The sequence below is a fragment of the Blautia wexlerae genome (assembly GCF_013300825.1).
In the GTDB taxonomy this organism is placed as follows: Bacteria; Bacillota; Clostridia; order Lachnospirales; family Lachnospiraceae; genus Blautia_A; species Blautia_A wexlerae_B.
Genome location: NZ_JAAIMY010000023.1, coordinates 1 through 57,671 on the forward strand (window position 1 = coordinate 1; position 57,671 = coordinate 57,671).

A 57,671-nucleotide genomic window follows, 5' to 3' on the forward strand; every position below is an offset into this window, starting at 1 on the left:
ATTGCGCGTCTAACTCATCACTGAAGTAACGAGAATGCGACGCGCAGTTATTCAATAAATACAGCCAGAGGAAAGCCCTCTTCCTCGACTGGCCCATATTCTCGAACGCAGCTTTGATAAGTTTCCAAAGCCGATTTGATCCTATCCGGAGTCACTTCACCAGCGGATGTTTTATATAAATCTTGTTTGTACTTGATAGCTGCCAAGCCATCTAATTCTGTAACCGTGCCATCTTCGTTTGGACGGTTAATACCCTCAAATGAAATAGGCAGGTATGCCATGGCTACGGAAAGCAAAAGTGCGATTGCAAGTAAAATCAGGGTGCGCCGTGACTTCAAAATACGTTTTAGTTCAAGTCTAAAGAGCCGCATATTATCTGTCCTCCTTTTCCAAGTCTGTCTGCGGGAACAACCACAGATACAGATCTTCCAATCGTGGCTCCGTTGTGACAGACCCATCAATTTCCGAATGTTCGGACAGATAACGAATAGAAACCTGATTGTGATCTTCGCCTCGCTGATTGATAATGCGCAGCCGCATTTCACATTCCGGCAGCTTTGAGGTCGGAATTATGCAATTCCAAACCTTGCCCTCAATCCGCTTGACAAGTTCTGCGGTAGTTCCAACATCAACAATTTCTCCGGCTTTCATAATTGCGTTGCGCGTAGAAATATATTCTATATCAGATACGATATGGGTGGAAATCAACACGATTCGATCATGCGAAAACTCGGAAATGAAATTCCGCAGACGCACGCGCTCTCCGGGATCAAGTCCTGCTGTCGGTTCGTCCATGACAAGTATCTCCGGGTCGTTCAACATAGCCTGTGCAATACCAACACGACGCTTCATGCCGCCTGACAGATTGGAGATTTTTTTCTTTTTCACATCGGAGAGCGAAAGAATGTCCAACAAATGATTGATCTTTTGGGTGGTTGCCCTTGTAGGAATATCTTTCAGCGCAGCCATATACTCCAAATAATCTTTGACCGTAAAATCCCGGTGATACCCAAAGTCCTGCGGCAGAAAGCCAAACTTGCTTCGGTAAGCTTCACCTAACTCTCGAATGTCTTTTCCGTCATAGTAAACCGCTCCGTTGGTTGGTGTCATAATATCAGCAATCATGCGCATGAGTGTGGTTTTCCCTGCACCATTCGCTCCCAAAAGTCCCCAAATGCCGGGAGTCAATGTCAGATTGACATCATTTACTGCTGTTTTGTCTTTGAACTGCTTGCTTAAATGCTCTATTTTCAGTTCCATGCTTACACTCCTTTCTTTTGCTTCGGCTGAACAATAAAAAGCCCTTGTTCGATAATCATTGTACCGAACAAGGGCTTTTCAATCTCAAAAATCACACGCTTAAATTCCTAAGCAATTCCTAAGATCACATTCTTATTTTCCTAAACGGAAAGGGGTAATGTGATCACAAAGTCTATGGTTTCGTTTTGACTGGATGCAGTAATCTTTCCACCATGTAAATGTATAATTTCTTCCGCAATAGAAAGACCAAGTCCCGCACCACCTGTATTAGAAAGCCGAGCATCATCCAAGCGATTGAATTTTTCAAATATACTGTTAAGCTGTTCCTGTGGAATTGTTTTTCCATGATTTTCAAAAGTGATCTGAATATCATGCTCTAACCGTTTGGCGGATATAGTGATTTCTGTCTGCGGGTAACTATATGACGCAGCATTTCGTAAAAGATTACTGAAAACTCTCGCCAGCTTTTCGGGATCAGCGTTCACAGATAAGTTGTCCTCCGCAGTAAATACCGCCGTGTTGCCATTTGCAGAGAGTGTCGGGTATATTTCATCTATTACCTGCGCAATCAAACAATGTAAATCTACATTTTCTTTTTTGATAATGACCTTATGTGCATTGTACTTGGTAATTTCAAAAAGTTCATTGATGAGCTTTTCAAGGCGTTCTGCCTTATTCAACGCAACTTTTACATACTTTTCCTTTTGCTGTTCAGGCATGTCAGGGGCTTCATGGAGCAGGCTCAAATAGCCGATTACCGTTGTGAGAGGGGTGCGTATATCATGTGCCAGATACATAATAATTTCATTTTTCTTTTCTTCTGCCTGCTTTGCAGCCCGTTTGCTCAACAGAACAGACATTTTGATTTGATTGAGTTGTGCCTCCAATTCTTTCAGTGGGTCAGACAATGATACAGTATAATTGTTCTGCTCATAGACCGTTTGGGTCGCATCAATTACTTCATCCAGATAGCCCCACGGCTTTTTCCAATAGTAATTGAAAATACATACAAAGCCGATCATCAGATACAAAATAAAAAGCAGATCGAGCCGCCAGTAGAGCCATGCAAAAATACCGTTGTCAAATTTTGAAAAGATGTAGTCCAAGATAAGGGTCAAACCATATCCAACAACGGTATAAACCAGCAATGATAGGTATAAGCGCACTTTAAGGCGCTTTTCTGTTGTCATTTCTTTCTTCGACATGAGAATACACCTCCTACCGATTAGCAAACAGAAGAAAGCCAAGCAGGCTAATCACGACAACACTTACTATGCCTGCCAGAATGGAAAACAATCTGTTTGCTTTTATTCTATTTCCGATTAACCGGGCTGCCATCGAATATACAGCAAGCCCCAAAAGACCGCCTGCCGCATTTGTGAGTACATCGGTAATATCAGAACGTCCGATTGCTAAAACATATTGCGTGGTTTCCAACAAAAAACTGGTTCCTGCAATCATCATTATCTTCACATATAGTTTTACTTTTGGCATCAGCATTTGAAGATAGATACCCATAGGCACAAAAATCAAAACATTTTCGAGCACCTCTGTTAAATGAAATGCTGCTCCAATTTCCTTATCATAGTGAAAAGGAATACAGTTTATACTTCTTATCTTGTCCAGATCACTGATTGAAAATTGTAGTTTGAAAAGTATGATCCAAACCAAGAGTGCCAGATAAATTAAGAATAAAATGGTTACGAAGCAATTTGATTTTCTTTTCATAGCGTACTCCTTTCGCTTAAATTTTGTAGCCAACACCCCAAATCGTTTTAATATACTGTGGAGTATCGGAAGTATCTTTCAGTTTCTCACGCAGATGCCGGATATGCACAGTAATTGTGCTGCTGTTTTTAGAGTAGTATTCATCTTTCCAAACTGCATGAAACAGTTCCTCAATACTTACAACACTACCAGCACTTTCCAAAAGAACCTGGAGGATAGAAAATTCTGTCGGTGTCAGAGAAACCGGCTCACCGTCTAACAAACATTCATGGGTCTGTACATTCAAGCACAATTTGTTATAGGAAAGTTCCGATGGAACTTTCTCTGTGATGATACCGGGCGAATATTTCTTGTAACGTCTTAACTGCGCTTTCACTCTGGCAACTACTTCAAGTGGGCGAAAAGGTTTTGTCACATAATCGTCCGCTCCCAATGTCAGTCCTGTTATTTTATCCGTTTCCTCAATTTTAGCCGTTAGCATTATGATTGGATAAGTGTATTTCTTTCGGATAAGCTGGCAAAGTGAAAAGCCGTTCATATCCGGGAGCATAATATCCAGAATGGCAAGATCAATATCGCCGCTTTCAATACACGACATGGCATCCGTTGCGCAGTAAAATTTATAAACGATGTAATTTTCATTTTTCAAGTAGACCTCTAACAGATCCGCTATATCTTGCTCGTCATCTATAATTAGTATCTTTTCAGACATATTTTCAACTCTCCTTTTTGCTTGTACTCGATTAAGTATAACAAATACAGCATCTAAATTCACAATGGATTGCATGCGAAATTATTAAGATTTTCCTAACTTTCAATTTTAGGCAACTCAAAATCGCTAAAGCAGATTACATATCAGTTTTTTATGTATACATTGTACATATATAAAGAAATCCGTTTTAAAAAAACATTTCATCATATAATTCTGCGTCAAAACCTGTACATCTGCGGATTTTTCCTCTCAATGTCATAAACCGGAACTGAATGTCCGAATGATGTCTGCATAGCTATGATTCCTATTTCATGTAAATCCTTTTTTACTGTATACACTTGAAAACCGTTTTCCTGCAAGCGGCTTGGATTATATCCAGTTCTTACTGTTATGATATATTTCAAAGGCTCTCTATCCGTTAAATTATGAAAAAGCGTTTTTCGATTCCTTTTGGTTTCGAAAAACGCTTTCTTTTATTCTGTATAGATGTTCCCATTCTCATCCGTCCAGGTACCGTCACCATTGTCTGTGTATCCGACCCCATCTGCGTCACGATAATAATAATCTCCGTTTGTTGTTTCTTTTACATTAACAGTACCGTTACTGCCCTGGAGTTCATGCTGTTCCAGTTGGTTTCCGGAATAATAATCTTCGTCATTCCAGGTACGATATGAATTTCCATTGGCATCTGCCCAGTTTCCATCTCCCTGATAACTGTATCGGCTCCCATAATCATCAGAATAGGTCCCATCTCCGTTATCGTAAAGAACTCTGGATTCTTCATCTCCTCCATCCGGTGCTACAATTGATGCTACACCGGAGGCAGTACTGAATCCACTGGTATATGGTACGCCTGCTGGCAGACTCTCATAAGATGAAACAGACCCGTTGTTGTCAGAGGTAATTCCATCATCGGTCGTTTCACTTACCTGTCCGCTGTTTTCCATGGCAGGTTCATCATTTGTTTCCGCATCCGCTTTTTCCTCTTCGTCTACAGAATCCTCTGTATCTGTATTCTCTGTCACTCCTCCTTCGTCCTGTGTTTCAGCAGTTTTCTGCATAGTTACCATTTCAGAAAACGGTGCATAATCCGGTACATTATTTTTCTCTGGATCTGCATTTTTTTCAATACCAGACTTCTCCGTCTCTACTGAAACTGTATCTGTCCCGGCAGAAACATTAAATACCAGATTACCGCCTGCAAGTAGCAGCGTCACAAGAATTCCCGGAAGAATTCCTTTGCGGAGTCTCCGAATGTTCACCATATACAGAATCCGATCTTTAAACACCATTTCGCTGTCATTAAGACTTGCTGTCACATATGGAATCTGATTTTCCATGGCCACTGTTCTGAGAAGCAGCTGTCGATATAATTTATGTTCCCTTTTATTAACTCTGCGAACAACTGCTGTATCACACAGATTCTCAATATCCTTATCCGCTTCTTTCAGCATGATAAGAAGAAAGGGATTGAACCAGTATATCGATGCACAAATTCGAAGGAGCATCTTATACCAGAGATCCCGATGGCAATAATGTGTAAGTTCATGGTAAAAGATAAGTTTTCTTTCTTCTGCTGAATATCCGGTTGCTGGTAGATACAATTTTGTATGTAAAAGTCCTGCAAGAAGCGGTGTGGTAAGACCTGCGTTTTGCCTGAGCTCCGGTATTCTGCGTACGTGCTTCTTTTGACACGCTGCACGGTACATCTGAATACTCACCGGATCACTTACCTGCAGACTCATCCGTTCCAGCTTCCTTATAGAAAAATAATATGCCAGCAATTCTCCTGTCAGTTTAAGTACCGCTACACTCAGCCAGACAGCAGCAAAAATCACAGCCACAATTCCCAGCCATTTATCTGATTCGTACCTGACAGTTCTCTTTTGTTCCGGGATTTCTGTCAGATTTTTCATGTCATTGCTCGCAGATGATACGGTTTCTGTTATCTTCTGACTTTCCTCTGGTCTGACTGCGTAATCCGTTATCTTCGGGTTTTGCGTATTCTGTTGACTGCTTCTAAGTACTTTGAAATCCACCAGTGCCAGATTCTCCGGAAGGCGCACCGGAACACAAAGGCTTATCGTAATCAACAGCCAGATAAAGTACTTCCATCTCGCTGATACACGTCCTTTAAACAGAGTCGCAAGCACTTTTACCAGTAAAATTACTACTGCTGCAATAATATTCAGTTTCAGAATGTGCAGAACAAGAACATCCATAATTCGCTACTCCTCCCTGTCCTCCAGGTTCTTAAGAAATTCACTGAGATCCTGGACTTCTTCCGAGCTGATCTTCTTTCCATGATAAAGTGAAGTTACAAACTTTTTTAGTGAATTCCCATAAAGCTTCTCAAGAACACTCTGGCTTTCATGTGCCTGATAATCTGACTGCGAAACCAAGGGTGTATACAGATTCATTTTCAACGCTTTACTCTTGTCTTCTGCAAAGGCATTTGCTGTCATAGCTATAATCACAACAGCAGATGCATCACTTCTGTTCATTGTACGTATTTCTCTGGTAGCTTCCAGGCCATCCATAACTGGCATCATAATATCCATCAGAATTACATTGACCTCACCAACACCTGATTTTGCAAATGCTTCAACAGCCTCCTTGCCGTTTGAAGCCCTTATAATTACTGCTCCTGCATTTGTCAGAAGGAATTCCGCAATTTCCATATTCAATTCATTGTCTTCGGCCAAAAGGATTCTCATACCTTCAATTGATACATCGTCTTCCTGGCTTTCTGCCTGCTTCATATCAGCAAAAATAAGGAATGGAAGCTGTACCATGAATACTCTTCATTTTTACTTTTGCCAGTTTTATTTCCGGTACTCCTTCAGAAATGGGCATAAAAAGCGCCATAGGTTTTCGATACCTATGGCGTGTAAATAATTTTCTACTCTGCAGATATCTTGTTTATGATTGTCTACCATCCGAATGCGTCCCGGATCAAAGCTCCGGTTTCTCCGTCTATATAAAACAATTCCTGTTCTTCTGGTGAATCCTTCCATTGGTAAGGACAGCAAAAACTCCATACAGGCCTGTAAACAAGTCCATCTGCGGTTTCATCAATATAATATTTCAGGCGGATTTTCGTAACTGGAATCGTGATTGGTTCTGTTTTCTCCGTCGTGTCCTCTTCCGTAAAAAATCCGATTTTTCCTTCTTTTACATATTGTTCCACCGATTTCATAATTTCTTCCATTGGAAGCATAGTAACTGTTTCTTTCTCTTTCACCTGAAGCGGGATCGGTATTTTGAAATAGCAGTCTTCAGGCTTGAGACCAAATCCTGTGCTTCCCTGATAATGATACTGAGAAAGTCCACCTGCCGGTATTCCATTCAACAGAACTTCTATGTCGTAATAATCATATCCTTCCGTCATGTCGCTAATTGGTTTTCTTACAGAAGTTCCAGATAAATCAGCTTTGGAAAACAGTTGATTTATAATATTTAATTTCTCATCTTCCGTATTCTCGCCTAAAAATCCCATATCTTTTTCACTTAATCCATCACACTCTATCATCCCATCCGAAATAAATAACTGCAGTCCTTTTTCTTTATTTTCCCAGACCGTTTCATCTGTTACAGATTTTTCCCATCCATCTTTCCCACCAAACCAGGAGCAGATGTCTTTCTCTGATATATTGCATTTTTTCAGAACTCCCTTTGAAACGTCATCAGTATTTCCGGTAATATCAGCTTCTATTGTAAGGGTTCCTGATTTCCCTGGCAGAGAAGCTGTTACATGGTTTTCCTTTACCTGCAACATTGTTTTCTCCGGATCATATTTTTCATTTACACTCGTAGTATTTGACGAACTTTCCAAATCTGTTGTGTTCTGCGTACCCTCACCCGAAGATGGTTCTACTCCGGTGTCAGCAGCCTGCAATTTCCCTTCTTTTCTATATTTTTCAATGATGTCCCTTACTTCATCCTTTAATGGAAGGGTTAACGTAAGAGTCTGAGGCGTATATCCTCTGTAAACGTCCTCCGCAGGAAGTGCATAAGAAACCCTTCCTTCTGAATCTGTAAAAGAACCAGTTTTAAAAATCTTTTCGTAAGCTTCAGCGTCTTTCCAGGTATAATAAATCTTACCGTCATAAACAGGATATGCCTGAATAGTCATGGAAAGTTCTATTTCAGAATCTTCTTTTAATATTTTCTCAATCAAAGCGTCATCATACAAAGTAATATGCCCATAATAAAGATCTTCTCCTTCTATTTTATTCAAAGAAGCCAGTGCATCTTTTCCATTCACCGTTGCATGATCACGGCAAGTGATCATATAATTCTTTGCCTCATTGGAAGGTTCTCCCACAAAACTTAAACCGCCGCCATCAAAATACGCTTCTTTAACAGTCAGCATGGACTGATTCCAATCGACCGTCTCGGAAGTTATTGGATAAGAAGTAATATTTTCCACATTTTCTGCAGTTGACTCAGGTTCTGTGACAACCATTTGAGCTGCCTCCTGTTCAGCGACCCCCTGTTGTTCAAGTTCTTTATACAGTCGTCCGATATTTGTTGCAAGTACGCCAGTACTAACTCCTAATATAGCAGCTACCGGAAGAAGAATCCGAATTATTTTTTTCTTATTTCCTGAATTTTTCGTTCTTTCTCCATTTGTTTTTTTACTTAAAGCCCCCGTTGTTTTCTCGTCTGGGGAATTTAAAATTCCGCTCAGAACATCTTCCATGGCTTTATCAATATTTTCCGGTATTGCAGTTTCTTCTTTTAAAATCCTTCTGATTTCTTTCATATAGTCTCACCTCCTGATCACCTTTTTTAATTTTGCTCTTGCCCGGGAAAGTTTGGTTGATACGGTATTGCTGTTCATTTCAAGAAGGGCACTGATTTCCTTAACTGAAAATTCATCAAAATAATAGAGTTCCACGATTTTCCTACTTTCTTCATCCAGGCATAAAAGCAATTGTTTCCATTCACAGAGATTCAGTTCTTCACAATGTACACCTTCTGCAAAATCATCCAGTTCTGCTGCATGGTTCTTTTGGCGGAGAATGTCCTTGCACTCATTTATAAGGATCCGCATCAGCCAGGTTTTAAAATACTTCGGTTCTCTCAGTCTCTGTATATTTTCATAGCAGGATAGGATTGTATTTTGCAGGGCATCAGCAATATCCTGCTCATCCCGAAGATAAATCCAGGCCGTCTTATACAGGCTCTGCTTATTCATCCGGATTAATCTGACAAATGCTTCTTTATCTCCATTTTTAGCTTCTGTTATTAAAGCATCCATAAAGTACCTCCTTTTCTTCTTATAATTATTAGACTTGAAAAACAGCCATTTGCTTTCAAGAAAAAATTTTTATAAAAAACGCCATAGGTTTTCGATACCTATGGCGTGTGGATATAGGGAAAAGCTGCCTTTTTTATCGGCAGTGGAATATTTTCTGTGTTTGTGCCAGATCATCCAAGTCATATGAGTGAATTCCTAATGCTTCTAAATCCATTATCCATTCCTGAACTTCATATCCCAAAATATCTGCGAATATTTTTTTCAATATTTCTTTGTCTTATCAATTATCTTGTATATGGTTCGGTGTCTTTTCCGTCATATACAAATACTTTTATATCCGTATTTTCATCAACATCAGCATGGATGCCTACCGTGTATTCTTCATCTGTAACATTCATAAAAGAATAGCAGCCACCCGCAGGAATCCTGCCAGATACGAGTTCCTGTTTTCCTTCGCAGAGCAAATACACAATAATGTCAAAATCGTTTCTGTTCTGAACCGTCAACACGCCTGTTTTGGATAAAATTTTTGCATCGGAATATGTAATTACATAAGAATCAGGCGTTGACTCTTCCGCACAGGTTACAGAACAATCCCACTGTATCGCGGCATTTGCTTTTCGACAGGCTTCTGAAGACTTATATATTGAAAACATAATCATTGTACTTATAGCAACAATACTAATAATGCCCAACACTATTGTCACTTTTTTCTTCACAACCATCACCTCCACACACAATTCAATTTGTTGCCCATATGATATCATACCTTTTCTTCAATTACATTACCTAATTTTAATACACGGCATAATTCCCTCCGGCAGATTGGAAACACATTAATTAAAGCCGTCTGGCAGAACACAAAGGGCAATAAAGAACAGGAGCCAACTGCATTACAACTTAGCTCCTGTCCTGTACATCTTGAATATAGAATTAGTAAAAACAAATTATCGGGACATCATACTGAATAAGACTGCAAAGCTGTCCGGCATTTTCCGGGGGAAGATTGATGCATCCATGAGAACCACCTGTAAGATATCTGTCACCACCAAAATATGGCTGCCAGTCTGCATCATGAAAGCCAATTCCTCCATTGAATGGCATCCAGTACGTTACCGGCTGTTCATAAGAATAGGTTCCATTTGCTGTCATTTCACCTCGCAGCACAGACGGACTGCTCTTTGAATCCAGTGTGAATATTCCAGGGGGTGTTTTTCTGTCCGGATATCCGGGTGTAAATTCTTCGATGTGATTACTGGATTATCAGGGCATGATTTCTGAAGAGTATCTGCAAACTGTCCTGTCAGCGTCATCCCTGCTCACAGATACCAGCCTCTGTTTATCCCTGGTGAAAACACCTGATAATGGTGGATCACATCCGGAAAGATTACTGCAAAGTCCCCCTTATCCATATGATACAGTTCCTGCCCCATCCCAAGCTCCAGGGTTCCTTCTGTAATATATATAAATTCTATGGAATTATGAAGGTGTGGGGAAGCATGTCTGGACGTTTTACTTCTAAAATGAAGGTTTTCTTTCTTCTCCTCATATACAGGAAACATTTACCTGATCTCCTTTTTGCAAGATTTGTCTGTTTTTTCTTTCTATTTGGCAGGAAATACCGGTCAACCTGCTTTATAATACAGCCATAAGATAAAGAAAGGGAGGAAAAGACAATGAAAAGATTTAAAGCTTATATCGAATATGTAATGAACTTTTATGCCAACTATTACAGATTTTACCGGTAAGTGCAAAATATGGCTTCCGGATATAACCCGGAATCTGTATTTGCAGTTCATGTAGACCTTGTAATCAATAATTTCAGTATACGCTAGAATCCGTTTCCTGTACATGAACAGGATGCGTTAATATATAAACAAAATTTCATAGTTGGCAGACTTAGCCAAAAAGAACCGATATCATATCATGCAAAGACTGTATCGGTTCTTTTTGTATTTTCTCATTATCTAATTATGGGAGGATTTTTCTATATCACCGAAAAAAACTTTTATTCCCGCACTTCAAGCCACTGGTCAATGTTCCCAAAATGTACCGCCTGCAGGTTATCTACATCAACCAGTTGCGGGAAGCTGTTTCTGATGATCATGACACCATTTTCCTTATCCTGTTTTTCTCCACCGCCAGCGATGCCTCCCATGGTCAGATTGAGTGTTAAAACCGTTCCATCTTTATAACGCACCTGGTCAATATTAGCTCTGCCATAAAGATCCATGCCATAATCTGTACCTGTGTACTCAAACTTGTTTTTCTCATCTTCATACACCTTCATAGCTTCATCATAATCAAGATATAATGACCATAAAAGGGGCGTTACTTCCATTTTTTTCACTGTGATTTCATAACCTCCAAAATCACATTTCCGGTTCACTTCCAGAGTTGTCGGAGGCTTTACTGCACCCAGAGTCCATTTAAAATCCCATGTTCCATCTGTAATAACAGTCTTATCATAATCCCCTTCCTCCGTAAGATTCTTCAATGTGATTTCTACAGTTTTATTACTCAGATTATAATCACTGTCATAAGAAATCCCTGCTGTGAAATATTTAGAATGTGCCGAATCCTGATCATAGTTCAGCAGATTATCCTGGCTCACACCTGTACTCAGGCTTCCAAATCTGTCACCATCTTCTGCATATACTTCTTTTCCATCAATTTTAAAATGTGTCATCTCCTCAAAAGAAGTATGATCAGTCATAGAAATACTGTCCTCTGTTTTCACTTCAAAAAAAGCATACAGGAATCCCTGATCCTGAATAGAATCTGTCAGGGTAACCGTCACACCATTTTGTGTTACAGACTGGTCTATATTCTGAATATAGTTTGATTCCTGCATCGTTTCCTGCTGTTCCTCAGAGGGTTCCAATCTTTTTAACAGATGGTCATTCCATTTAAAGAACTCTTTTGCCGCCACTGTTACTCCCATGCCTGTACAGATCACTGCTGCTGCAATCAGTAATCGGCCACTGAATCTTTTTCTTTTATATTTTTTATCAACTGCATCTGCCTGCTCAATATGTCTCAGTGTCTCTTCAAATTTATCATGAAAATCCTGTGGTACTTCCGGTGCTATATTATTCCATTTGTTCTCTAACATGACATTTTCCCCTTTCCTGTTATTCTCTTTGATAGTTTGCTGTTTTTCCCAGGCATCGGTCTTTTCTCTTCTTCATCGGATAACTGTGCTTTCAAAAACTCTCTTGCACGGGAAAGTCTGCTTTTAATCGTTCCTTCCGGAATATCCAGAGCCTCACTGATCTCTTTCTGTGAGAATCCTTCTAAATAATACAATGTTACCAAAATCCTCAGATCCTCCGGAAGTTCCATAATCGCCATATACAGATGACTGTATCTGTCCTCCTCAGTCAGCCTCATATTGTCCATATATTCTTCATATGGAATAACATTTTTTCTTTTCCGAAGAATCCCATTGCATTCATTGATCAATATCTTTGTGATCCATGTTCGAAAATACTTTTCTTTCTTTAAGGTGGGAAGTTTCTCATATGCCTTAAGAATTGTTTCCTGCACAGCATCCCCACAATCAGAGTCATTCTTCAGAATGGACTTTGATATATGATACAGCATGGCTTCTGCATCCCGAACCTCCTTAATAAATACATCTTTTGTCATAACTTTGTCTTCTCCTTTTGTCCAGCCGGATTACTACACGTGTTTACTTTTTACTTTTACACTAATTAGATGCATAGGGAAGAGGATTGGTTCTCATAAAATTATCTCAGGATTTTGTAACTTAAAAAATACAATTTGCACATATACAATGATACAATAAAAATATAAAAATTATAGCAATTCCTACACGAAAGGGGTCATGTTTTATGAGAAAAAGAAACAATTTTATTTCTGTGCTTACCATGTTTCTGGCAATTGGTTTTGTAATTATTTTTTCCAGACCCGTAAAAGCAGCGGCAGATGTGGTCCTATTAAAAGCAAATCGGACATACACAGCATATGATGTTACCGGTGATGGAACGAAAGATAAAATCAGAATCAGAGCAGCCAATCAAACCGACGATGAAACATATACATCACTTACTGTATCGGTTAATGGAAAAACAGCTTACAGATTAAAAAATACACGTTTTTATAATGTTATAGCAAATATTTATACATTGAAAAATGGACAGCCGTTTTTATATCTCTATGCACCGGCTGATAATGGTGACGGACCTGTATGTGCATTATTAAAATACACAAACGGAAAGTTCAGAAAGGCCCTTGATTTCACTGAAATTATGGCAGGATACGGAAACCATCGCATAGGCGAAGTTACCAACTTAAAAGGAAATAAGATTGTAATTACAGAGAGCATCGTTTCTTATTCTCTTGGTATCAATGCAATTAATTTCACCTACAAATATGTCAATGGAAAATTTGTTCCGACAAGCAGATATGGCTCCTATAAAGAAATATATTCCGCAGACGGAAGCAGCCGATATTTCACAGTAAACAGTGATCTTCCGACATATACCAGACCAGATGCTACTGCGGTGAACACGACACTGAAAACCGGATCATTAACAAAAATCATTAAATGCGCACTCATAAACGAAAAGATGTATATTCAGTTAGAATGCGATGGAGAAATCTACTGGATTAAAGCGCTGGAAAATCCACCAATTTCTGATAACGAAAGACAATTTATGGAAGTTAGATATGCAGGATGATATCATACTCTCACTATTTTACAAAAAAATCATAGGTTTAATTCCCAAAAGCCACCAAGAGATTTTTCTTCTCTCCTGGCAGCTTCTCTTCATTATATCATTAAATTATTGTACAACACTCATGCTTTCATCGATCCAGTTCTGAACCATCGCAACACTTACTTTGAGATAGTGGGCTATTTTTTCAGCTTTCATTCCATCCGCAGCCATGGACAAAGCAGTTTCTTTTGCCTGTGGCACCACGATTTCATAAAAATAGAATCCCAGATAGCCGATATTTTTCAACTTGATGATGACAATACTCCTGTATGAGAGATAAAGCCCAAAAGAAAAGCAGTTTGAACCGAGAGTAACTAACTCGATAATCAAGCTGCTTTTTTCATATCACGTTATTCAATTCATCAAGACTTCTGCAATTATCTCTGCTGCTATCTGGGAACCTTTTTCATTTGGATGGCACCCATCATCCGCATAAAGATTTACTTTATCTGAAAGTTCATAAAATTTCTTTCCAACATCTGCAATCAAAGTATGGTTTCTATCTGCTGCCAGGTGATAAGCTTCATACAGTTTCTGATACATCTCATCATAATCCATTCCAAAAGTTTCCAACTTCTTTCCTCCACGTTGATATGCCCAGGTCGCATAAAAAACTGGCTTTGCTCCATTCTCCCTGATCTTCTCACAGAGTTTTTCTGCATTTTCAAGGAAACTGGCTTTTGATGTAATTGGACCATTGCTCATTTCCTGTAAAATGACAAAATCCCATTTTTCATTTTGCAAAGCTTCCTGTGTACGCTTTCCCATCTTTGTTTTCGGATTTAACTGCTCTGCCAATCGTGCCCCTCCACGGGTATGTTGCACAATCTCTGCACCGGTCAACTCATCCAACATGTCCGGCATATGATTTGCCGTTGTAAAACTGTTTCCTAACATCAATATTCTCATCTTCTATATTCCTTTATTATGCGCATTTACTTCTATCGCATAAACCAATTCCGTATGTTCATCAAACAAAACCCACTCCACCAGATCAAAATCATCTGGATGTTCCTTCAAAAATCCAGCAACTGTATTTACTGCAATTCTTGCTGCAAGTCCAACCGGAAATGAATACACTCCTGTAGAAATTGACGGAAATGCGATTTTTCTGATTTTGTGTTCCAGTGCCAGCTGCATAGAAGATAAATAACAGCTTGCAAGTAATTCTTTTTCATTTTGATTCCCACCATTCCATATTGGTCCTACTGTATGGATAACATACTCACAAGGGAGCTTATATGCTTTTGTAATTTTTGCCTTCCCTGTCTCACATCCATGTAATGTTCTGCATTCTTCCAAAAGTTCTGGTCCTGCTGCTCTGTGAATTGCTCCATCCACACCTCCGCCACCAAGAAGTGAATTATTCGCAGCATTTACGATTGCCTGAACATCTGTAATTTTTGTAATGTCTCCTCTGATTGTTTTCAACAATTCCATAATTTCTTTACTCACACTTTCTGTATTCTTCCAAAATGTCATTTGCTCCATAGATATTCTGGGAGTGTTCCATATTGCTGTTGCACATATTCAAAGATTTCTTCTTTACTCACACTCTATTCAGTTCCTGTTTTCTCTTATGTCCTGTTCTCAATCATACCACATTTCCAACCTTCCTACTACTGCCCAAATCTTTTTGCAATTTGAACCTCTATTCCTGCAAGTATTATAAATTGCTTTATAGTTAGCTACCGAAATCGCCACATTTTTCTTAAAAATCATGCGAAGTTTTCGTTAAGAAGTTCGTACGCAGGTTTTACGAAAACCATGACGAACATTTTACGAAAATCCGTTTAAAAAGTTACATGAATTTATAATGCAATATATGAAGTGGTGTATATAAGAAAAACCCTTGAAAATACTGGATTTTCAAGGGTTTTAAGACTCTTTTTAAAGTTCTGCAAAAACCAGATTACTGTGCCATCTGTTTTGCAACTTCTTCTGCAAAGTTCTCTTCTTTCTTTTCGATACCATCACCTGTCTCGTAACGTACGAAACCTTTAACAGTGATCTTAGCACCGTTTTCTTTAGCAACCTGCTCTACGTATTTAGCTACAGACTGTTTTCCGTCTTCAGCTTTAACGTATGTCTGGTCAAGAAGGCAGATTTCTTTAAGCTCTTTTTTGATACGTCCTGTGATCATTCCTTCGATAACCTTAGCCGGTTTCTGGGATTCTTTCGGATCGTTCTGGATCTGAGCCATAAGGATTTCTTTCTCATGCTCAATGTATTCTGCGCTTACTTCGCTATCGCTTGTGTACTGTGGTTTCAGAGCTGCAATCTGCATTGCTACGTTCTTAGCCATTTCTTTAACAGCATCGTTAACTACGTCTGTTTCAACGTCTACAAGAACACCGATCTTACCGCCCATATGTGTGTAGGAAGCAACGAAACCGTTCTCTTCTGTAACCTGAGCAAATCTTCTGATGTTCATGTTCTCGCCGATAACTGCGATCTGAGCTGCAAGAGCTTCTTTAACAGTCTTAGTTGTATCAAGTGCCCATGCTTCTGCAAGGAAAGCATCGATATCTGCTGCTGTTGTGTTCATAGCCTGAGCTGCTACATCTGCAACGTAGTTCTGGAATTTTTCATTCTTAGCTACGAAGTCTGTCTCAGCGTTAACTTCTACAACAACTGCTTTCTTTCCGTCTTCGGAAACTAAAGTTTTGCAAAGACCTTCTGCTGCTACACGGCTTGCTTTCTTCTGTGCTGTAGCAAGACCTTTTTCGCGAAGGAATTCTACTGCTTTATCCATATCACCTTCTGTAGCTGTAAGAGCTTTCTTACAATCCATCATTCCGGCGCCGGTCATTTCTCTTAATTCTTTTACCTGTGCTGCTGTGATAGCCATTTCATTTTCCTCCTGAATAATATTCGTAAATCGCCCGGAGGGGCTTTTCCTTTTTCAATGACAGGAAAGCCTGTCGGCTTTCCTGTACTGGTTCAAAAAATTATTCTTCTGTAGCTGCGAACTCTTCAGATTCAGCTTCGATTTCACCGTCTACATCTGCAGTACCCTGTTTTGCTTCGATAACAGCGTCTGCCATTTTGGAAACGATTAATTTTACTGCACGGATTGCATCATCGTTACCCGGAATTACATAATCCAGTTCTTCCGGATCACAGTTTGTATCGCAGATACCGATAAGCGGGATTCCTAATGTATGAGCTTCCTGTACGCAGATTCTTTCTTTCTTAGGATCTACGATGAAGATTGCATCCGGAAGTCTCTTCATTTCTTTGATACCACCAATGTTTTTCTGTAATTTGGCAAGTTCTTTTTTCAGCTCAATAACTTCTTTCTTAGGAAGAACGTCAAATGTTCCATCAGCTTCCATAGCTTCGATTTCTTTCAGTCTTGCAATACGGCTCTGGATAGTTTTGAAGTTTGTAAGCATACCACCTAACCATCTCTCGTTTACATAGAACTGTCCGCAACGCTCTGCTTCTGTTTTGATAGCATCCTGAGCCTGTTTCTTTGTTCCTACGAATAAGATGCTTCCACCGTCTGCTACGATATCAGCGATTGCATTGTAAGCATCGTCAACCATACCTACAGACTGCTGTAAGTCGATGATGTAGATACCGTTTCTCTCTGTGTAGATGTATGGAGCCATTTTAGGGTTCCATCTTCTTGTCTGATGTCCGAAATGTACGCCTGCTTCTAAAAGCTGTTTCATTGAAATAACGCTCATGTTTGTTCTCCTTTTTGGTTAATTTCTTCCGCCCGGTTCTTTTTCCTGGGGACCCAGCCTCACACCGCAGGGCACCATCCGCGGGAATCTCCGAACGTGTATATTTTTGCACGCGCAATAGATGCGCATGACTCGCAACTTCTGTAGTATAGCATACAAAAACCCTCCATGTAAAGAGGGTTTTTTGCAAATTTTTTATTATTTTTACAGTTTCTTCCAGGTTCTGATCTGCTTCTGACAAACTCAGTTTCCTGCACTTTACCGACACATGTTATAATGTCCATTATATCAGCGGACAATCAACCATGTATTCTTACAATTTTACTTATTTTATGACAACACTTTCTTTTAATCTCTTTTCTTCTTCTGCAGTCAACTGTCGGCATTCGCCTTTTTTGAGATCATCCGGCAATGTCAATACTCCCATGGAAATTCGTTTCAGATAGACGACTTTCTTTCCTACTGCTTCTGTCATTCGCTTGACCTGATGGAATTTCCCCTCTTTGATCGTAAGCTGAATTTCTGATGACCATCCTGACGGGTACTGTTCCAGTTCTGTCTCTTCAACTTTTCTTGTACTGAGGATCTTCAGTTTTGCCGGCATTGTGGGATTTTTTTCTCCGATTTCCAGACCATCTGCGAAGCGCTGCACATCCTCTTTGGTCATACATCCGTCTGTAACCGCATAATAGGTCTTGTCCACATGTTTCTTTGGAGAAAGCAATTCATGCGCCAGTGCTCCGTCGTCTGTGATCAGAAGCAGTCCTTCCGTATCTTTGTCCAGTCTTCCCACCGGAAACAGGCCTTTTCTGTCTGATGCTACAAGTTCCATCACTGTTTTGTCCCGCTTATCTTCTGTGGCACTAACATACCCTGCCGGTTTGTGCAGAAGATAATAGACAAATTCCGGTGCCTGGGAAATTCTGTTTCCGTCCAGAACTACTTCATCCTCTTCACTGACCTTGATCTCCGATTTCTTTGCAGGCACACCGTTGACCTGGACTTTTCCTTTTTGAATAAATTTTTTTACCTCACTTCTGGTTCCTGCTCCTGCATCTGCCAGGAACTTGTCCAGACGAACTGCTTTCTTCATTCTTCTTCCTCGCCAGTTTCTACTATTTTCTTTATAAATTCCGGCTCTTTCGCTTTCAGTACAGCAAACTCTATTCCGTTTAGCGATTCTCCGGCAGACTCTGTACTGTTCAGAGCCACTTTCACACTCACACCCGCCTCCGTTTCCAGCCATGCCGGACACTCCAATTCACGGATCAGGCTCTGGGCTAATTCTTCTTTCTGTTCAGAATCTGTGACATCCATTTCTTCTGCATTATATGTCACTGAATAATCGTACTGTTTCAGATTTTCTTTTTCCATAACAAAAGCATAACCTTTTTCTTTCAGGAAAACAAGTGTCCGCTTAAATGTCGGGAAAATATATCTTCCTACTTCTGCATAGGATTCCGGTGCAATATGCTCATCCATATCTGCATAGGAAGTAGCGTAAAGCTCCATCTGTCCACACGGGATTCCTATAAGTTCCTGCGGTGAGGCTTCTGCTATATCCTGTTTCAGCAGATCCAGCAGCTTCTGACTGTCAGATTTTTCCAATGTTACAGAGTACTGATCATCTAATTCATTTAAAGGATCTACTGTTATAAAAGACACTTTCTGTCTGTACTTTTCCAGAATATCATATTTATTATCTTTTAATGTTCCCTGCTCATAGCATGCTTCCAGCAGTCTGCCAAGCTGCTCCGCTGTCACTATATATTGTCTGGTAATATCGAAACCGCTCTTCTTTTTAAACTGAACTCCTATTTCTGTTCCGCTGCACTCCTTACTGTTCTGATAAGACGCAATTTCTTTTAACACTTCATAGATTTTATCTGACATTCCTGCATCTGTCCATCTGCCATAATTTCCGCCCATAAAATAAAAGAGTCTGTCCAGTTTATATGAACCAGAACTCACTTCCATCTGCGGTTCATTCACACTCTCAGTTCCTATCCACTCCAGATTCAGACTGATTCCCTCAGTTTTTGCCATTGTCGGAATTCTTGTATCATATCCGATGGCATCTGTGTGTAATATCCAGGCACTGACAGCTACACATATTCCCAAAAGCATAAGCTGCAGCTTATGTGCTGCCATTTTACGGAAATCCATTGCAAAAATAACCTGCAAAATTCCATAAAATACAACTGTCCCCAGCACAAGCCCGAATATCCACCAGCCAGTCCTGTTCTCTTCCGGTCCGATCAGCGCAAACATCGTTCCAATTGCCAGAGCAGCAGGGATTACGACCATAAACAAAAGGATTGGTTCCAGAAATCCGTAAACAAAAGATTTTCCTGTTTTCTCAGCTGGACGCTTTGTATATGCCAGATATGCACATACTGCCAGAACAATCAGAAGCAGTATCCCGCCCACTATAATGATCCAGAAATTCTTTTGTCCTGAATAAGTCCGCAATGCCACGGAAATAGATACAGGTGAAAGAAAAACAGATATCTTTTCTGCCATTCCCTCTTTAAGTCCCATATTCGTTCTGAAATACATCATTTCCAGCACCCATAAAAGAATGCCCAGTACCGGTCCGTAAAGGTAAACACAGCATAATGACAGAATACCTGCCAGAATATTTCCCGCAATTGCCAGTGCCAACACTGCTCCGAAATACAGCAGCAGATACATAAGCAAATGTTCCAGAAACATTTTCCCCGCTGCCGTGATCAGATGACTACCATGTCCTTTGCTGACTGCGATCGCCATTGTGATCAGTTCCATGATCACATATGGAACCAGATACAGCACCAAACCTCTGATTGCTTTTTCCCAAAAGAACCTGCTTCTTGTTACCGGAAGACTGTGATAAAAATCAATCTTATCTCTGGAAAAAAGATACCAGAATTCATTCAGGGCATTTACAACGGCCGCAAGCATTGTAACCAAAAAGCCTGGAACTATCAGATAGGAACAGATCATGGCAAAAGTCATCCTGTGGATTTCATCCGTCTGATTTCCGATCAGCATCAGTTCTGCTACCGGAAATGCAACCATAAACCCCAGTAACAACAGCACCAGAATCCAGGTACTGCCTTTTAAGCTGCTTCTTAATGATCTACCAGAAAATGTTTTTGACTTCATAGCCTGCCACCTCCGTTTCGCTGATAAATATCTCCTCCAGTGTCAATGGAATCACTTCGCAGAATATTGGATTCTGTGTCTGTACTTTCTGAAGTATTTCTTCTCTGGTCCCTCTTGCAGTAAGTATCAGAAGTGATCCCTGATGTTCTTTCTTTAAAACGTCCAATTCTTTCAAAAGTGCTTCTTCTTTTGTCTGATCCGGCAGTACACACTGGATCTTATGGATATGGAATTTCATGTCTTCCAGTTCTCTGGATAAAAGAATTCCTCCTTTGTGCAGGAATCCTACATGGTCACACACGTCCTCCAGTTCTCTCATATTATGAGATGCGATCACCGGGGTAAAATCCCGATTCATGATTTCAGACACAAACAGACTCTTTACTGCCTGACGCATGACCGGATCAAGTCCATCGAACGTTTCATCGCATAACAGATATTTTGTCCCTGCACTGATTCCCATAATGACCAGAAGCTGTTTCTTCATTCCCTTGCTGTAGGAACTGATCCTGCGTTTCTCATCCAGATGAAACTGGTCCATTAATTTACTGTAACGGTCAGTCATAAAGTCCGGATAATATTCTCTGTAGAAATCTTTCAGATCTGCTGCCGTATATCCCTGTGGAAAATATCCACCGTCTGAAATGTAAAATATCTGCTGTTTTATCTTTTCATTCTCATAGACCGGTTCCTGATCCACCAGGATTTCTCCTTCGTCCGGCTTTATCACTCCGGCAGCCATTCGAAGCAGCGTGCTCTTTCCTGCACCGTTGGTCCCTACCAGTCCGAAAATCTGGCGTTCACCGATTTCCATTAATACATGGTCAATGGCATGGATCTCTCCGAAAGCTTTACTGCAGTTTCTGATCTCTATCATGATTCGTCCTCCTTTTCAAAGATTTCCGCAAGCATTTTCTCCAGTTCCTCTCTGTTGAATCCTGTGTTTCTGCCTTTCTGTATCAGTGCTGTGAATTCTTTTCGGTAGCTCTCTCTGTTTATCTTCTGTACCTGAGAGCTGTCTGCTACGAAATTTCCTCTGCCTTTTACAGGATAGATCAGTCCCAGTTTCTCCAGCTCCATATATGCACGCTGGATCGTGTTGGGATTGACGGACAGTTCTGTGGCAAGCTGCCTTACTGACGGCATCTGCGATCCCGGCGGCAGGACACCGTTCAGGATTAGGATCTGAAATTTATCTGTAACCTGTTCATAGATTGGACGCCTGTCCTGATAATCCAAAACAATCACTGGTGATTCCTCCTTTCTGTTACGTGTTTCATGATGTGTTGTTTTATTTTATGTGTGTACTTAGTGTATTAGTTGTATTGATACATTCATAATACAGAATACTGTTGTATCTGTCAAGTACTTAATAGCTAAATACTTATTTGTCAAACAGATATTCTCTGTTTAATTCAGTAAAAGGTTATTTCCGAATCCTAATCAAACTGTTAGGTTTTACTCTTTCCAGTACATCTAAATTTCCGTATACTGATTATTTTCTTTTTGCCTTAACATAATCTTTTTTCTAATAACAAAGACACCTGCATGTGTACTGTCATTCCACAATTGCAGATGTCTTTATCTTGTCTCTATTTTTATATCATTCTTTTCTTTTTTCTTATACTGCACATCTTTTCGAAATGGGTAAGGCAATATACCACACTGATCAACAGAATCAGATAGATTAATATGAGAATCTGTACCCCATATTTCATGGAATACAAATCCAGTGCATATTCTGAGATAAGCAGTGACCAGATGTTTGCTCCCATATGGAGCAGCATACTGCTGTAAATATTTCCACTCATTTCCAGTATCCATGCAAATGCAGTTCCGAGGATACTTGCGTATATTCCCTGCACGATATTTCCGTGATATATACCAAAGACCACTCCGGAAATCACTGCTGCCACCGGCAGCTTCATCCAGTCACGCAGACGCAGATAGATTAACCAGCGAAAGATCATTTCCTCTGCTGCCGGCGCAACGATTCCCATCCAGAAAATCATCATAAAAAGTGATTTTCCTTCTGTAATTCTGGTCATGCTCTCCTGATAGGTGCTGCTGTTGATAAATGACTGAAGTATTGCCATCAGGAAGTTTCCATATTGTGCAAATCCGGCTCCTGCCAGAAGTAAAAGAACTGTTTCCGATATAGAAAGCGGTACTTTTTTCTGCGCCGGGATCAGGCCGCCAGCAATTCTTCTAACTTTATCTCTTCGATAAAAATACAATGCCGGGATCATAGCCAGGATTCCTGTTAAGCCTGTGAGAAAAATCGTGTAATTATAGTATGTCTCTGCCGAATTTTCTGCTGTTCTTGCAAATACTGCCAACGCAGTCCCTGCAACGATCTGCGAAATCACAAAATGGATTCCTGCCGGATATCCTGCCCTCCAGATTTTAGAAACAATATTTTGTTTTCGCAGAGGGCTCAGGCGAAAAAATCTACGATTCCTTCTGCAGAATCAACGATTTTCAGAGGTTTTGCCTGTTTTAGCTCTTCTTCAGTTCCATATCCGAAAGAAACTGCAATACATTCCAGGCCAGCTTTGCGTGCTCCGTATACATCATGTTCTTTATCTCCAACCATAATAACCTGATCTCTGTGTTTGTCCATATTCAGACGTTTCAGAACATCTTCGATCACTTCTGTCTTGTTTGTTCTTCGACCATTCAATTCGCTTCCGCCGATTTCTGTGAAGTACCGGGTAAGTCCAAAATGATCCATGATCTGTCTCACATATACTTCCGGTTTAGAGGATGCTACTGCGAGAATATATCCTTTCTTCTCCAACTGTGCCAGCATGTTCTCAATTCCCGGATATACGGCATTTTCAAAGATTCCTGTCACAGAATAGCGTTCTCTGTAAATTTCCACCGCCTGTTTTGCGGTTGCCTCATCAATCTGTGCATATTGCATAAACATCTCCATAAGCGGCGGTCCTATGAAAACCTTCAGTTTCTCAAGGTCCGGTTCAGGCTTTCCAATTCTCTCCAGTGCATACTGAACAGATTTCGTGATACCCTCTCCGGATTCTGTTAATGTTCCATCTAAATCAAACAAAATTACTTTGTACATAGGTTCCTCCTGTCTCAAAAAAATTGATATAATATGATAAATTATAGCATTGTTTTCCTGAAGCGTCTATGAGGAAAAAATCCGGGGATTCATTTTTATCAGCTTTCCGCCTTGAGAGATAACCAACAATTCTATTTCTTTTACATTTTCATCTTCCGTATCCGGTATGATCCAGTCTCCTTCCCAATGCCAGGGACATTCTGTTTTGTTAAGCCGAAAAGAAAGAATCTGAACAGAGCCCCGGGATATTATCTGAATTCGCGGGGTATGGAAACTATCTGTATTTTGTGTGCAATGAAACTTAACAGCTTCATCTTTTACATGCGTGTATTCAACAGTATCCCCCTGGTTTTCTTTATTCTGAAACACTTTGGAATTACCTGTATTCTTGTTTTCTTTTTCTGTTTTCTTTGCTTTATTTTGTTTCTTCTTATTTTTCTTTTTTGACGGCTTAGGAGTTAGGGGCTGAGTTGATTTGGGTGTTTTTGTCGGCTTCGGATTTTTCGCAGGTTTAGGTGTTGGTACAGGTATTGATGTTGGGGTGGGTTTTTCTGATATCTTAACAGCGGATTCATTATCCGTCCGGGATGTTATCTGCATATTGTTATCTGTCTGAGGTTGAGCGTTCCATGCAGAATTATTATTCCGGACATTATTACTCTGAACATTATTATTCTGGGAATTATTATCCCACTGAGAATTATTGTTCCATTGACTGCTGTTATTCCAGTCAGTGTTATTCTGCTGTACACCATCCCATTGCTGTATATTATCCTGTGTTCCGTTTTCTATATCAGAATCATACTGATATCCATTGTCCTGGGCCTGATCGTTCTGTACAGGAGTTTCTGATGTGTTGTCTCCAGTCTGCCGGTTATTTTCCCACGTATTCTCCCAACTGCTCTGATTCCACTGCTGTTCCTGCCATTGCCAGCTACTGCTTTCTCCATTTCCTACATCAATATCAAAACCTCCCATCTGCATGGCAGAGATAGTCGAAGTCAGACACAGACATAAACATACAAATGTCACAATCCAGAGTCTGTTATGATTTTTCTTCACTCTTAGCCATCTCCTTTTCCCACAATCTCAGATTTCTGCTGACTGTATCGTCTAACATTGTTTCTTTCGACTTATATTCTGTCCATAGTGCCTGACCGGCTTCCTTTTTCCCGGTACGGAACAGGAACATTCCATATTCACCGTATCCGGCTCTGTAAGTTTCATCATAAAGAAGCATTTGCTCATAGTAGAATCCTGCATTTTCATAATTTTCCTGGTACTCACTGTTTACTGCCAGAATCTGTAATATCTTTCTGGACTCCTCTTTTTCAGTGCATTGTTTTTGTAATTTCCGCAGTCCGGTATCTGCCTGTTCACAAATTTTTTCCCTGTCCGCTTTACTGCCGTTTTGAAATTCTTCCTGATAATAAAGGTCTGTAATATCAGTTAGCTCTTCATAAAAATCAAATGTTTTGGAGCCGGATACCAGATCAGAACTAAACAGAAGAAAAACAGTTATTACTGCAAAAGCAATACTGCTCCCTGCCAAAACCAACATGTTTTTAATTTTACTCTGATTTTGTCTCTTCTGGATTCTGCTTAGTTTTTTCTGTACAGTCTTCATATTTTGATAACGCATTTCCGGTTTCTTCATGCAGCATCTGAAAATAAGCCAGAATAATGACATGTTCCGGATGAATAACAGACAATCTGTTTTTCCACATAAGGCAGATAATGTTTTTCCAAATGTATAAATATCTGTTGCTGCATTTATCTTTCCCTCATATTGTTCCGGCGCGGCAAAACCGGCAGTGCCTGTACATACTTTATGGTGATATTTATATCCGTTTACAGCACCGCCCAGATCGATCAGATATAATCTTCCATTCTCACCCAGCATCAGATTGTCAGGCTTCAGATCTCCATAATAAACCGGTGGTTTCCGACCATGAAAATAGGAGAATACATCTGAAATCTCCATTCCATATTTAACGATTTCATTTATGGAAAAATGTTTTCCGCCTCTTAAATACTCACCCAGAGATTTTCCCCTGACATATTCCATAACAAGGTAACATTTTCGGTTATCTTCTATGTAATCTATCATCTTTGGCAAAGACGGATGCGAAAGTTTCAAAAGCATACGAGCTTCACTTCTGTCGGATACCGGTATTTCTTTTACCGCCCACAAAACGCCTAGTTCCAGATCTCTGGCAAGGTAAACTTTCCCTCCGCCGCCTTTTCCAACAGGATCCAGAATACAGTAACGCCCTTTTAATACAGTTCCAGATAAATTCACTGGTTCACCTCCTGTTCAATTGTCAAACAGATAAAATCATCAGATTTGCTACTTGCTCATAACCGAATAACTGCTCCGCAGTTTATCTGAGCCAAGCAGATATTCACAATTCGTTTAAAATAAAAATGGAAAATGTGATGAAAGAATTTCATCACGTATAGATTAGATAAATACATGATAGCACATTTCGTTCTTTTTGAAAAGCCCCATTTACAATATATGTAAACAGGGCTTAGTATACGTTACTGTTCACTCCGTTCTCAGTAACGTAGCCAAAATTCATTCCAGATTGCCTGCGGCAATGAAATTTTGGCTTGTATGTCTCGGGATTTTGGCATATTCATGCCAAAACACCTCGCGGGATAGTGGTGTGTGAACAGTAACTAGCATACCAACAAGTTGATTTATTGATGAATCTTATTTTTACATTCTGTCCGGTGCAGAAAATCCAAGAAGATCGATACATGTCTCCAGAACTTTCTTAGTGAGTTTCAGCAACTGGATGAAGGAAGCTTTCTGTGCTTCGTTCCCTTCGCTGAGGATCTTTGTCTCATGATAGAAGCTGTTGAATGCATTGGATACTTCGTAAATATATGCACAGATCTTATGCGGTGCTTTTTCTTCAAAGGCGTTCTCTACGGTTGCACCAAAACCTGTCAGCTGAAGCATCAGGTTCTTCTGGCTGTCGTTTACAGGATCAAGGATTGTACCTGCTTCAAGGTTGCCGCCTTCTTCTGTAAAACGGTTCAAAATAGATTTGATACGAACAATTGTATAAAGGATATACGGACCTGTATTTCCTTCAAATGATGTAAATCTGTCAATATCAAAAATATAATCCTTAGTAGCCTGGTTGGAAAGGTCACCGTATTTGATGGCTGAAAGCCCTACAATCTCTGCAGTTTCTTTCGCATCTTTATCTTTCACGCTGCGGTTCTCAACAATCTTGGTAAACATCTCTTCGTTGATGTCTTTAATGAGAGTTTCCAGACGCATAACGCCGCCCTCTCTTGTCTTGAACGGTTTGCCGTCTTTTCCGTTCATGGTTCCGAATCCAAGGAAGGAAAGCTTTGTATCATCTTTTACAAGCCCAGTCTTTCTTGCACAGCGGAATACCTGGATGAAGTGAAGTTCCTGACGTTTGTCTACCACATACAGGATCTCATCCGGGTTAAATAATTTCATACGCTCTACGATTGTTGCAAGGTCTGTAGTTGTATAGAGAGAAGCTCCGTCTGATTTCAGAAGCATACATGGAGGAATCTCTTTTGTGTCGTTCTCTTCTTTTACATCTACTACAAGTGCGCCCTGATCTACATAGGCAAATCCTTTTTCTTTCATCTCCTCAACCATTCCTGGAATATATGGCTGTGCATCGGATTCCTTTTTCCAGAGATCAAACGATACGTTTAATTTGTCATAGTTGCGTTTCAGGTCTGTAACGGATACGTTCATGATATGGTTCCAGAGAGCCATGTATCCCGGTTTGCCCTGCTGAAGAAGATGAGTTGCTTCCAGAGCTTCGTTTCTGTACGCTTCATCCTCTTTGGACTTGCCGCTTGCACATGGATAAATTTCTTCCAGCTCACTGATCGTAAATGGTGCTTTCTCCGGATATTCTCCTGTATAAGAATCATCAAAATAAACCAGCTCCGGTTTTCTGTGTTTCAGTTCTGTAATGATCAGTCCCATCTGAAGACCCCAGTCTCCCAGATGAACATCACCGATTACTTTATGACCTACGAAACGGCCAATTCTCTTAATACTCTCGCCAATGATTGCAGAACGAAGATGTCCTACATGAAGAGGTTTTGCAACATTTGGTCCGCCGTAGTCGATGATGATTGTTTTCGGCTCTTTTGCTGCTGATACGGAAAGTTTCTCGTCTGCAGCCATTTCCTTTAAGTAATCTGCAAGGAATTCACCTTTTACTTTCAAATTGATAAATCCTGGTTTTACGACTTCTGCCATGGAGAAAACCTGACTGTCTTTTAAGTATGCTACTACATCATCAGCGATCATAAACGGTGCCTTCTTGTATACTTTGGCTCCTGCCATAGCACCGTTGCACTGAAATTCGCAAAGATCCGGTCTGTTGGATACGGTTACTTTTCCGTAGGATGGGTCGTATCCGGCTTTTTCAAATGCTGCGGAAAGTTCTTCCGCCATCTGTTCCATAAGTTTCTTCATTCTTTCCTAACTCCTCAAATTGTTTTATTCTACTACCACTTTTCTTGAACATGCAACTGCAATAGCACCATGTCCGATGTGGCATGCAACACTTAATGATAACGGATTCTGCACAATCTCAATTCCAGGGAATACTTCGGCAATTTCTCTCTTAAATTCCTCTGCTTCCTCCTGATTTCCTGTATAAGCAGACTGCAGGCACATTTCGCCACGTTTTACATATTCCGCGAAACGGTTCTCCCAGTCATTCTGCATAGCCTTGAGCATGACACGTTTTGCCTGCTTCTTGCCTCTTGTTTTGGAGTATGCATCCAGCTTATCTCCCTGAATCTGAAGTACAGGTTTCAGGTTCAGAACTGTTCCGATTGCTGCTGCAGCAGGAGTGATCCTTCCGCCTTTCTTAAGGTATTTCAAAGTTTCCAGGGTAATATAGATACTGGAATCCAGCTTCTGTTCTTCCAGAACCTGTTTGATCTGTGTCGCATTTCTACCCACATCTCTTAATGTGAGGGCATCCAGTACAGATTGTCTCTGTGTAACAGAAATTCTCTGATTGTCTACTACATGTACTCTTCCGTCATATTCCTGAGCCAGTCCCATTGCTGTATCGCAGGATGCACTCAGTCCGCTTGACATTGGAATGTGCACTACTTCATCATACTTTTCCAGTAATGTATTCCAGAGTCCGCATACATCTGCCGGCCCCGGCTGTGATGTAGAAATAGCCTCATCATTCTTAAGTCTCTCATAAAACTCTTCCTGTGAAAGAGTGATTCCTTCAAGATAAAGCTTCTCGTTAATATAAAAAGGCATTGGAATTACGCTGATTCCAAGTTCTCTTGCCTGGTCCTGTGTTATGCCGCTGTTACTGTCTGTGACAATGGCAATTTTTCCCATATTCATATCTCCTTTACTTCTGATCCACTTCAGATTTTTATGTATCAATTATCTTTTCATAAAATTACATACTATGTTCAGTTTATCATATTTTTTTATGTATCACAATCAGGAACCGATAATTTATTGCAAAAAAATTCCGCATAGATTGACCCATGCGGAATTTTGACTGTACGTTTCTATTCTTTTGTGATATTTATAACAGAATCAGTCCAACTCTCTTACAATCTTAATTGTTTTTCTGTACCGGGTTTATTCACTTCTCAATGCATCAATAGGATTTAAATTTGCTGCCTTTACAGAAGGAAGCAATCCAAACACTACACCAATCACTGTAGAAAACAATACTGCGATTACAATTGATGGTACACTGATTGCAGTAGGCGAACCAGTAACCTTTCCCACCACTTTCGACAGCCCGATTCCTGTTATCACTCCGATAATACCGCCAATACTGGTAAGTACAGAAGCCTCTGTCAGAAACTGTCCCAAAATAGTCTTCTTACGTGCCCCGATAGCCTTTTTCAATCCAATCTCTTTGGTACGCTCTGTGACAGAAACCAACATGATATTCATGACACCAATACCACCTACAAGAAGAGAGATACTTGCAATCCAAATCAACTGATTATTCGTACTCTCACTAAGCTTCTGCATATTCTTAACCTGCTCCATAATATCTTCAGCTTTGTATTTCATAGTTGTATTTCCGCCTGTATTTAAGGCTGCAATTAAATTATTCAGCACATCTGCTGCTGCATTTCCCACCGAACTCATGGTATCTGTGCTGTCCGCTTTCACAATTACATTCTGAGGAACATCAAATTTAAAGGAAATCGGCCAGCAACTGTCCGGGATCATCACACTTCCTACAATCGACTGATAATAAGTATAATATTCATCAATGCTGTTGATCGTCGGCTGATAATTTTCGTCCTGCCGGATTACTCCTACAATCGTATATGGCTCCTGATTAATCTCTACAGTCTGCCCCACCGGATTTTGCGACGGAAACAGATTCTGAGCTGCATTGTCATCGATCAGTGCAACTTTATTGTAATTTTTATAGTCATCTTTTACAAATCCCCGTCCTGACTGAATTACATATCCACAGGTAGCCAGATAGTTCACATCAATGCCGTAAACACTTCCACCTTCCAGACTGTTATTATTATTATAAATAGATGCGCTGGTACTGTTATAATAAAAAGTTGCATTCTCAACATGATCCAGATCTTTCACTTCTTCTTTTACATCATCTGTCAGGATCGGTGCTTTTGAGGAATTTCCATATTCCGCATCATACTGGTTATCTCCATCATACAGATAAATCTTTACCGTATTGGAACCTGCACCTATCAGATCTTCCTTAATCTGTTCACTGGTTCCCTTGATGGTAGAAACAATTGCAATAATAGATGCAATACCAATAATAATACCCAGCATGGTCAGGAAGGATCTCATCATATGTGACCATATTCCCTGAAAAGCCAGGCGTATATTTTCAAGCATAAAATGTCTCCCTTCTTAATTAATATCCATACATCTGATCCAGCGTAACTTCTTTCGTTTTGGCTCCCTCTTTCACATCTTTTCCATAAGGGAATGCGATCAGGTCATCTGCACTGAGTCCGCCTTTAACAATCACACTATAACCGCCGTCCACAGTTGCACCTACAGAAATTTCCTGTTTCTTCAGGACACCTTTATCATCTTTGTATACATAATTTTTACTGCTGTCACTTCTGACAAAAGCTTTCTGAATGACCATACTGTTTTCTGCAGCAGATGCTTCATAATTAACAGTAACCCAGTCCTGATCCTCCAGTTGGAGAGTTTTATCAGTCACCACTGCTGTAAATGCATAATAAGATACATTTGGATTACTGTTTCCATAATAACTGTTTCCGGTTACCGGATATTCCGAAACATCCATAACCTCTGCCTCAAAAGATCCGCTGGTATAACTTGTACAGTTGAGCTTTGTACCTTCTTTAAAATCATCGAGCATCAGTTCACTCACAGAACCTACCACATAAAATCCATCACTGCTTTTTATCTTGATCAGAGCATTACCGTCAGTTGTCTCACCACTTCCGGAATCTCCCACATAAGTAACCGTACCATCCAGTTTTGCACTGATAAGCTTTTTATTCGCTTTCTTTTCCAACTGTGATATCTTGATATCGCTTTCCTGAAGGTCCAGCTTTAGACTGGCAATCTTACTCTTCTGATACTTGATAGCATCTGCCCTGGAAACAGGGGTTTCAGTAGGTTCCACATCATTCCCACCAGGATTGTCATCTCCTCCGTCATCTGGATTCTCATCATATTTATCTGCATCTGCCAGTGTAAATTCCACCTCTGCAAATTCATATACTGGTTTCTCCAGAAAACTTCCGTTTACCAGATAATAACCTGTGCAGGAGGTTTTCAGATCATCATAGTCCGCTATTGTATCATTCTGATGAAATTCCAGACGGTACCAGTAACCACCCTGATTAACAACTTTGGTTCCATCAGGACTGTATCCTGCAAGTTTATTAAAGAATGAACCCATTACTGTTACTTTTTCTTTTGCACTGCTGCACAGGTATACATATGGATCATCCTCTGTGCCACTTCCTGTAAACGGAACAGAATCTGCATCCAGTTCCTGATAGAATGGCTCGTCTCCGTCTGTAATATTCGGATCACCTTTTCGATAATAGGGATCAAAATATGTGGTGCGATGATCCAACACCGGTGTTGGAGTCGGAGATACCTCTGGTGTATCGGCATTTCCCGGCTCAAATGAATTATCATTATTCCCATCCCCAAATTCATTTGCAGACGGATCCGCATATGCCGGAGTATCATTTACTGATGTAGTGTCAGAAGATTCATCTGTATTCTGACTGTCCTGTGTATCAGTACTTCCATTGCTGCCTTCTCCATTATCTGATGCAGCATCTGAAGCTCCCTCATCCGTAAACGCGGAAAGTAAAAGAGGATGAAACGCCGCTGCCAGATAATTGCCGGACATATCAGCAGCAGATGACATGGTATCATCCGGGGTCATATCATCATCTCCAGTGGTATCATTGTCGCTTCCTGTCGCAGAGTTCAGATTATCTGCAGCAGCACCTGCGTCTGTTTCCTCCACAGGACCACCATTTTGGAGACTGTTCAGTCTGTTTACCGCTTTATTTAAATCCTGTTCCAGTTTCTGCCGTTTAAGTTTCGCTATGTTCAGTTCCATTTCCACCAGGGTAGTATCAAAAGAAATCAGAGGATCTCCCTTTTTTACGGCATCACCTTTTGTCACATAAATCTGATCGATAATTAAATCTTTGTCACCATTTACAGTCTGTGTTGCACTTGACGTGATCATTCCGTCAAGAGTAGTTGCCGGAGTATAGAATTCCTGTAAAAGTCCACTTACAGGAGTAACTGCTACTGTTTTCTGACTGTTTTTCTTCAATTGCATCAGACCGGCTGTGATTCCGCTTCCGGCAATCGCCACCACAAGTACGCCAGCGAGGATTTTCTTGATTTTGCCCATGAAGATCACCTCTTTTCCTGAAGGATACCATCTTTGATCGTAACCACCCGCTTCGCATGTGCAGCAATATCTGCATCATGTGTGATCATCAATACCGATACCCCTTCATCATTCAGCCTCTGAAAAAGTTCCATAACCTGTGCGCCAGATTTACTGTCAAGAGCACCTGTCGGCTCATCCGCAAGAAGAAGTTTCGGATTGTTGACAATTGCCCTTGCAATAGCAACTCTCTGCATCTGGCCACCTGAGAGCTGATTGGGTTTAAAATCCACTCTGTCTGCCAGTCCTACCCTGTCAAGTGCTTTCAGGGCACGTTCTTTTCTTTCTTTTTTAGGTACTCTCGCATAATTTAGCGGCATCTCAACATTTGCCAGGGCACTCTGCTTGGGAAGCAGATGAAAACTCTGAAAAACAAACCCAATCTTATTTAACCGGATATCAGACATTTCATTCTCTGAGCATGCCTTAATATCCACTCCATCCAGAAAAAAAGTCCCCTCTGTCTGCTTGTCCAGACATCCGATAATGTTCATCAGAGTAGTTTTTCCCGAACCGGATGGTCCCATAATTGCCACGTATTCTCCTTCTTCCATGGAGAAATTCACATCTTTTAATACCGGAACCTTCATTTTACCCTGCTGATATTCTTTATATATACCCTTTAATTCCAGTATCATTCGATCCCCTCCACGTCTTCACCTGCGCTCATACCAGGTGCCTCATCGATTGGTACAAGTTCCTCATTTGGATCAATCGAGTCATCCGAACTGTCATCTTCAGAATTCTCTTCCATATCTGGATCTGTATAGGCTTCCCCATCTGCGGAATCTGGCTGTTCATCATCCATATTTCCCTGATCAGCATCCATATCTGTAATCCCGTCCGCGCCTCCGCTCATTGTCTGAGCCAGATCTCCGATCTCTGTTTTTTCGCCTTCTTCCAGAGCCGCTGTCGGGAATGCAATCGCATCTTTCTTTGTAAGACCATCAACAATCTCATATTCTCCAAGATCATCATCATGTTCTCCAAGTGTTACATAACGCTTCTCCAGTCTGTTCTTATCGCTGGCTGCCCATACATACGGTTCATTGGTATCTGTGTCCAGAATATAGTAATCACTGAGCCACAGACCGTCTTTTTTCTCATCCTGTCCGATGTCACGTTCTATGTACACATGCTGTCCAAGCATCAGATTCTCAGAGGAATCCAATTCCACATAAAAAGGATAAGAAGTAGACGTTGTCTGATCATCGGAACTGGTACTTGCCATACCCATATACATATCATTACTGCTGTCATCTGAAGTTCCATTATTCACATCTACGGATCCCATCGTTCCTTTCCATGTTTTACTGTTGTCTACTCTGGAACGGATGATCACTGCCTCTCCGGGTACAATAGAATCCCTGTTCTGTTCATTAACTTTACCTTTCACTCTGTAAGCACCTGTACTGAGAATTGTAATAAATGCAGAACTGTCCGAACTTCCGTCACCTGACGACATGCTACTGTCCATTGCACTGCTGTCATCCACAGAATCACCGTCATCACTTGTCATTTTGGAAGTGTCAATTTTCTGTATCACACCATCTATTTCACTTCGAACCTCTGTATTCTGTGTTGCGCTCTGAAGTTTATCAATTTCAGACTGTTTACTCTTCTGACTATATTCATTCTTCTTGAGATTCATTTTGTTAGTCTCGATTTCAATGGTATAGGACAGCTGATCTTCAGCCTTTGCTTTTTTCTTCTCCGCTTCCAGCGTAGCTATCTGTTCTGTCAGGCTGATCTGTTCATTTTTTAATCTATCCAGATCCAGTTGTGCCTGCTTCAGATCATCCTCAATACTGCTGAGATCATATTCAAAAAGAAGCTGTCCGGCCTTTACCTCTTCTCCGGTCTTAACTTCCACTTCTTTTACTTTTCGTCCACTTTCTATTTTTACATTTACAGTTTTCTGCGGTTCCACAACACCGGCAAACCGATTTACCGCTGTTGTTTCAGATCCAGTGATAACACTTACTTTTGACACATACACAATAGAATCACCAGTTCCACTCTGACCGCTTCCATTAAAGTGATACCAGACTCCGGTTCCGATACCGCCTGCTGCGATCAGGATTCCCAAAACGATAATAATACGTTTCTTCATAATTGCCTCCTTGATATTACCATATTGCCGTTCCTTTTATCTGCAGCAACACAGTATCTTCGTAACTGTTCCATATTTTGCAGTTGTCGAATCATCTTTATTATACACTATTGTATTTTTCCATCAAAATTATTCACTTTCCCATCATATCAGATTTCATTCTAAAATGAAAGCTTTATAAATCAACGGTGGCATTTTTCACAATTTTTTCACGTTTTTTTTATGAATTTCATTCATATTTTTCACTTTTTTGACAGTGACAGCAAAATCTGTTAAAATAGACAGTATAACATCCCAAAACTACGAAAGGAAAAAGTATGTATGAATATAAATAAACGTCTGATTCCTCTGCTCTCTATATTATTTATTCTGCTTGCTGTACCCATAAACAGTAGCTGTTCTCATAAAAATGAGTCAGATGTAAAGAACGTAGTCAAAACTGAACTGGATCAGCTCAAAAATCTGGATTCAGAAACCACGCAAAAATATATACCATATACGGAACTGTTTCCTGATGCTACGGAGAACACTGATTTATCTGATGAAATCACTGAAACATTTTCTCTCTTTTTCCGGAAATTTGATTACAAAATTTCGGATGTCAGCATCTCCGCAGAAAATAATTCTGCCACTGTTTCTGTTAAACTGACAACGATCAGTTCCCAGACTCTTGCCAGAGATTTCAAAACAGAACTTCTCCAAACTCAGATTACAGAAGCAGCTCAGGCTCAGACAGGAAGCACTAAAGATTCTTCCAGATCTCTTGAGGCTCATTATCTGATCCTGAATCATCTTCTGAATACCAATGAATATGATACAGCAGAAACAGACTGTTCCATACAGCTTGTCAATACCGGTAATAATAAAAAAGAAAAATGGAAAATCCAGCGTACTAATTCCCTGGAGGATGACCTTGTCGGCGGTCTTATTGCTGATCTGGCTGATCCGGATATTCTTTCACCGGAGGATACCCTGACTGTATATCTTGATACTCTCGAAAAACTGGATCTGAAAGAAATGAGTTCTTATCTGGGTGTTGTAAATATTATGAATACTTCTGATTCTTCTAAGAATTCCATTGCTGCAGCACTCGCAGAACAGATTCATAAAAATTTTAGATATGTTATAAAGTCCAGCAGCGAAAACGGATATAATGCAACCGTCACAACCCAGATTACTACCTTTGACAGCGATTCTATTTTATCCGAATATCAGTCTGAGCTTGATAAATACCTTACCTCTGCAGATGCAGTAATCGGTGGTTCACAGAAACGTTATGAAAAATCTCTTGAGATACTTCTTGACTGTATCAGTAAGAACACCGCCGTTACTGTTAATGACGTTGCTTTTGTCTTTATCAATGATGGAGTTTCCTGGAAGCTTCAGGACGAGGGAAGTACTCTGGGAAATGCAATTTTCGGCAATTTGACTGATTCGCCTCTGGATAATCCGGATAATAACAATTAAAAAACCATTCTTACATCTGCTGATCTGCAGACAGCCAGATGTAAGAATGGTTTTTAATCTTTATTCAGTTACTTCCTCAGGTCTGACTTCCAGTTCCAGTTCTTTTAACTGATCTTCACTTACACGACTTGGTGACTGTGTCATCAGGCAGGATGCATCTTTGACTTTCGGGAATGCAATGACATCACGAATACTGTCAACCTTAGCCATAAGCATTACCAGACGGTCAAGTCCGTATGCCAGTCCTGCGTGAGGCGGAACTCCGTATTTGAATGCATCCAGAAGGAATCCGAACTGTTCATGGGCCGCTTCTTTGGTGAATCCAAGTGCCTCAAACATTCTCTCCTGAATGTCATCCTGGTGGATTCTCACACTACCACCACCGATTTCATTACCATTTAATACGATATCGTATGCTTTTGCACGAACTTTTCCGGGATCTGTATCCAGAAGCGGAAGATCCTCTTCCATAAGCATGGTAAACGGATGATGCATTGCTGTGAAACGGTTCTCTTCTTCACTCCACTCAAGAAGCGGAAATTCTGTTACCCAAACAAAACGGTATTCATTCTTGTCAAGCAGATCCATCTGTTTTGCAAGTTCCAGACGAAGTGCACCAAGTACATCATAAACCAGTTTCTTCTTGTCTGCAGCGAACAGAAGCAAGTCACCGGCTTTACCATCCATAGCAGCTACCAGAGCATCCATCTCTTCATCTGTCATAAATTTGGCAAAAGAAGATTTTCTTGTGCCATCTTCAGCGATTGCAATGTATGCCAGACCTTTTGCGCCGTAACCTTTGGCAAACTCAACCAGTTTGTCGATTTTCTTACGAGGCATGGAGCCCTGTCCTTCTGCATTGATACCACGGACACTGCCGCCGTTTTCCAGAGCAGAAGTAAATACACTGAAGCCACAGTTCTTAACAACATCGCTTACATCGTGCAGTTCCATTCCGAAACGCATATCCGGTTTATCTGAACCGAATCTGTCCATAGCTTCCTGCCATGTGATGCGCTGGATTGGGAGTTTTACATCAATATCAAGAACTTCTTTAAACAGATATGCAAGAAATCTCTCATTTACATCGATAACATCATCAACATCTACAAAAGAAAGTTCCATATCGATCTGTGTAAATTCCGGCTGTCTGTCAGCACGAAGGTCTTCATCGCGGAAGCATCTTGCTATCTGAATATAACGGTCATAACCGGAGCACATCAGAAGCTGTTTATACAGCTGCGGAGACTGTGGCAGACCATAGAAATGTCCCGGATGAACACGTGACGGTACCAGATAATCTCTTGCACCTTCCGGTGTACTCTTTCCAAGCATAGGTGTCTCAATTTCAAGAAAACCTTCTTTTGCAAAGAACTGCCTTGTGAGCATCATAACTTTGCTTTTAAGCATAATATTTTTCTGAAGATCAGGTCTTCTTAAATCCAGATAACGATATTTCAGGCGGATTTCATCTTTTGTCTTACAGTTTTCCTCGATTGGGAAAGGAGGTACTTCTGCCTCGGACAGCACGCGGAGAGATTTTACACGCAGTTCAATCTCACCTGTTGCAAGATTCTTATTGACAGCACCGCCTCTTTCTTCTACCACACCGGTGACTGCGATCACAAATTCACTTCTGAGTTTTCCCGCTTTTGCGAAACCTTCTTCATCAATGCTGCCATTCTCAAAGATCAGCTGCATGATACCTGAGCGGTCTCTTAAATCTACGAAAATAATTCCGCCTTTATCGCGGGCTTTCTGAACCCATCCCATAAGGACGACTTCTTTTCCGATCATTTCCTTTGTCACTTCTGCACATCGGCATGTTCTGTGCAGTCCCTGCATACTTTCAGCCATGTTTTTTTCCTCTTTTCATGCTTTTCTATATTAATTATAAAATTTAACGACCTTTACACTCTGTCTCTAAAGAATTCAACAAACTCTGTATAACCTTCTGCAGTCATCTGATCTTTCTGGAATTTCTTATTCTTTTTCATAATAGAAATATTGATCTGAGTTCCTGCATTACGCTCTTCCTGAGCCTGTTTCAGAATAGTCAACATCTTATCAGCCGGCATATTCTTCTCAATAAGATATGCTTTCTTGCCATTTTTTGTCGGAATTTCGTAATTTCTCTCAAGGAGAAGCATTACAATCCTCTCAAATCCAATAGAGAAACCACATGCAGATGTATTGTTTCCGGTAAATTTACCGATCATCTCATCGTAACGTCCACCGCCGCCTACACTGCCGCCGAACTCATCCATAGAAATCTCGAAGATCGGACCTGTATAGTAAGACATTCCACGTACCAGAGTCGGATCAAAGGACATCCTGAAGTCTGCGGTTTTAACAGAATCCACAGTAGAAATAATAGTCTCAAGATCCTCGGCAACCTTAGGATCCAGAACATCTTTTAATTTCTCTTTGCAGTAACGAACACCCTCAATGTCAGAAGTGATCTCTTTGAAAAGTCCAAGGTAGGTATCAATGCTCTCTTTTGCAAATCCTTCCTTCTCCAGTTCTTCTGCAACACCTTCCAGACCAATCTTGTCCATCTTGTCCAGAATGATAAACACAGTGTCAAAGCTTTCCTGTGGGAATCCGCTGTACTGCGCCATCGCTTTTAAGATTTTTCTGTCATTGATGCGAATCGTAAAGTTGTGGAAATCCAGCTTTCCGAGCAACGTTGTGGTAGCAAGAACCAGTTCGATCTCAGCCAGATAAGTAGGCTCACCCAGAATATCAATATCACACTGCATAAACTGACGGAAACGTCCTCTCTGCGGTCTGTCTGCTCTCCACACATTTCCCATCTGAAGTGCCTTAAAAGGAGCCGGAAGCTCATTTGCATTGTTGGAATAATATCTGGAAAGCGGCACAGTCAGATCGTAGCGAAGTCCGGAGTCAACCAGATCACTTTCTTTCTCTGCTTCCGCAAGTTTCAGTTTCTCCCCACGTTTCAGGATCTTGAAAATAAGTTTCTCATTCTCTCCGCCCTGTTTACTGGAAAGATTTTCAATATGCTCCACACATGGTGTCTCTATAGATGAAAATCCAAATGTTCCGTATGTTTCACGAATCATGTTCATCACATAATTACGGATTTCCATCTCTTTTGGTAAAATGTCCTTCATACCGGTTACCGGTTTCTTCTTTAATGCCATGTTGTCCTCCTCTTTTATAAAAATTCTGCCCGTCTCCATTATGAACCACTCTCTGAAACGCAAGAAAAACCTGCATATCAAAATTCTTTACTTCATCGATCATCAGCCCCATAACTGAAGAAATATCAAATCCTCTTCTGTATGGTCTGTCAGAAATCAATGCTGCATATACATCACAGACTCTGAGTATCCGGGCACCTATGGGTATATCATCACCTGCTTTATTGGACGGATATCCACTGCCATCATAATTCTCATGATGGTACAGGATACTCTCCAATACAAAATCCGAATATCCCTGCCCTTTAAGTTCCTCATATCCCAATGTAGAATGCATCCGGACATACTTCAGTTCCTCAATCACCAGAGGATCCTGCTCCTGTCCGTTAATATAACTTGTCAGCTTCAGCTTTCCTATATCATGGAGCATTCCTGCTATTGCAAGCTCATAGCACTGTTCATGCGGCAGTCCCATCTCCTCTGCAACCGCATAAGCCAGATTACTTACCAGCATTCCATGATGCAGTTCAGAAGCAAGGTCAAATTCCAGAATCCTCTGCTGTGAACCTGCTGCTGTCTTTTGTACTGTGTCCAAAATGTTACCTCCACATCCTACAGCCAGGTAGCTATTGCTGTCCGTTTTCTCTCGATCATTTCATCAATGCGGGAAATATAATTAGAAACGTCTTTTACATTCTCCACACGCTCAATTCTCTGTCCATGGTCAAAGACCAGCTTGGAAGAACCGCCTGCCCCCAGTGCGATGATGGGCTGTTTTTCCTCCATAATCAGTATATTGTAAATTCCCGCTTTGTCAACCTTTGCATAGCCAACATTTTCAAAATTTCCCTTCATATTCTTCTGTCTATACAGATAATAAGGGCCCATTCCCATTTCATATGCGGTTTTCATGGTCAGATCCATAATCTCCTGATTATTCTCAAAAGACATTTCCTGATATTTCTCTTTAAAAATATTCAGCCTTGCTGCACGTTTCACTGCCAGTGAATGTACGGTAATACTGTCCGGTGCCAGTTCACGAACCTGTTCAAGAGTACGCTCTACCATGTGAATATCCTCACCCGGAAGACCTACGATCAGATCCATGTTAATGTTATCATATCCCAGCTCTCTTGCCAGATAAAACGCTTCTTTTGTCTGCTCCACAGTATGTCTGCGGCCGATAATATCCAGGGTTTCCTGATTCATGGTCTGTGGATTCACAGAAATTCTTGTTACCGGATACTCCCTGATCGCCATCAGTTTTTCATGTGTGATACTGTCCGGTCTGCCGGCTTCCACAGTAAACTCTGCCAGTCCTTCATAGCCAAAAGCTTCTCCCACTGTATCCAGAAGCTTACGGATCTGATGTGGAAGCAGTGTGGTCGGAGTACCGCCACCAATATAGATGGTATCCAGTTTTCTTCCCTTCATCATAAGAGCAGTCTCTCTTACCTCCCGGCAGAGAGCTTCCACATATTCATCTGTTCTCTGCTCCCACACTTTCAGCGGATAGGAGCTGAAGGAACAATACAGACAGATACTTGGGCAAAACGGGATTCCAATATAAAGGCTGTATCCATTTTCATAGTCAATATCCTTCAGAATCTCTCTTTCCCTGTTTGCAATAGTGATGGCAAGCGCTGTTTTCTGCGGGCTTACCAGATATCTCTCACGCATCTCCCGGGCTGCTTCCGTATTTTTCATTCCGGATTCGATCATTCCCATTGCCAGTTTGGCAGGACGTATTCCTGTCAGATTTCCCCATGGAAGAGTTCTGCCCGTCAGTTTTACCAACAACTGATACAGAGCATATTTGATAGTATCTTTATTCTCTTTTCTCAGAGCATGAGCATCCTGCATTCCATAGCCTGCATCCTTTTTAGAAAGTATGTCTGCGGAAATCACCCCTTTTTTCTCTGTTTCCTGTTTCGACAGATTCTCTGCCTTTTCGTATTTTATGATATAACTGTCATTATCCCGTTCCACACTGAAGCGGAGGTCATACTCTGCTTCATCATTTTCATAAAGAGTATGTATCTCCGCTTCGGGATAAAACGCTTTGATCAGTTCATAAACATCATGTTCAAAATCTCTGTTCTCAAACAGAATGCCTATTTTACACAAATGGATTATACCTCTTTTCATAACCAATAGTAGTAGATGCATCATGTCCGGGGAAAACCTCGGTCTCTTCAGGAAGTGAATCTACCAATTTATGGAGACTTCTCACAATTTCTGCTGTACTTCCACCCGGAAAATCCGTTCTTCCAACAGAGCCATAGAACACTGTATCACCGCTGAACAATACACCTTCATCTTTCAGATAATAACAGCAGCTTCCTTTGGTATGTCCCGGTGTATGGATCATCTGAACAGAAAATCCCGCCAGTCTGATAACATCCAGATCCTCCAGAAATACATCCGGCACAATAGAACATCCCTGTCCATAATGTACAGTCATATTGATCGAAGGTTCGCGGAGCATCTCCTCTTCCTGACGACAGGCATAAATCGGAATATTATATTTCTCCTTTACTGCCTGTGCAGCCAGAATGTGATCAAAATGTCCATGAGTAAGAAGAATTGCCACCGGTTTTCCACTCATCCGGGAAACCTTCAGTTCAATCTTCTCTGGACAATCTGCGGGATCAACAATGATCAGTTCTCCGGTTTCTTTATTCTTAAGGAAATAGCAATTTGTATATACTGGTCCCAATATACATTTCTGTAATTCTAAGTTCTTCATGTTATTCCTTTCTGTCAATCTGCAGCAGTTCCATAAAATAATGTTCCAGCAGATTTTCCCATGATCAGCCTGTAGTTCTCTCTACGTCAATGACACTCTCTACCTGACGGATCTTCTCGATCAGAGAACGCAGTTCCTCTTTGCTTCCAATCTCAAAACTCATGGAAATAGTTGCCTTCTCCTGCTTGCTTGTACGGCTGTTAATACTTCGCAGGTCAATCTTACGTTCTGTAAATATTTTAGAAAGATCCACAAGAAGCCCTGTACGGTTATTTGCATAAACCTGAATCTCAGCCATATACTTCTCTTTTTCCTTGGTATCAGGCTGCTGCCATTCCGCCTCGATCAATCGTGTCCTGTCCGTCTCAGACATATTCAGCACATTGACGCAATCTGTACGATGGATTGTGATTCCACGTCCTCTTGTAACAAAGCCTACAATCTCGTCACCCGGGATCGGATTACAGCACTTGGAAAAACGGACTGCCACATCATGGATTCCTTTTACCACAATTCCACTCTTGCTCTTGGCAATGTGAAGCTTCTCCTGTGTCTCAGAAGCAGCCTCAAGAACCTGCTCATCTGTCAGATTCTTCTTATTTTCCTTATCATAAGCCTCTACCAGCTTATTGAAAACCTGACCTTCTTTCAATCCGCCATGACCAATTGCAGCAAGTACTGAATCCCAGTCCCTGAAACCATATTTACGCAAAACAGCCTCCAGATACTGGGTTTTTGTATAATTTGCGATCTTAAATCCCTTTGCACGCGCATACTGCGCAAGCATCTCCTTGCCCTTAAGGATATTATCTTCTTTTAATTCCTTCTTGAACCACTGGTTAATCTTGTTCTTTGCCTGAGTACTCTTAACCAGTTTCAGCCAGTCGCGGCTTGGTCCCTGAGAATTCTGTGAAGTAATGATTTCAATACGGTCGCCGTTTTTGATCTCATATTCAATCGGAACCAGCTTACCGTTAACTCTGGCACCTACCATCTTATTTCCGACTGCACTGTGAACACTGTATGCAAAATCCACCGGTGTAGAACCGCTTGGAAGTGTTTTAACATCTCCCTGTGGAGTGAAACAGTAAACACTGTCCGCAAAAAGATCCAGGTCATTCTTCAGAAGACTCATGAATTCTTTGTTATCAGACATGTCTCTCTGCCATTCCAGAATCTGACGCAGCCAATTCAGTTTCTCTTCCTCACTTTTACCTACAGGAGCCTTTCCGTCAGACGACTCCTTATATTTCCAGTGTGCAGCGATACCATATTCTGCAGTTCTGTGCATTTCATAGGTACGGATCTGGATTTCAAAGGGCTGTCCGTTGGGTCCGATCAATGTGGTATGCAATGACTGATACATATTGGGTTTCGGCATGGCAATATAATCTTTAAACCGTCCCGGAATTGGCTTATACATCTCATGGATCACACCAAGGGCAGCATAACAATCCTTCACTGTATCTACAAGAATACGGACAGCAAATAAATCATAAATCTGATCAATAGTCTTATCCTGATTTACCATCTTCTTGTAGATGCTGAAAAAATGTTTTACACGTCCGTCCACCTGCGCCTTAATATTGGCATCATCCATATGTTTCTTAACTTCTTTTACAATCGCACCTACAAACTGTTCTCTCTCGCTTTTACGCAGGGCAACCTTATGCACCAGGTCATAATATACATCCGGCTTAAGGTATTTCAGCGACAGGTCATCCAGCTCTACCTTTATCTTGGAAATACCCAGACGCATGGCAATAGGAGCATAAATATCCATGGTCTCTCTGGCCTTTTCCTGCTGCTTTTCAGGACGCATATACTGTAAGGTACGCATATTATGAAGACGGTCTGCAAGCTTGATCAGAATAACTCTGATATCCTTAGCCATGGCAAGAAACATCTTTCTGAGGTTCTCTGCCTGAACTTCTACTTTATCCGCAGAATAAGATAACTGTCCCAGCTTGGTAACACCATCCACAAGAAGTGCAACCTCTGAACCAAATTCCTTCTCCACTTCCTCATAGGTCATCCAGGTATCTTCAACTGCATCATGAAGAAGACCTGCAACTATCGTTTCTTTATCAAGTTCCAGATCTGCCAGAATGATGGCAACACACAAAGGATGAATGATATATGGCTCTCCGGACTTTCTTTTCTGTCCTTCATGAGCTTCACTTGCAACCTTATACGCCTTCTCTATCATGGAAATATCTGTTGATGGATGATACTTCAGAACACTGTTTATCAGTTCTTTATAAAGCACCTCCGGACTTGTAAAATCATGCATGGTCTTTACTGCCGCATCTGCTCTCTTTACAGATTCCAGCTTCTCTTTTTCAACCTGCATTTCATCTTTTTTTGCTTCTGTACTTTTTGTTATCTCTGTCATATGCTCCCACCTGCCTGTCCTGCACAATCAGCTGTGCTTATTTACCATCATAACAAATTACGGACGCTACATCATACCCGTTCAGTCTTTCGCGTCCCTTTAAACCTGCAAGTTCCATGAGAAATACAACCTTGACAACCTCACCGCCAAGCTGTTCCACCAGCTTGATCGCTGCTTCGATCGTACCGCCTGTTGCGATCAGATCATCAACGATAACCACTTTCTGACCTGGTTTTATGGAATCTTTATGCATTTCAATCTCTGCACTGCCATATTCCAGATCATAGCTTACAGATACTGTTTCGCGGGGAAGTTTGCCTTTTTTACGAATCGGTACAAATGGTTTATGAAGATTATATGCGATCGGTACACCAAAGATAAAGCCTCTGGACTCTGTTCCTGCAATCACGTCCACATCTACATCCTTAAGGCAGTCCTGCATGGAGTCGATTGCCAGCTGCAGGCCATCTGCATCCTGCAGAACACTTGTAATATCTCTGAAAATAATCCCCGGTTCAGGAAAATCCGGTATACTTAATACATAATCTTCAATTTTCTTCATTTTATTTCTCCTCCAGTGTGTGTTATATTGCTGTTCGCTCATAAATATTCTATAGTATATCACCTTTTTATTTCAGAATCAAGTTACTGTTAAGCCCTGACATTTGTATTGTCAAGCTTACATTACTGTTCACACCGTTCTCAGTAACAAGTCTGCTGACGGATACGAAACAAGCGGTAATATTAACAGTAATTTTGAATAATGATCTGAAGGCTCTCTCGTCCCCTGAATCTGTTGATCTCCGGATAATAAGTAACAGAAATACTGTCTTTTTCCCTGATAAAGTTCACAAAATCCTCTGCTTCTCCGAAATAAATGCCTTCCACTGAAATCCCCTGCGGATCGAGAAGTTTTAATTTTACTACATTTTTATTTTTCCCGATAATACCGTGATCAAGCACTCTAAGATTTTTCTGCGCAAAGACCGGTTTTGTATTCCCTTTCCCAAAGGGCTCCAGAAGCGAAATCTGTTCTACCAGTTCTTTTGTAATATAAGACACAGGCATCGGCACATCAATCACGATCTTAGGACGCAATTCTTCGTCCGTCAACGTACAGTTTACATTGAGACGTCTCCGGAATTCTTCTATATTTTTTTCTTCTATAGAAAGACCTGCTGCCATCGGATGACCTCCAAACTGTATCATCAGATCTGCACACTTTACCAGTTCTTCATACATGGAGTAACTTTCTATTGATCTTCCGCTTCCTTTTGCACTTGTCTCACCGCCCGTCAGTACAAAGGCAGGCCTGTGATATTTTTCTCTGATCCTACCCGCTATAATACCAGCAAGACTTTCATGACAATCAGGAAGATAAACTACCAGTACTCTGTCATTTTTCAGCTCTGTAGTCTCTATGATCCGGATTGCCTCTTCTTTTCCTTTCTCAGTGAGAGCTTTTCGGCTCTGATTAAGAGCTGTAAGATCTCCGGCAAGCCTTGCTGCTTCTTCCTTTGTTTTTGCATTGAGAAGTGCAAGAGAACGAGCAGCTGTATCCAGTCTGCCACTGGCATTGATACATGGTCCCAGCACAAATCCGATATGATAAGCTGTGATTTTAGCATCTTCCAGAGAGTTTGCTCGGATCAGTTCCTGCAATCCTTGATTTTTGGTATTTTTCAGACGGTACAGCCCTTCTTTTACCAGAATCCTGTTCTCTCCCTGAAGATCCATAACATCTCCTACTGTTGCAATAGCCGCCAGTTCATAATAATCTTCCAGCTCCTCTGCCGGAACACCAAATCTCTCGTAAAGTGCTGCAATATATTTAAAGGCCACCACTGCCCCACACAGGTTTTTATTCGGGTATGGACAATCATATTGTTTCGGATTCAAAATCGCATCTGCCGGCGGAAGCACCATCTGACGTTCTCCCTTTTCCTCCCTGTAAGGAACCTCATGATGATCTGTAATAATCACTGTCATTCCTTTATCCTTTGCCATCTGGATTTCGGCAGCCGCAGCAATCCCATTATCACAGGTCACGATCGTATCGATCCGGTCTGTTTCTGCTCTTTCTATAAGATGTGCATGAATCCCATATCCGTCTGAAACTCTGTCAGGAATGTAAGTATCCACATCTGCTCCAATCCTTGCGAGACCTTTCATTAAAATGTATGTAGAGGTCACACCATCAATATCATAATCACCAATAATACGGATTTTTGCTTTCTGCGATATTTTTTTCTCCAGGATATCTACAGCTTTTTCCATATCTTTCATCAGCCAGGGAGAAGGAAGCTCTTTTACTGTTCCTGCCAGATACTCTCTTATCTTATCTTCTCCGATCACATCTCTGTTCCTGATCAGTCTCGCAATCACCGGATCAATATGAAACTGTTGACCGATCTGGTTAAAATCTGCTCTTTTTGCTGCTATTACCCATTTTTCCATATATTTTCTCTCCTCATAAAAATATCCCGGAGTTTTACCCCGGGATATTTCTGTCTGCCTGTTTTTCAGACAATTATTGTTTTATTCAGCATCATCATTCTGCTGTTTCTTAGCTGCTTCTTCGGCAGCCAGACGTTCAGCTACTCTTTTTCGGTTTTTCTTCTTTGGCTGAGTCGGATCTTTCTGTGATACATCACGTGCTTTCTTCGGTTTTGAAGAGGACTTTGCGGATGCGGAAGCTACAGCAATTGCCGGCTGTCCTTTTCCTGCAAATTTCTTTTTCATTACATACCACAATGCACCTGTAATACATACAGAAGAATATGCACCGACAAGAACACCAACCATCAGAGGTGCTGCAAATTCACGGATAGAAGAAACACCCATGATATAAAGAACAGCTACCATAACAAAAGTTGTAAAAGAGGTATAAATACTTCTTGTAAGAGTCTGTGTGATACTTGTGTTTACAATTTCTGCCAGTTTTTCTCTGGAACCACTGTGAAGGTTCTCACGTATACGGTCAAAGATGACGATTGTAGCATTGATAGAATAACCTACGATCGTAAGCATACAGGCAATAAATGTATTACCGACAGATACTCTGGCAATGGCATAGAATGCAAGTACAACCAGAACATCATGCAGAAGCGCCAATACCGCACTGCTTGCAAAACGGATGTCTTTAAATCTGAACCAGATATAAAGAAGCATACAGATTGTAGCTACTATAACGGCTACGATCGCATCACGACGCATTTCACTACTTACTGTAGAAGAAATACTTTCTGTGGAAATCGTGCTGTCATCTACACCAAATTTCTCAACCAGTGCACTCTGCAGAGCTTCACGTTCGCTCTGATTCAGAGAACGTGTCTTGATCACAACCTGATTTGTTCCGACTACCTTTGTAGGCTGAACATTTTTATCTCCTGTCACCTCTTCTACAACAGGAGTTACTTCAGAATCAATGGTCTTGATATCCATATCTTCATTAAATGTAACAGTTGTAGAAGTACCGCCTGAGAACTCAAGGCTGTAATTTAACGCTTTGTTTCCTGCATGTGAATTAGCAAACATCGCTGCCGGACCGCAGAGGATTAGGATAATGGAAATAACAAAGAATACTTTCTTCTTTCCAAGGAAATCAACTGCCTTACGTTCTTTTGCAGAACCGTAGAATTTCGGATCACGTACACCAACTGCATAAAGTGCATTTACAATCAGTCTGGATACAACCAGTGCTGTAAACATGGAGATCACGATACCAAGGGCAAGTGTATAAGCAAATCCCTTAACAGTACCTGAACCAAGCCACATCAGCACAAAGGCTGCGATCAGCGTTGTAATATTTCCATCAAAGATTGCAGAGAAAGCTTTGCTGAAACCGGACTTAATAGAATTCCTTACTGAAACTCCTGCGCCGATTTCCTCTCTGATTCGGGCATAAATAATAACATTGGCATCTACCGCCATACCGATACCAAGGATAATACCCGCAATACCCGGAAGAGTAAGAGTAATATCAAAGGCATTCAGTGTGATCAGCATTAATGATGTATAAAGAATCAGTGCAATACCTGCAACTATACCAGGTATGCGGTATGCAATGATCATAAAGATAATAACGATGATCAGACCGATCGCACCTGCAAGAACACTTGTAGAGATTGCTTCTTCACCAAGCTGTGCAGCTACAACACTGGAACGAAGTTCTTCCAGTTCCAGTCCCAGAGAACCGATACGGATATAAGAAGCAAGGTTCTGTGCTTCTTCCAAGTCAGACATTCCGCTGATCTGTGCTTTTCCGCCGGAAATCTCTTCATTTACATTCGGAGCACTGATAATGTTATTGTCATAGACGATAGCGATCTGCTTGCCTACATTATTCTTTGTAGCTTCTGCAAATTTTGTTTTACCACTGTTTTCTCCATCAGAAGTAAGAGTAAGACTTACCACATATTCCTTTGCACTTGTGTTCTGATTCTGGATCGCACCACCCTGGGCATCTGCTACATCAGAACCTTCCAGAACAACACTTCCGGATTCCTTGATTTCATCCATAGTTCTGGAGAGAACATATCCATCCTGTCCTGTAGTAAAGTTCTGGTTTCCGTCAGCATCTTCTTTTGTGATGAAATACAGGGAACCTGGTTTACCCAGATCATTCAGAATAGTATCTGCATCTGTAACACCAGGAATTTCAACTGTAATACGGTCTGATCCTTCCTGGTATACCTGAGCCTCAGTACTGTACTGCTCTACACGCTTCTGAAGCTTGTAGATCGTATCTGACATCTCTTCGCTTGTCGGATTGCTCTCCTTAGCCTGGTAGGTAATGCTGACACCACCGGCAAGATCAAGACCCGTGTTGATATGTTTTGCTGCACCGGTTCCGGTAGGACCGATACCTACGGCTGCAGTAAAGCAAAAGAACACAGTCAGGATCAGTGTCAGAAGCAGCACTACGATTCCTTTACTTTTCTTCATAGTTCTTTTCCCTTCTTGATTTTTTGTCCGCGGTCATGTTCATCCGCCTGCCAGCCATTTTCTGTTATGATAACAGCCGACGGCGGTATCAGTCAGACAGATTCCTGTCCACTAATCACATGCCAGTGCGGCTTTTATCATGATGGCGCACTCCACACGTTTTCTCTGGAGTTCGCATCCGATTTCATAATTGCCTTTGATATCTCCCTGGAAATGGAATGCATTTGCCGCACATCCGCCACTACAGTAGAAACGTGCGAAGCAGTCTTTGCAGTCTTTCTTTGTGTAAACGTTGCATCCGCCGAATTCCTTCTGGATTTCCGGCTTTGTGATACCTTCGTCTACATTTCCCATGAGATACTGTTCTTCACCAACAAACTGGTGACATGGGTAAAAATCACCCCAGGGTGTTACAGCCAGGTACTCTGTTCCTGAACCGCAGCCTGACAGTCTCTTGTATACACAAGGACCACCTGTAAGGTCGATCATAAAATGGAAGAAGTTAAATCCTTTTCCCTCTTTCTCTCTTTTGATCATTTCTTTTGCAAGAGTATCATACTCTTCCATGATCTGGGGGATATCCTCCTCACGGATCGCATATTCCTCCGTATCAGCCGCAACTACAGGCTCTACGGAAATCTGTTTGAATCCAAGATCTGCCAGATGAAGCACATCCTTGGAGAAATCAAGATTATGGTGGGTAAAAGTACCTCTTACATAATACTTGTCCTGATTTCTGGATTCTGCAAACTTCTGGAACTTCGGCATGATCAGATCATAGCTTCCTGCACCTTTTCTGAATGGACGCATGTAGTCATGTACTTCCTTACGTCCGTCCACACTGAGTACAACGTTGCCCATCTCTTTATTGCAGAATTCCATTACTTCATCATTCAGAAGAACTCCGTTTGTTGTTAAAGTGAAACGGAATTTCTTATTGTGAAGCTTTTCCTGCTCTCTGCCATATTTCACCAGGTCTTTTACAACCTGCCAGTTCATCAGCGGCTCGCCGCCAAAGAAATCTACTTCCAGGTTTTTTCTGGAACCGGAGTTCGCGATCAGGAAATCAAGAGCTTTTTTGCCGACTTCATAGGACATAAGAGCTCTTCTGCCATGATATTCGCCTTCTTCGGCAAAACAATAACGGCAGGCCAGATTGCAGTCATGAGCAATGTGCAGGCACAATGCTTTTACAACGGTCTGCCGGTTATTTGAAAATTCTTCAATTACATTCTCATAAACATCTTTTGTAAAAAGCATTCCATCTTCTTTCAGCTTATTACATTCTCTTACAGATGTCTCAATATCTTCTCTGTTATATTTGTTTTCCAGTTTCTCTGCAATAGCTTCTGTGCCAAGGCCCTCTTCCAGATATGGAAGAACCTCATATGTAACCTCATCTACCAGATGGATGCATCCACTATTGATATCCAGTACAATATTAAAGCCATTGCTTTTATAACGGTGAATCAGACTCATTTTACTAAAATCCTTTCTAAGCGTAAGATAAGCAGCGGAATAAAAGTTCCGCTGCTTATCTCATTTCTCCATAGCTGATCTTATTTCTGCTCGCAGCTCTGGTTTCCTACTGTACAGGAAGTTTTACATGCGGACTGGCAGGAAGTCTGGCACTCGCCACATCCACCTTTTTTTACAGTGTTCTGTAAATTCTTTGTATTCAGGGTTTTGATATGTTCCATAACTCTATCCTCCTTATGTAATTATATTCTTGGCATAGTATATCATATATCTTTTCATTTTAAAAGCTTTTTTTTACGACAGCATTCCACCCAGTGTTCCACCGCCTGTGCACATAAAAAATGTTGTAACTGCATGAGCTGCACTCATATCCCAGCCGCCTTTTGCCATAACAGAGACAGTCAACAGTAATACATAGTAAGCCAGACCTGTGATAACACCCCACAGATATTTGTCTTTACGCACAATTTTGCCGGCCATAAAGCCTCCCATAAAACATGCAAGTACATAAATCACGATAATCCCTGCATCTACGGCTGTTTCACCCAATTCAAAAGCAAACAGTACAAAAGCCAAAAACAGCAATGCAACTCCTGTCAATGCATACGAAAACAATAATGATTTTAAAATGGCTCTGACTTTCATTTCTTCCCCTCCTGTTAAACTATATGGGAGAGGAATCTGCGTTATTCTCTTATTTCTTTCTCTTCTTTATAAATATAACTGCTCCTGTGATCAATGCCGCTGCCACAAACAGTATCACAAACGGCATAATGGGCGTTGTGTCCCCTGTATTTACCGCATTGTTATTTTTTACAACTTTGTCTTCTGTTGAACCACCATCCTGTGTTGAAGATGAGGAAGCATTATTGCCATCAGAATTATCATTCATGGATACTGTATTACTCTTTTCAGAATCTGAACTCTGGCTGTCCAAAGAGACCGGTGTAGGAGTTACTGCTTCCGTATTATCTGTATCATCTCCTGTATCAGGACCTACCAACTGCCTGCTTCCTGCAATTCCAAATGGACTGAAGGAATGTGTGCTGAACACCATAATATCATTCTCCACGCTTGGAATAATCGTCTCGGTTGCTCCGTTATCCAGAAGATGTTCAATGGTATATTGATACCCTGATTTCACTGGTACAGTGACACTGATATAATCCCCATTAGGAATCTCATATTCTGTATTGTTTTGAAGATCCCAGAGTTCAAATTCATAGGACTGGAAGATCATCGCATCAGACTCATTGGTAAACTTATAACTGTCACCGCTTGACACTCTGAACTGTACATACCACGGAAGATTAACTCCGCTTACTGTAATACCATTACAGGTATGATTAATCTCAGCTCTCTCTTCTTTTTCTTCGTCCGAAAGAGAATCCTCTGCATCTGTAGGACGGTCATCCTTATTATCCGGAAGAACAGGAACATCGAAAATATTATCTACAGTATCATCCTCATCATCTTTTTTCGCATCTTCCGTATTCTGTGTTACATCATCTGCCGGTTCCAGTTTGCCGACAATTTCTGTATCTTTGTCTGTCTTATCTGTATCAACAGTATTATCTTTGCTATCTGTCTTATCATCTGTCTTGGTCTTGTTGTCTGCCCCGTCATCTTTATTATTTGCATCAGCTCCATCGCCTTTGTCTGCCTGATTATCCTTATCTTCCTTATTATCTGCATCAGGTTTTTCATCAGCGTCAGGTTTTTCTAATGGGGTTTCAGTCATTTCCGGCTTTTTGTCAGTATCATCTGTTGTATCCGGGGTTTCTGTTATATCCGCGTTTTCCGGCTTGCCCGAATTCTCTTTGCCTAAATTATCCGTTTTTTCAGTATTATTATCATCCATAATACTGCTTACCACTACATTAATATAACCGATAACTGTGCCACTCTCCGGATCCCATCCGTCCGCATGGCTTAAATCCTGCCCTTCTGCCGGTATAAGAAGCACCTCACAACTTTGTACGCGCTGAGTCGGAACAAAGCTTCCATCTGCCCATTCAAAAGTTCCGTATTCTGTCGCCGGAAGTCCCACATCAGAAAGTTCTACAGGCTGATCAATCGTAATATTATCCGGAATCAACGAAGCCACAGAATTCTCCTGTGACTCAGCAGCGCTGACCTGTTCTGTTATAATCGGTACATTATTTCCCGCAATCAAAGCTGCTGTCAAAGCTGCAGCTGCAAAAATATTTTTTCCTTTTAATCTGTTTTTTCTTGTTCTGTTTATATTATTGGACATATCGCACCTCTGTTTTATATTCGTCTCTTAGTGTTTACTTGTAATGTTTACTTTCGCATTTACGTAATACAATAGTATTACATATTTATATATTATCAGGCTTTTACTGTTTTGTAAATATTCTGTAATGTTTTTTTTCATTTTAATCTAATGAATTATAACACAAATCTTACTTTTTCGACAGTCCTCTTTTAATTTTTTTTCACACTATCATTGCACTACAAGCTTTTTCTTGATTTTTCATATGAAATCATGTATATTTTGCTTAAATGTTTTATGATATGATTCAATCAATAAGAATAATCAAAAAGGAGTGAAATAAATCTTGGATTCAAGTATTGCTTTTCAGGCGGTAGCGATTCTGATACTGATCGCACTTTCCTCATTTTTTTCTTCTGCGGAAACCGCTATGACAACTGTAAATAAAATTCGGATACAGTCTCTTGCCGAACAGGGAAACAAACGTGCTGTTATTCTGGAAAAAGTAATTTCAGATTCCCCAAAGATGCTCAGCACTGTATTAATTGGAAACAATATTGTAAATATGTCTGTTTCTTCTCTCATGACTACACTCACCATAAAGGTTCTGGGAAACGCATATGTGGGAATCGCAACCGGCATCCTGACTCTGCTAATTCTTATTTTTGGAGAGATTACCCCAAAAAATCTGGCAACGATCCATGCAGAGAAATTATCCCTGACCTACGCAAGAATAATATACGGACTTATGATTCTTCTTACTCCTGTTGTTTTTATCGTAAATAAAATAACAGAAGGTGTACTTATTATTCTGCATGTTGACCCGGACGAAAAGGCAAATGCCATGACTGAGCATGAACTGCGCACCCTTGTCAATGTAGGAGAAAAAGACGGTGTCATCGAAAATGAAGAAAAACAAATGATCTATAATGTGTTCGATTTCGGTGACTCTACTGCAAAAGATGTCATGATTCCCAGAATTGATATGACCTTTATAGATGTTAATTTTTCATATGATGAACTTATGACAGTCTTCAGTGAAGATATGCATACCCGTTTTCCGGTTTATGAGGACAACACGGATAATGTAATCGGCATTATTAATATGAAAGATCTCCTCGTTTATCCGAAAGATAAACCTTTTTCAATCCGTAATATCCTGCGCGAGCCATACTTCACCTATGAATACAAAGCCACAGCAGATCTGATGATTGAAATGCGTAAGGCATCCGTCAATCTGGCAATCGTTCTGGATGAATACGGTGCCACAGCCGGTCTGGTCACACTTGAAGACCTGCTGGAAGAAATCGTAGGTGAAATCCGCGATGAATACGATGAGGATGAAGTCGAAGATATCAAAGAAATCCAGCCTGAAAGAGAATATGTTGTTCAGGGTTCTGCCAAGCTAGATGACATCAACGAAGCGCTCCATATTAGTCTGGAATCTGAGGATTATGATTCTATTGGCGGATATATTATTGAACAGCTTGACTGTCTTCCCAAAGAGAGTCAGTCTGTCACACTTGAAAGTGGCATCCGTCTGGTTGTTGACCGTCTGGACAAAAACAGAATCGAGCTTGTCCACATTTGGCTTCCAGAGAAGAAAACTGAAACAGAAGAACAGCCGTAACTGTCATCTCTCCAGCATCAGTGAAAATTGTTTCACGATTCTGGAGAGTTCTCCCGTAACCGCATCAATTCCTTCTTCGTTCTTTCTCCAGTTTTCTCTGGTGATTCCATCTGCATTCACAGGCACCACATAAAATTCTGTTTCCGGATACAAAAGCTGATAATACATCAGACATCTTCTTGCATGGTAAGATTTGCAGCACAAAATCGCTCTTTCTATTTCCAGTCCTGCATGATCTGTCACCTGTCTGGAATAAATTGCGTTCTCATAAGTAAAAGTTGCCTGGTCTTCTTTCAGGATTTTCTGATCCGGAACTCCGTTTTTTATAAGAACATCCCTGAGGAATTCCCATTCTGTTCCATATTTCTTATCATATACATTGCTTTTTTCAAGAACACCTGAAAACTTTCCATTTATTACGCTGTATTTTCCACTGGGCAGAATCCAGTCTGCCATCCCTTTCTTAAATAATTCTGCTGCTTCTTCTGCCATCTGCGGATAGCCGTTTCCGGGAACAAAAATAATATCAGATTTTTCCGGCTTGTTTTCTGCGAAAATAAATTCTTCTGAACTTTTTAAAAATTTTTCATATACGTCACTTATCATTACTAACTCCTCGTTATCTGTTCTTTTCTACAGCACCTCACAAATAATGCATTTGAGACAGTCCAACAGAATTTTACGCTCTGATAAACCGGAACAATATGCATTATTTACGAGGATTTCCATGGAATTTCTATAGATACAGTGTATCATATTTTTTCTATTAACGTACAACCAAGTTAATTCTTAAAACCATTTTAAACAGGAAATCAGCAGACTTTCAATATTTTTCAGAAGATTATTTTGTCACAATAACCGTACTGTACCCGTCATCCCTCAGTCTCTGCTCCATATTCACCGCATTACCAATCTGCTGATAAGCACCTGTCTGAACTTTATACAGTCCGTTTTCATGCAACATGAAAGAGGGATAACCTTTTTCCAGTAACTGATATAACATACGGTCTGCATTCTCTTTTTTTCTGAACGCTCCAGTCTGCACTCTGTAATAAAGTGGTTCCTGCACCGTTTCCTCATCCAGACTTCCCAGAATCGCATCTGCAATTCCCTGAGCTATATCATCAAACTTGTTATCAAACAGTTTATTATCTTCTTCAGAATTGATAAATCCGGTTTCTATTAAAAGAGCCGGCATCCTGGTTCGTCTGAGGACCACAAGTCCCGGCCTCTCTTTTACACCAATTTCACGAAATCCCACTTCTCCCAGAGCTCCCAGAATATTCTCAGCCATCTGATATTTAATCCCACTTTTATCATAAATCAGAACTTCCGCTCCATTATATTGATTTTCCTTTGGACTGCTGTTTCGGTGAAATGAAATAAAATAATCTACTCCTGCCTGATTTGCAAGCTGTGCCTTCTCAAAGGGTGTCTGATAGACATCACCGGTACGGGTATAAGAGATATCAATCCCTTTATTTCTCAAAATCTCACCTACCGCAAGAGCAAGTTTAAGATTGTCATTCTTTTCCTGTCTTCCCTTATATACAGCTCCCGGATCCTGACCTCCATGTCCGGCATCCAGCATAATCGAATATGCCATGATAACACTCTGCTTTCTTCATACGCTCTTTATACTATATGAATTGAAAATATAATTGTGCATGCCGCTTGACTTTTCCGCATTAAAGCGTTATACTTTAAAACGTCATAGTCGAATAACCCGACGATATTATCCGAATCATTTACCAGTACTGCTTTTCCGGCAGAAAATCATTCGGATTCAGGTAAGTTTCATGTATATTATATTAGGAGGATATATCATTATGAAAAGAAAAGCATTAGCAATCACTCTTGCAGCAGCCATGGCTATGGGAACCTGCGCAGTAACAGCAAGTGCTGCTGACGGAGACAAATATACAATCGGTATCTGTCAGCTTGTACAGCACGAGGCTCTCGACGCTGCGACACAGGGATTCAAAGATGAAGTTACTAAAGAACTGGGCGAAGACGCAGTTACCTTTGACGAACAGAACGCACAGGGAGATTCCAACACCTGTTCCACAATCATTAACAGCTTCGTTTCCAACAATGTTGACCTGATTCTTGCAAATGCAACCCCAGCTCTTCAGGCAGCTGCAGCAGGAACAAGCGATATTCCGATTCTTGGTACTTCTGTTACTGAATACGGTGTTGCGCTTGGACTGGATGATTTCGACGGGACTGTGGGCGGAAATATTTCCGGAACTGCAGACCTTGCTCCCCTTGATCAGCAGGCAGCAATGCTCAATGAACTTTTCCCGGATGCAAAAAATGTAGGTCTTCTCTACTGTTCTGCCGAAGCAAACTCTCAGTATCAGGTAGATACAGTAAAAGCTGAACTTGAAAAACTCGGATATACATGTGAATATTATGCATTCTCTGACTCTAATGATCTCTCTTCTGTTGCTACAACAGCAACTGACGCAAGTGATGTAATTTATGTACCGACAGATAATACAGTTGCTTCCAACACAGAGATCATCAACAACATCTGCCTTCCGGCAAAAGTTCCTGTAATCACAGGCGAAGAAGGTATCTGCAGCGGATGCGGTGTTGCAACACTTTCCATCAGCTATTATGACCTTGGTGTTACAACCGGTAAAATGGCTGTTAAGATTTTAAAAGACGGTGAAGATATTTCCACAATGCCGATCGAATATGCACCAAATTTCACAAAAGAATATAACAAAGATATCTGTGAAGAGCTCGGCATCGAAGTTCCGGATGATTATGTTGCAATCGGCGAAGCTTCTGAAGACACAGACGAAGCTTCTGATGAGACAGCAGAAGATAATGCAACTGAAGAAGCTGCCAAATAAATCCGGTCAGGTAG

At 40.8% G+C, this 57,671-nt stretch carries 51 protein-coding genes and 2 pseudogenes; 4 read left to right on the top strand and 49 right to left on the bottom strand.

Annotated features, from left to right (window positions below):
* Positions 1 to 50: 50 nt before the first annotated feature.
* The 15 genes and pseudogenes from G4417_RS11890 to G4417_RS11960 form a co-directional block, all read right to left on the bottom strand.
* Positions 51 to 371 (bottom strand): annotated as a pseudogene (locus G4417_RS11890) (ABC transporter permease); the annotation flags it as partial.
* Position 372: 1 nt separating this feature from the next.
* On the bottom strand, positions 373 to 1,260 hold the full coding sequence (locus G4417_RS11895; RefSeq protein ID WP_173683579.1) for an ABC transporter ATP-binding protein: 888 nt from the start codon (positions 1,258 to 1,260) through the stop codon (positions 373 to 375).
* 140 nt (positions 1,261 to 1,400) lie between these two features.
* Positions 1,401 to 2,465, bottom strand: a complete 1,065-nt coding sequence (locus G4417_RS11900; RefSeq protein ID WP_173683580.1) for a sensor histidine kinase — start codon at positions 2,463 to 2,465, stop codon at positions 1,401 to 1,403.
* A 13-nt stretch (positions 2,466 to 2,478) separates the two neighbouring features.
* Positions 2,479 to 2,988 (bottom strand): VanZ family protein, encoded by a 510-nt coding sequence (locus G4417_RS11905; protein WP_019162095.1) that lies wholly within the window; start codon positions 2,986 to 2,988, stop codon positions 2,479 to 2,481.
* 16 nt (positions 2,989 to 3,004) lie between these two features.
* On the bottom strand, positions 3,005 to 3,700 hold the full coding sequence (vanR, locus tag G4417_RS11910; RefSeq protein WP_173683581.1) for a VanR-ABDEGLN family response regulator transcription factor: 696 nt from the start codon (positions 3,698 to 3,700) through the stop codon (positions 3,005 to 3,007).
* 245 nt (positions 3,701 to 3,945) lie between these two features.
* Positions 3,946 to 4,131, bottom strand: a pseudogene (locus tag G4417_RS16985) (abortive phage infection protein); the annotation flags it as partial.
* Between the two features lie 42 nt (positions 4,132 to 4,173).
* Positions 4,174 to 5,922 carry a M56 family metallopeptidase gene (locus G4417_RS11915; RefSeq protein ID WP_173683582.1) on the bottom strand — a complete coding sequence of 583 codons (1,749 nt, stop codon included), beginning with the start codon at positions 5,920 to 5,922 and terminating at the stop codon, positions 4,174 to 4,176.
* Between the two features lie 6 nt (positions 5,923 to 5,928).
* Entirely contained in the window at positions 5,929 to 6,495 is a 567-nt protein-coding gene (locus G4417_RS11925; RefSeq protein WP_243872136.1) for a response regulator, read from the bottom strand.
* Positions 6,496 to 6,632: 137 nt separating this feature from the next.
* On the bottom strand, positions 6,633 to 8,468 hold the full coding sequence (locus tag G4417_RS11930; RefSeq protein ID WP_243872137.1) for a hypothetical protein: 1,836 nt from the start codon (positions 8,466 to 8,468) through the stop codon (positions 6,633 to 6,635).
* A 6-nt stretch (positions 8,469 to 8,474) separates the two neighbouring features.
* Positions 8,475 to 8,966: a sigma-70 family RNA polymerase sigma factor gene (locus G4417_RS11935; RefSeq protein ID WP_025577142.1), complete on the bottom strand. Its 492-nt coding sequence runs from the start codon at positions 8,964 to 8,966 to the stop codon at positions 8,475 to 8,477.
* A gap of 284 nt (positions 8,967 to 9,250) precedes the next feature.
* The gene (locus tag G4417_RS11940; RefSeq protein ID WP_173683583.1) at positions 9,251 to 9,691 is read right to left on the bottom strand and encodes a hypothetical protein; all 441 of its coding nucleotides are present in this window, start codon (positions 9,689 to 9,691) and stop codon (positions 9,251 to 9,253) included.
* A gap of 208 nt (positions 9,692 to 9,899) precedes the next feature.
* Positions 9,900 to 10,214, bottom strand: coding sequence for a L,D-transpeptidase (locus G4417_RS11945; protein WP_330598308.1), 315 nt, complete (start codon positions 10,212 to 10,214; stop codon positions 9,900 to 9,902).
* A gap of 71 nt (positions 10,215 to 10,285) precedes the next feature.
* Positions 10,286 to 10,528, bottom strand: coding sequence for a cupin domain-containing protein (locus G4417_RS11950; RefSeq protein ID WP_173683584.1), 243 nt, complete (start codon positions 10,526 to 10,528; stop codon positions 10,286 to 10,288).
* A 446-nt stretch (positions 10,529 to 10,974) separates the two neighbouring features.
* Positions 10,975 to 12,081 carry a DUF4179 domain-containing protein gene (locus G4417_RS11955; RefSeq protein ID WP_173683585.1) on the bottom strand — a complete coding sequence of 369 codons (1,107 nt, stop codon included), beginning with the start codon at positions 12,079 to 12,081 and terminating at the stop codon, positions 10,975 to 10,977.
* Complete coding sequence (locus tag G4417_RS11960) at positions 12,075 to 12,617, bottom strand: RNA polymerase sigma factor (RefSeq protein WP_008703681.1); 543 nt, start codon at positions 12,615 to 12,617, stop codon at positions 12,075 to 12,077. Before G4417_RS11960 ends, G4417_RS11955 begins: the two co-directional genes overlap by 7 nt.
* A gap of 206 nt (positions 12,618 to 12,823) precedes the next feature.
* Between G4417_RS11960 and G4417_RS16990 the strand changes: the two genes are divergently transcribed.
* A complete protein-coding gene (locus G4417_RS16990) occupies positions 12,824 to 13,672 on the top strand; it encodes a hypothetical protein (protein ID WP_243872138.1) in 849 nt (282 codons plus the stop codon).
* A gap of 105 nt (positions 13,673 to 13,777) precedes the next feature.
* Here the strand turns inward: G4417_RS16990 and G4417_RS11970 are convergent, their stop codons facing one another.
* The 19 genes from G4417_RS11970 to G4417_RS12060 form a co-directional block, all read right to left on the bottom strand.
* Entirely contained in the window at positions 13,778 to 14,041 is a 264-nt protein-coding gene (locus G4417_RS11970; protein ID WP_147419030.1) for a hypothetical protein, read from the bottom strand.
* A gap of 24 nt (positions 14,042 to 14,065) precedes the next feature.
* Positions 14,066 to 14,620 carry an SGNH/GDSL hydrolase family protein gene (locus G4417_RS11975; protein WP_022380888.1) on the bottom strand — a complete coding sequence of 185 codons (555 nt, stop codon included), beginning with the start codon at positions 14,618 to 14,620 and terminating at the stop codon, positions 14,066 to 14,068.
* Positions 14,621 to 14,623: 3 nt separating this feature from the next.
* A complete protein-coding gene (locus G4417_RS11980; protein WP_022380889.1) occupies positions 14,624 to 15,151 on the bottom strand; it encodes an O-acetyl-ADP-ribose deacetylase in 528 nt (175 codons plus the stop codon).
* A gap of 472 nt (positions 15,152 to 15,623) precedes the next feature.
* Entirely contained in the window at positions 15,624 to 16,562 is a 939-nt protein-coding gene (tsf, locus tag G4417_RS11985; RefSeq protein WP_008703687.1) for a translation elongation factor Ts, read from the bottom strand.
* A 100-nt stretch (positions 16,563 to 16,662) separates the two neighbouring features.
* Positions 16,663 to 17,406, bottom strand: a complete 744-nt coding sequence (gene rpsB / locus G4417_RS11990; RefSeq protein WP_055153048.1) for a 30S ribosomal protein S2 — start codon at positions 17,404 to 17,406, stop codon at positions 16,663 to 16,665.
* Between the two features lie 325 nt (positions 17,407 to 17,731).
* Complete coding sequence (locus tag G4417_RS11995) at positions 17,732 to 18,499, bottom strand: pseudouridine synthase (RefSeq protein WP_055153046.1); 768 nt, start codon at positions 18,497 to 18,499, stop codon at positions 17,732 to 17,734.
* Positions 18,496 to 20,553, bottom strand: a complete 2,058-nt coding sequence (locus G4417_RS12000; protein WP_118617321.1) for a DUF6449 domain-containing protein — start codon at positions 20,551 to 20,553, stop codon at positions 18,496 to 18,498. Before G4417_RS12000 ends, G4417_RS11995 begins: the two co-directional genes overlap by 4 nt.
* On the bottom strand, positions 20,528 to 21,430 hold the full coding sequence (locus G4417_RS12005) for an ABC transporter ATP-binding protein (RefSeq protein ID WP_055058424.1): 903 nt from the start codon (positions 21,428 to 21,430) through the stop codon (positions 20,528 to 20,530). The genes G4417_RS12000 and G4417_RS12005 overlap by 26 nt, the downstream gene beginning before the upstream one ends.
* Positions 21,427 to 21,801: a GntR family transcriptional regulator gene (locus G4417_RS12010; protein WP_019162114.1), complete on the bottom strand. Its 375-nt coding sequence runs from the start codon at positions 21,799 to 21,801 to the stop codon at positions 21,427 to 21,429. The genes G4417_RS12005 and G4417_RS12010 overlap by 4 nt, the downstream gene beginning before the upstream one ends.
* A 350-nt stretch (positions 21,802 to 22,151) precedes the next feature.
* Positions 22,152 to 22,922, bottom strand: coding sequence for a CPBP family intramembrane glutamic endopeptidase (locus G4417_RS12015; RefSeq protein WP_330598301.1), 771 nt, complete (start codon positions 22,920 to 22,922; stop codon positions 22,152 to 22,154).
* A gap of 68 nt (positions 22,923 to 22,990) precedes the next feature.
* Positions 22,991 to 23,638 (bottom strand): HAD-IA family hydrolase, encoded by a 648-nt coding sequence (locus tag G4417_RS12020; protein WP_173683586.1) that lies wholly within the window; start codon positions 23,636 to 23,638, stop codon positions 22,991 to 22,993.
* Between the two features lie 66 nt (positions 23,639 to 23,704).
* Positions 23,705 to 24,700 (bottom strand): hypothetical protein, encoded by a 996-nt coding sequence (locus G4417_RS12025; protein ID WP_173683587.1) that lies wholly within the window; start codon positions 24,698 to 24,700, stop codon positions 23,705 to 23,707.
* Entirely contained in the window at positions 24,684 to 25,940 is a 1,257-nt protein-coding gene (locus G4417_RS12030) for a serine/threonine protein kinase (protein WP_173683588.1), read from the bottom strand. Before G4417_RS12030 ends, G4417_RS12025 begins: the two co-directional genes overlap by 17 nt.
* A gap of 423 nt (positions 25,941 to 26,363) precedes the next feature.
* The gene (gene argS, locus G4417_RS12035; protein WP_173683589.1) at positions 26,364 to 28,130 is read right to left on the bottom strand and encodes an arginine--tRNA ligase; all 1,767 of its coding nucleotides are present in this window, start codon (positions 28,128 to 28,130) and stop codon (positions 26,364 to 26,366) included.
* Between the two features lie 24 nt (positions 28,131 to 28,154).
* Entirely contained in the window at positions 28,155 to 29,027 is an 873-nt protein-coding gene (locus G4417_RS12040; RefSeq protein ID WP_173683590.1) for a DegV family protein, read from the bottom strand.
* A gap of 252 nt (positions 29,028 to 29,279) precedes the next feature.
* Complete coding sequence (locus G4417_RS12045; RefSeq protein ID WP_173683591.1) at positions 29,280 to 30,539, bottom strand: ABC transporter permease; 1,260 nt, start codon at positions 30,537 to 30,539, stop codon at positions 29,280 to 29,282.
* A 19-nt stretch (positions 30,540 to 30,558) separates the two neighbouring features.
* Entirely contained in the window at positions 30,559 to 32,571 is a 2,013-nt protein-coding gene (locus tag G4417_RS12050) for a hypothetical protein (RefSeq protein WP_173683592.1), read from the bottom strand.
* A 5-nt stretch (positions 32,572 to 32,576) separates the two neighbouring features.
* The gene (locus G4417_RS12055) at positions 32,577 to 33,248 is read right to left on the bottom strand and encodes an ABC transporter ATP-binding protein (RefSeq protein WP_173683593.1); all 672 of its coding nucleotides are present in this window, start codon (positions 33,246 to 33,248) and stop codon (positions 32,577 to 32,579) included.
* Positions 33,245 to 34,723, bottom strand: a complete 1,479-nt coding sequence (locus G4417_RS12060) for an efflux RND transporter periplasmic adaptor subunit (protein ID WP_173683594.1) — start codon at positions 34,721 to 34,723, stop codon at positions 33,245 to 33,247. The genes G4417_RS12055 and G4417_RS12060 overlap by 4 nt, the downstream gene beginning before the upstream one ends.
* Positions 34,724 to 35,044: 321 nt before the next feature.
* On the opposite strand from G4417_RS12060, the gene G4417_RS12065 reads away from it, so the two are divergent.
* Positions 35,045 to 36,190, top strand: coding sequence for a hypothetical protein (locus tag G4417_RS12065; protein WP_173683595.1), 1,146 nt, complete (start codon positions 35,045 to 35,047; stop codon positions 36,188 to 36,190).
* A gap of 60 nt (positions 36,191 to 36,250) precedes the next feature.
* On the opposite strand, the gene aspS is transcribed toward G4417_RS12065, so the two are convergent.
* The 13 genes from aspS to G4417_RS12130 form a co-directional block, all read right to left on the bottom strand.
* A complete protein-coding gene (aspS, locus tag G4417_RS12070; protein ID WP_173683596.1) occupies positions 36,251 to 38,047 on the bottom strand; it encodes an aspartate--tRNA ligase in 1,797 nt (598 codons plus the stop codon).
* A 53-nt stretch (positions 38,048 to 38,100) separates the two neighbouring features.
* Positions 38,101 to 39,357, bottom strand: a complete 1,257-nt coding sequence (gene hisS / locus G4417_RS12075; protein ID WP_026648797.1) for a histidine--tRNA ligase — start codon at positions 39,355 to 39,357, stop codon at positions 38,101 to 38,103.
* On the bottom strand, positions 39,290 to 39,952 hold the full coding sequence (locus G4417_RS12080) for an HD-GYP domain-containing protein (protein ID WP_243268798.1): 663 nt from the start codon (positions 39,950 to 39,952) through the stop codon (positions 39,290 to 39,292). Before G4417_RS12080 ends, hisS begins: the two co-directional genes overlap by 68 nt.
* A 17-nt stretch (positions 39,953 to 39,969) precedes the next feature.
* Entirely contained in the window at positions 39,970 to 41,505 is a 1,536-nt protein-coding gene (gene hemZ, locus G4417_RS12085; protein WP_173683597.1) for a coproporphyrinogen dehydrogenase HemZ, read from the bottom strand.
* On the bottom strand, positions 41,477 to 42,106 hold the full coding sequence (locus tag G4417_RS12090) for an MBL fold metallo-hydrolase (RefSeq protein ID WP_173683598.1): 630 nt from the start codon (positions 42,104 to 42,106) through the stop codon (positions 41,477 to 41,479). The genes hemZ and G4417_RS12090 overlap by 29 nt, the downstream gene beginning before the upstream one ends.
* 64 nt (positions 42,107 to 42,170) lie before the next feature.
* The gene (locus tag G4417_RS12095; RefSeq protein ID WP_008703728.1) at positions 42,171 to 44,501 is read right to left on the bottom strand and encodes a RelA/SpoT family protein; all 2,331 of its coding nucleotides are present in this window, start codon (positions 44,499 to 44,501) and stop codon (positions 42,171 to 42,173) included.
* 37 nt (positions 44,502 to 44,538) lie between these two features.
* On the bottom strand, positions 44,539 to 45,063 hold the full coding sequence (locus G4417_RS12100; protein ID WP_173683599.1) for an adenine phosphoribosyltransferase: 525 nt from the start codon (positions 45,061 to 45,063) through the stop codon (positions 44,539 to 44,541).
* Between the two features lie 182 nt (positions 45,064 to 45,245).
* The gene (gene recJ / locus G4417_RS12105; RefSeq protein WP_173683600.1) at positions 45,246 to 46,958 is read right to left on the bottom strand and encodes a single-stranded-DNA-specific exonuclease RecJ; all 1,713 of its coding nucleotides are present in this window, start codon (positions 46,956 to 46,958) and stop codon (positions 45,246 to 45,248) included.
* 81 nt (positions 46,959 to 47,039) lie between these two features.
* Entirely contained in the window at positions 47,040 to 49,448 is a 2,409-nt protein-coding gene (gene secD / locus G4417_RS12110; protein ID WP_173683601.1) for a protein translocase subunit SecD, read from the bottom strand.
* A 111-nt stretch (positions 49,449 to 49,559) separates the two neighbouring features.
* Positions 49,560 to 50,927: a thioether cross-link-forming SCIFF peptide maturase gene (scfB, locus tag G4417_RS12115; protein ID WP_008703733.1), complete on the bottom strand. Its 1,368-nt coding sequence runs from the start codon at positions 50,925 to 50,927 to the stop codon at positions 49,560 to 49,562.
* An 80-nt stretch (positions 50,928 to 51,007) separates the two neighbouring features.
* Positions 51,008 to 51,148 (bottom strand): six-cysteine ranthipeptide SCIFF, encoded by a 141-nt coding sequence (gene scfA, locus G4417_RS12120; protein WP_008703734.1) that lies wholly within the window; start codon positions 51,146 to 51,148, stop codon positions 51,008 to 51,010.
* A gap of 73 nt (positions 51,149 to 51,221) precedes the next feature.
* Entirely contained in the window at positions 51,222 to 51,572 is a 351-nt protein-coding gene (locus tag G4417_RS12125) for a TIGR04086 family membrane protein (protein ID WP_173683602.1), read from the bottom strand.
* Positions 51,573 to 51,621: 49 nt separating this feature from the next.
* Complete coding sequence (locus G4417_RS12130) at positions 51,622 to 53,184, bottom strand: hypothetical protein (protein ID WP_173683603.1); 1,563 nt, start codon at positions 53,182 to 53,184, stop codon at positions 51,622 to 51,624.
* 325 nt (positions 53,185 to 53,509) lie between these two features.
* Between G4417_RS12130 and G4417_RS12135 the strand changes: the two genes are divergently transcribed.
* Positions 53,510 to 54,793 (top strand): HlyC/CorC family transporter, encoded by a 1,284-nt coding sequence (locus tag G4417_RS12135; RefSeq protein ID WP_173683605.1) that lies wholly within the window; start codon positions 53,510 to 53,512, stop codon positions 54,791 to 54,793.
* Between the two features lie 3 nt (positions 54,794 to 54,796).
* Here G4417_RS12135 and G4417_RS12140 read toward each other — a convergent pair whose 3' ends face one another.
* Both G4417_RS12140 and G4417_RS12145 read right to left on the bottom strand, forming a co-directional pair.
* Positions 54,797 to 55,399, bottom strand: coding sequence for a YdcF family protein (locus G4417_RS12140; protein ID WP_173683606.1), 603 nt, complete (start codon positions 55,397 to 55,399; stop codon positions 54,797 to 54,799).
* A 235-nt stretch (positions 55,400 to 55,634) separates the two neighbouring features.
* The gene (locus tag G4417_RS12145; RefSeq protein ID WP_173683607.1) at positions 55,635 to 56,399 is read right to left on the bottom strand and encodes an N-acetylmuramoyl-L-alanine amidase; all 765 of its coding nucleotides are present in this window, start codon (positions 56,397 to 56,399) and stop codon (positions 55,635 to 55,637) included.
* Between the two features lie 223 nt (positions 56,400 to 56,622).
* Here G4417_RS12145 and G4417_RS12150 point away from each other — a divergent pair, with 223 nt between their 5' ends.
* The gene (locus G4417_RS12150) at positions 56,623 to 57,657 is read left to right on the top strand and encodes an ABC transporter substrate-binding protein (protein ID WP_173683608.1); all 1,035 of its coding nucleotides are present in this window, start codon (positions 56,623 to 56,625) and stop codon (positions 57,655 to 57,657) included.
* Positions 57,658 to 57,671 lie beyond the last annotated feature (14 nt).

Excerpts from the sequence above, each read along its gene's own strand:
- tsf (WP_008703687.1), bottom strand. The coding sequence starts at position 16,562 with ATGGCTATCACAGCAGCACAGGTAAAAGAATTAAGAGAAATGACCGGC.
- secD (WP_173683601.1), bottom strand. The coding sequence starts at position 49,448 with ATGAAGAAAAGTAAAGGAATCGTAGTGCTGCTTCTGACACTGATCCTG.
- G4417_RS12130 (WP_173683603.1), bottom strand. The coding sequence starts at position 53,184 with ATGTCCAATAATATAAACAGAACAAGAAAAAACAGATTAAAAGGAAAA.
- G4417_RS12050 (WP_173683592.1), bottom strand. The coding sequence starts at position 32,571 with ATGGGCAAAATCAAGAAAATCCTCGCTGGCGTACTTGTGGTGGCGATT.
- hisS (WP_026648797.1), bottom strand. The coding sequence starts at position 39,357 with ATGGCATTAAAGAAGAAACCGGTAACCGGTATGAAGGACATTTTACCA.
- G4417_RS12090 (WP_173683598.1), bottom strand. The coding sequence starts at position 42,106 with ATGAAGAACTTAGAATTACAGAAATGTATATTGGGACCAGTATATACA.
- G4417_RS11925 (WP_243872136.1), bottom strand. The coding sequence starts at position 6,495 with ATGGTACAGCTTCCATTCCTTATTTTTGCTGATATGAAGCAGGCAGAA.
- G4417_RS11950 (WP_173683584.1), bottom strand. The coding sequence starts at position 10,528 with ATGTTTCCTGTATATGAGGAGAAGAAAGAAAACCTTCATTTTAGAAGT.
- G4417_RS12125 (WP_173683602.1), bottom strand. The coding sequence starts at position 51,572 with ATGAAAGTCAGAGCCATTTTAAAATCATTATTGTTTTCGTATGCATTG.
- G4417_RS11955 (WP_173683585.1), bottom strand. The coding sequence starts at position 12,081 with ATGTTAGAGAACAAATGGAATAATATAGCACCGGAAGTACCACAGGAT.
- G4417_RS12060 (WP_173683594.1), bottom strand. The coding sequence starts at position 34,723 with ATGAAGAAACGTATTATTATCGTTTTGGGAATCCTGATCGCAGCAGGC.
- G4417_RS11895 (WP_173683579.1), bottom strand. The coding sequence starts at position 1,260 with ATGGAACTGAAAATAGAGCATTTAAGCAAGCAGTTCAAAGACAAAACA.
- hemZ (WP_173683597.1), bottom strand. The coding sequence starts at position 41,505 with ATGAAAAGAGGTATAATCCATTTGTGTAAAATAGGCATTCTGTTTGAG.
- G4417_RS12100 (WP_173683599.1), bottom strand. The coding sequence starts at position 45,063 with ATGAAGAAAATTGAAGATTATGTATTAAGTATACCGGATTTTCCTGAA.
- G4417_RS12020 (WP_173683586.1), bottom strand. The coding sequence starts at position 23,638 with ATGTACAAAGTAATTTTGTTTGATTTAGATGGAACATTAACAGAATCC.
- G4417_RS12145 (WP_173683607.1), bottom strand. The coding sequence starts at position 56,399 with ATGGCATATTCGATTATGCTGGATGCCGGACATGGAGGTCAGGATCCG.
- G4417_RS12055 (WP_173683593.1), bottom strand. The coding sequence starts at position 33,248 with ATGATACTGGAATTAAAGGGTATATATAAAGAATATCAGCAGGGTAAA.
- aspS (WP_173683596.1), bottom strand. The coding sequence starts at position 38,047 with ATGGCTGAAAGTATGCAGGGACTGCACAGAACATGCCGATGTGCAGAA.
- G4417_RS11905 (WP_019162095.1), bottom strand. The coding sequence starts at position 2,988 with ATGAAAAGAAAATCAAATTGCTTCGTAACCATTTTATTCTTAATTTAT.
- G4417_RS11915 (WP_173683582.1), bottom strand. The coding sequence starts at position 5,922 with ATGGATGTTCTTGTTCTGCACATTCTGAAACTGAATATTATTGCAGCA.
- G4417_RS11980 (WP_022380889.1), bottom strand. The coding sequence starts at position 15,151 with ATGGAATTGTTGAAAACAATCAGAGGAGACATTACAAAAATTACAGAT.
- G4417_RS12150 (WP_173683608.1), top strand. The coding sequence starts at position 56,623 with ATGAAAAGAAAAGCATTAGCAATCACTCTTGCAGCAGCCATGGCTATG.
- recJ (WP_173683600.1), bottom strand. The coding sequence starts at position 46,958 with ATGGAAAAATGGGTAATAGCAGCAAAAAGAGCAGATTTTAACCAGATC.
- G4417_RS11960 (WP_008703681.1), bottom strand. The coding sequence starts at position 12,617 with ATGACAAAAGATGTATTTATTAAGGAGGTTCGGGATGCAGAAGCCATG.
- G4417_RS11900 (WP_173683580.1), bottom strand. The coding sequence starts at position 2,465 with ATGTCGAAGAAAGAAATGACAACAGAAAAGCGCCTTAAAGTGCGCTTA.
- G4417_RS11935 (WP_025577142.1), bottom strand. The coding sequence starts at position 8,966 with ATGGATGCTTTAATAACAGAAGCTAAAAATGGAGATAAAGAAGCATTT.
- argS (WP_173683589.1), bottom strand. The coding sequence starts at position 28,130 with ATGAAGAAACTTATGGAACAGATGGCGGAAGAACTTTCCGCAGCATTT.
- vanR (WP_173683581.1), bottom strand. The coding sequence starts at position 3,700 with ATGTCTGAAAAGATACTAATTATAGATGACGAGCAAGATATAGCGGAT.
- G4417_RS12005 (WP_055058424.1), bottom strand. The coding sequence starts at position 21,430 with ATGATAGAGATCAGAAACTGCAGTAAAGCTTTCGGAGAGATCCATGCC.
- G4417_RS16990 (WP_243872138.1), top strand. The coding sequence starts at position 12,824 with ATGAGAAAAAGAAACAATTTTATTTCTGTGCTTACCATGTTTCTGGCA.
- rpsB (WP_055153048.1), bottom strand. The coding sequence starts at position 17,406 with ATGAGCGTTATTTCAATGAAACAGCTTTTAGAAGCAGGCGTACATTTC.
- G4417_RS12095 (WP_008703728.1), bottom strand. The coding sequence starts at position 44,501 with ATGACAGAGATAACAAAAAGTACAGAAGCAAAAAAAGATGAAATGCAG.
- scfA (WP_008703734.1), bottom strand. The coding sequence starts at position 51,148 with ATGGAACATATCAAAACCCTGAATACAAAGAATTTACAGAACACTGTA.
- G4417_RS11940 (WP_173683583.1), bottom strand. The coding sequence starts at position 9,691 with ATGGTTGTGAAGAAAAAAGTGACAATAGTGTTGGGCATTATTAGTATT.
- G4417_RS11975 (WP_022380888.1), bottom strand. The coding sequence starts at position 14,620 with ATGAGAATATTGATGTTAGGAAACAGTTTTACAACGGCAAATCATATG.
- scfB (WP_008703733.1), bottom strand. The coding sequence starts at position 50,927 with ATGAGTCTGATTCACCGTTATAAAAGCAATGGCTTTAATATTGTACTG.
- G4417_RS12000 (WP_118617321.1), bottom strand. The coding sequence starts at position 20,553 with ATGAAGTCAAAAACATTTTCTGGTAGATCATTAAGAAGCAGCTTAAAA.
- G4417_RS12045 (WP_173683591.1), bottom strand. The coding sequence starts at position 30,539 with ATGCTTGAAAATATACGCCTGGCTTTTCAGGGAATATGGTCACATATG.
- G4417_RS12040 (WP_173683590.1), bottom strand. The coding sequence starts at position 29,027 with ATGGGAAAAATTGCCATTGTCACAGACAGTAACAGCGGCATAACACAG.
- G4417_RS12065 (WP_173683595.1), top strand. The coding sequence starts at position 35,045 with ATGAATATAAATAAACGTCTGATTCCTCTGCTCTCTATATTATTTATT.
- G4417_RS11995 (WP_055153046.1), bottom strand. The coding sequence starts at position 18,499 with ATGAAGAAAGCAGTTCGTCTGGACAAGTTCCTGGCAGATGCAGGAGCA.
- G4417_RS11930 (WP_243872137.1), bottom strand. The coding sequence starts at position 8,468 with ATGAAAGAAATCAGAAGGATTTTAAAAGAAGAAACTGCAATACCGGAA.
- G4417_RS12140 (WP_173683606.1), bottom strand. The coding sequence starts at position 55,399 with ATGATAAGTGACGTATATGAAAAATTTTTAAAAAGTTCAGAAGAATTT.